The sequence below is a fragment of the Streptacidiphilus cavernicola genome (assembly GCF_042510955.1).
Classification (GTDB): Bacteria; Actinomycetota; Actinomycetes; order Streptomycetales; family Streptomycetaceae; genus Streptacidiphilus; species Streptacidiphilus cavernicola.
The window spans coordinates 1-55777 of sequence record NZ_JBHFAB010000032.1 but is presented as its reverse complement, the minus strand read 5'-3'; the positions used below and the strand labels follow the sequence as shown (position 1 = coordinate 55777).

Annotated in this window: 50 protein-coding genes, 3 tRNA genes, 1 pseudogene and 3 riboswitches; of the genes and pseudogenes, 23 read left to right on the top strand and 31 right to left on the bottom strand. The window is 72.5% G+C overall.

The genetic code is table 11. From position 1 onward, the window contains the following. The first annotated feature begins 78 nt into the window (after positions 1-78). The gene (locus ACEZDE_RS30825; RefSeq protein WP_380543352.1) at positions 79-621 is read left to right on the top strand and encodes a gamma carbonic anhydrase family protein; all 543 of its coding nucleotides are present in this window, start codon (positions 79-81) and stop codon (positions 619-621) included. Here the strand turns inward: ACEZDE_RS30825 and ACEZDE_RS30820 are convergent. The 7 genes and pseudogenes from ACEZDE_RS30820 to ACEZDE_RS30790 form a co-directional block, all read right to left on the bottom strand. Beyond that, the gene (locus tag ACEZDE_RS30820) at positions 572-835 is read right to left on the bottom strand and encodes a CBU_0592 family membrane protein (protein ID WP_380543350.1); all 264 of its coding nucleotides are present in this window, start codon (positions 833-835) and stop codon (positions 572-574) included. The two genes, ACEZDE_RS30825 and ACEZDE_RS30820, sit on opposite strands and share 50 nt — an antisense overlap. 17 nt (positions 836-852) lie before the next feature. Continuing rightward, a riboswitch (guanidine-III (ykkC-III) riboswitch) is annotated at positions 853-919 on the bottom strand. Positions 920-946: 27 nt separating this feature from the next. Further along, complete coding sequence (locus ACEZDE_RS30815) at positions 947-2212, bottom strand: MFS transporter (RefSeq protein ID WP_380543347.1); 1266 nt, start codon at positions 2210-2212, stop codon at positions 947-949. Between the two features lie 55 nt (positions 2213-2267). Beyond that, positions 2268-2621 (bottom strand): hypothetical protein, encoded by a 354-nt coding sequence (locus ACEZDE_RS30810; protein ID WP_380543345.1) that lies wholly within the window; start codon positions 2619-2621, stop codon positions 2268-2270. A 17-nt stretch (positions 2622-2638) separates the two neighbouring features. Beyond that, positions 2639-3160: pseudogene (locus ACEZDE_RS30805) on the bottom strand (QcrA and Rieske domain-containing protein); the annotation flags it as partial. A 26-nt stretch (positions 3161-3186) separates the two neighbouring features. Beyond that, positions 3187-3813 carry a 4Fe-4S dicluster domain-containing protein gene (locus tag ACEZDE_RS30800; RefSeq protein WP_380543342.1) on the bottom strand — a complete coding sequence of 209 codons (627 nt, stop codon included), beginning with the start codon at positions 3811-3813 and terminating at the stop codon, positions 3187-3189. A gap of 7 nt (positions 3814-3820) precedes the next feature. Next, positions 3821-6148: a molybdopterin oxidoreductase family protein gene (locus tag ACEZDE_RS30795; RefSeq protein WP_380543339.1), complete on the bottom strand. Its 2328-nt coding sequence runs from the start codon at positions 6146-6148 to the stop codon at positions 3821-3823. Next, the gene (locus ACEZDE_RS30790; RefSeq protein WP_380543336.1) at positions 6148-7239 is read right to left on the bottom strand and encodes an MFS transporter; all 1092 of its coding nucleotides are present in this window, start codon (positions 7237-7239) and stop codon (positions 6148-6150) included. The genes ACEZDE_RS30795 and ACEZDE_RS30790 overlap by 1 nt, the downstream gene beginning before the upstream one ends. A gap of 78 nt (positions 7240-7317) precedes the next feature. Between ACEZDE_RS30790 and ACEZDE_RS30785 the strand changes: the two genes are divergently transcribed. Next, entirely contained in the window at positions 7318-8121 is an 804-nt protein-coding gene (locus tag ACEZDE_RS30785) for an SGNH/GDSL hydrolase family protein (protein WP_380543334.1), read from the top strand. A gap of 90 nt (positions 8122-8211) precedes the next feature. After that, the gene (locus tag ACEZDE_RS30780) at positions 8212-9570 is read left to right on the top strand and encodes a GNAT family N-acetyltransferase (RefSeq protein WP_380543331.1); all 1359 of its coding nucleotides are present in this window, start codon (positions 8212-8214) and stop codon (positions 9568-9570) included. 17 nt (positions 9571-9587) lie between these two features. Here ACEZDE_RS30780 and glmS read toward each other — a convergent pair whose 3' ends face one another. From glmS to lnt, 3 genes are all read right to left on the bottom strand, one after another. Next, a complete protein-coding gene (glmS, locus tag ACEZDE_RS30775; protein WP_380543328.1) occupies positions 9588-11414 on the bottom strand; it encodes a glutamine--fructose-6-phosphate transaminase (isomerizing) in 1827 nt (608 codons plus the stop codon). 45 nt (positions 11415-11459) lie between these two features. Continuing rightward, positions 11460-11723 carry a hypothetical protein gene (locus tag ACEZDE_RS30770; RefSeq protein ID WP_380543325.1) on the bottom strand — a complete coding sequence of 88 codons (264 nt, stop codon included), beginning with the start codon at positions 11721-11723 and terminating at the stop codon, positions 11460-11462. Between the two features lie 111 nt (positions 11724-11834). Continuing rightward, complete coding sequence (lnt, locus tag ACEZDE_RS30765) at positions 11835-13442, bottom strand: apolipoprotein N-acyltransferase (RefSeq protein WP_380543322.1); 1608 nt, start codon at positions 13440-13442, stop codon at positions 11835-11837. Positions 13443-13604: 162 nt separating this feature from the next. On the opposite strand from lnt, the gene ACEZDE_RS30760 reads away from it, so the two are divergent. Next, the gene (locus tag ACEZDE_RS30760) at positions 13605-14027 is read left to right on the top strand and encodes a hypothetical protein (protein ID WP_380543319.1); all 423 of its coding nucleotides are present in this window, start codon (positions 13605-13607) and stop codon (positions 14025-14027) included. A 24-nt stretch (positions 14028-14051) separates the two neighbouring features. On the opposite strand, the gene ACEZDE_RS30755 is transcribed toward ACEZDE_RS30760, so the two are convergent. Next, the gene (locus ACEZDE_RS30755; RefSeq protein ID WP_380543316.1) at positions 14052-15038 is read right to left on the bottom strand and encodes a phospholipase D-like domain-containing protein; all 987 of its coding nucleotides are present in this window, start codon (positions 15036-15038) and stop codon (positions 14052-14054) included. Between the two features lie 527 nt (positions 15039-15565). Between ACEZDE_RS30755 and ACEZDE_RS30750 the strand changes: the two genes are divergently transcribed. Beyond that, positions 15566-18100: an ATP-binding protein gene (locus tag ACEZDE_RS30750; protein WP_380543313.1), complete on the top strand. Its 2535-nt coding sequence runs from the start codon at positions 15566-15568 to the stop codon at positions 18098-18100. A gap of 31 nt (positions 18101-18131) precedes the next feature. Then, positions 18132-19562 carry a pyridoxal phosphate-dependent decarboxylase family protein gene (locus tag ACEZDE_RS30745; protein ID WP_380543310.1) on the top strand — a complete coding sequence of 477 codons (1431 nt, stop codon included), beginning with the start codon at positions 18132-18134 and terminating at the stop codon, positions 19560-19562. A gap of 25 nt (positions 19563-19587) precedes the next feature. Here the strand turns inward: ACEZDE_RS30745 and ACEZDE_RS30740 are convergent, their stop codons facing one another. Next, positions 19588-20001: an organic hydroperoxide resistance protein gene (locus tag ACEZDE_RS30740; RefSeq protein WP_380543307.1), complete on the bottom strand. Its 414-nt coding sequence runs from the start codon at positions 19999-20001 to the stop codon at positions 19588-19590. A 97-nt stretch (positions 20002-20098) separates the two neighbouring features. Here ACEZDE_RS30740 and ACEZDE_RS30735 point away from each other — a divergent pair, with 97 nt between their 5' ends. The 3 genes from ACEZDE_RS30735 (at position 20099) to ACEZDE_RS30725 (ending at position 22752) form a co-directional block, all read left to right on the top strand. Further along, positions 20099-20590 carry a MarR family winged helix-turn-helix transcriptional regulator gene (locus tag ACEZDE_RS30735; RefSeq protein WP_380543304.1) on the top strand — a complete coding sequence of 164 codons (492 nt, stop codon included), beginning with the start codon at positions 20099-20101 and terminating at the stop codon, positions 20588-20590. A gap of 63 nt (positions 20591-20653) precedes the next feature. Then, positions 20654-20947, top strand: coding sequence for a DUF5302 domain-containing protein (locus ACEZDE_RS30730; RefSeq protein ID WP_380543301.1), 294 nt, complete (start codon positions 20654-20656; stop codon positions 20945-20947). Positions 20948-21084: 137 nt separating this feature from the next. After that, positions 21085-22752, top strand: coding sequence for a VWA domain-containing protein (locus ACEZDE_RS30725; RefSeq protein WP_380543298.1), 1668 nt, complete (start codon positions 21085-21087; stop codon positions 22750-22752). Between the two features lie 7 nt (positions 22753-22759). Here the strand turns inward: ACEZDE_RS30725 and ACEZDE_RS30720 are convergent, their stop codons facing one another. Further along, the gene (locus tag ACEZDE_RS30720) at positions 22760-24106 is read right to left on the bottom strand and encodes an aminotransferase class I/II-fold pyridoxal phosphate-dependent enzyme (protein WP_380543295.1); all 1347 of its coding nucleotides are present in this window, start codon (positions 24104-24106) and stop codon (positions 22760-22762) included. 63 nt (positions 24107-24169) lie between these two features. Here ACEZDE_RS30720 and ACEZDE_RS30715 point away from each other — a divergent pair, with 63 nt between their 5' ends. Together ACEZDE_RS30715 and ACEZDE_RS30710 are read left to right on the top strand one after the other, a co-directional pair. Then, a complete protein-coding gene (locus ACEZDE_RS30715; protein ID WP_380543292.1) occupies positions 24170-24835 on the top strand; it encodes an FMN-binding negative transcriptional regulator in 666 nt (221 codons plus the stop codon). Positions 24836-25055: 220 nt separating this feature from the next. Then, complete coding sequence (locus tag ACEZDE_RS30710) at positions 25056-26474, top strand: sugar porter family MFS transporter (protein ID WP_380543447.1); 1419 nt, start codon at positions 25056-25058, stop codon at positions 26472-26474. 223 nt (positions 26475-26697) lie between these two features. On the opposite strand, the gene ACEZDE_RS30705 is transcribed toward ACEZDE_RS30710, so the two are convergent. Then, positions 26698-27249, bottom strand: a complete 552-nt coding sequence (locus ACEZDE_RS30705; RefSeq protein WP_380543289.1) for a flavoprotein — start codon at positions 27247-27249, stop codon at positions 26698-26700. A gap of 130 nt (positions 27250-27379) precedes the next feature. On the opposite strand from ACEZDE_RS30705, the gene ACEZDE_RS30700 reads away from it, so the two are divergent. The 6 genes from ACEZDE_RS30700 to ACEZDE_RS30675 all read left to right on the top strand — a co-directional run bounded on the left by ACEZDE_RS30700 (position 27380) and on the right by ACEZDE_RS30675 (position 30557). Then, the gene (locus ACEZDE_RS30700; protein WP_380543286.1) at positions 27380-28564 is read left to right on the top strand and encodes a helix-turn-helix domain-containing protein; all 1185 of its coding nucleotides are present in this window, start codon (positions 27380-27382) and stop codon (positions 28562-28564) included. A 612-nt stretch (positions 28565-29176) separates the two neighbouring features. Beyond that, a complete protein-coding gene (locus tag ACEZDE_RS30695; RefSeq protein WP_380543283.1) occupies positions 29177-29368 on the top strand; it encodes a hypothetical protein in 192 nt (63 codons plus the stop codon). A 342-nt stretch (positions 29369-29710) separates the two neighbouring features. Beyond that, positions 29711-29785 (top strand) — tRNA-Met (locus ACEZDE_RS30690). 1 nt (position 29786) lies between these two features. After that, positions 29787-29859, top strand: a tRNA-Leu gene (locus ACEZDE_RS30685). A gap of 169 nt (positions 29860-30028) precedes the next feature. Next, a tRNA-Trp gene (locus ACEZDE_RS30680) sits at positions 30029-30103 on the top strand. Positions 30104-30161: 58 nt separating this feature from the next. After that, positions 30162-30557 (top strand): nitroreductase/quinone reductase family protein, encoded by a 396-nt coding sequence (locus ACEZDE_RS30675; RefSeq protein WP_380543280.1) that lies wholly within the window; start codon positions 30162-30164, stop codon positions 30555-30557. A gap of 16 nt (positions 30558-30573) precedes the next feature. Here the strand turns inward: ACEZDE_RS30675 and ACEZDE_RS30670 are convergent, their stop codons facing one another. Then, positions 30574-31284, bottom strand: coding sequence for a Clp protease N-terminal domain-containing protein (locus ACEZDE_RS30670; protein ID WP_380543277.1), 711 nt, complete (start codon positions 31282-31284; stop codon positions 30574-30576). A 256-nt stretch (positions 31285-31540) separates the two neighbouring features. Here ACEZDE_RS30670 and ACEZDE_RS30665 point away from each other — a divergent pair, with 256 nt between their 5' ends. Beyond that, positions 31541-32212 (top strand): HAD domain-containing protein, encoded by a 672-nt coding sequence (locus ACEZDE_RS30665; protein ID WP_380543274.1) that lies wholly within the window; start codon positions 31541-31543, stop codon positions 32210-32212. Here the strand turns inward: ACEZDE_RS30665 and ACEZDE_RS30660 are convergent. Beyond that, positions 32190-32894, bottom strand: a complete 705-nt coding sequence (locus ACEZDE_RS30660) for a PadR family transcriptional regulator (protein ID WP_380543271.1) — start codon at positions 32892-32894, stop codon at positions 32190-32192. The genes ACEZDE_RS30665 and ACEZDE_RS30660 overlap by 23 nt on opposite strands. Before the next feature lie 359 nt (positions 32895-33253). Here ACEZDE_RS30660 and ACEZDE_RS30655 point away from each other — a divergent pair, with 359 nt between their 5' ends. Both ACEZDE_RS30655 and ACEZDE_RS30650 read left to right on the top strand, forming a co-directional pair. Next, on the top strand, positions 33254-33991 hold the full coding sequence (locus ACEZDE_RS30655; RefSeq protein ID WP_380543268.1) for a TetR/AcrR family transcriptional regulator: 738 nt from the start codon (positions 33254-33256) through the stop codon (positions 33989-33991). Between the two features lie 49 nt (positions 33992-34040). Beyond that, on the top strand, positions 34041-34595 hold the full coding sequence (locus tag ACEZDE_RS30650) for a hypothetical protein (protein WP_380543265.1): 555 nt from the start codon (positions 34041-34043) through the stop codon (positions 34593-34595). A 48-nt stretch (positions 34596-34643) separates the two neighbouring features. On the opposite strand, the gene ACEZDE_RS30645 is transcribed toward ACEZDE_RS30650, so the two are convergent. Both ACEZDE_RS30645 and ACEZDE_RS30640 read right to left on the bottom strand, forming a co-directional pair. Then, on the bottom strand, positions 34644-35447 hold the full coding sequence (locus ACEZDE_RS30645) for a CPBP family intramembrane glutamic endopeptidase (RefSeq protein WP_380543263.1): 804 nt from the start codon (positions 35445-35447) through the stop codon (positions 34644-34646). A gap of 165 nt (positions 35448-35612) precedes the next feature. Further along, positions 35613-37139: a glutamate--cysteine ligase gene (locus ACEZDE_RS30640; protein WP_380543260.1), complete on the bottom strand. Its 1527-nt coding sequence runs from the start codon at positions 37137-37139 to the stop codon at positions 35613-35615. A 384-nt stretch (positions 37140-37523) separates the two neighbouring features. On the opposite strand from ACEZDE_RS30640, the gene ACEZDE_RS30635 reads away from it, so the two are divergent. Together ACEZDE_RS30635 and ACEZDE_RS30630 are read left to right on the top strand one after the other, a co-directional pair. Then, the gene (locus ACEZDE_RS30635; RefSeq protein WP_380543257.1) at positions 37524-38120 is read left to right on the top strand and encodes a hypothetical protein; all 597 of its coding nucleotides are present in this window, start codon (positions 37524-37526) and stop codon (positions 38118-38120) included. A gap of 274 nt (positions 38121-38394) precedes the next feature. Further along, positions 38395-38586 (top strand): DUF5999 family protein, encoded by a 192-nt coding sequence (locus ACEZDE_RS30630; RefSeq protein ID WP_380543254.1) that lies wholly within the window; start codon positions 38395-38397, stop codon positions 38584-38586. Between the two features lie 126 nt (positions 38587-38712). Here the strand turns inward: ACEZDE_RS30630 and gcvP are convergent, their stop codons facing one another. Continuing rightward, positions 38713-41589, bottom strand: coding sequence for an aminomethyl-transferring glycine dehydrogenase (gene gcvP, locus ACEZDE_RS30625; protein ID WP_380543251.1), 2877 nt, complete (start codon positions 41587-41589; stop codon positions 38713-38715). Between the two features lie 53 nt (positions 41590-41642). Next, positions 41643-41746, bottom strand: a riboswitch (glycine riboswitch). Continuing rightward, a riboswitch (glycine riboswitch) is annotated at positions 41747-41838 on the bottom strand. Positions 41839-42044: 206 nt separating this feature from the next. On the opposite strand from gcvP, the gene ACEZDE_RS30620 reads away from it, so the two are divergent. Continuing rightward, complete coding sequence (locus ACEZDE_RS30620; protein WP_380543248.1) at positions 42045-43346, top strand: PRC and DUF2382 domain-containing protein; 1302 nt, start codon at positions 42045-42047, stop codon at positions 43344-43346. A 60-nt stretch (positions 43347-43406) separates the two neighbouring features. Here ACEZDE_RS30620 and ACEZDE_RS30615 read toward each other — a convergent pair whose 3' ends face one another. From ACEZDE_RS30615 to ACEZDE_RS30560, 12 genes are all read right to left on the bottom strand, one after another. After that, positions 43407-45167: a DNA polymerase IV gene (locus tag ACEZDE_RS30615; protein WP_380543245.1), complete on the bottom strand. Its 1761-nt coding sequence runs from the start codon at positions 45165-45167 to the stop codon at positions 43407-43409. Between the two features lie 70 nt (positions 45168-45237). Continuing rightward, positions 45238-45777 (bottom strand): mycothiol transferase, encoded by a 540-nt coding sequence (locus ACEZDE_RS30610; protein ID WP_380543242.1) that lies wholly within the window; start codon positions 45775-45777, stop codon positions 45238-45240. 11 nt (positions 45778-45788) lie between these two features. Further along, on the bottom strand, positions 45789-46394 hold the full coding sequence (locus ACEZDE_RS30605; protein ID WP_380543444.1) for a SanA/YdcF family protein: 606 nt from the start codon (positions 46392-46394) through the stop codon (positions 45789-45791). A 177-nt stretch (positions 46395-46571) separates the two neighbouring features. After that, positions 46572-47279, bottom strand: a complete 708-nt coding sequence (locus ACEZDE_RS30600) for a MerR family transcriptional regulator (RefSeq protein ID WP_380543239.1) — start codon at positions 47277-47279, stop codon at positions 46572-46574. Positions 47280-47502: 223 nt separating this feature from the next. Then, the gene (locus tag ACEZDE_RS30595; protein WP_370149843.1) at positions 47503-47976 is read right to left on the bottom strand and encodes a bifunctional nuclease family protein; all 474 of its coding nucleotides are present in this window, start codon (positions 47974-47976) and stop codon (positions 47503-47505) included. A 72-nt stretch (positions 47977-48048) separates the two neighbouring features. Further along, positions 48049-48789: a transcriptional regulator FtsR gene (gene ftsR, locus ACEZDE_RS30590; protein ID WP_380543236.1), complete on the bottom strand. Its 741-nt coding sequence runs from the start codon at positions 48787-48789 to the stop codon at positions 48049-48051. Between the two features lie 48 nt (positions 48790-48837). After that, entirely contained in the window at positions 48838-49362 is a 525-nt protein-coding gene (locus tag ACEZDE_RS30585; protein ID WP_380543233.1) for an FHA domain-containing protein, read from the bottom strand. A 442-nt stretch (positions 49363-49804) separates the two neighbouring features. After that, positions 49805-50578: a DUF881 domain-containing protein gene (locus ACEZDE_RS30580; protein WP_380543230.1), complete on the bottom strand. Its 774-nt coding sequence runs from the start codon at positions 50576-50578 to the stop codon at positions 49805-49807. Positions 50579-50674: 96 nt separating this feature from the next. Continuing rightward, positions 50675-51007 carry a small basic family protein gene (locus tag ACEZDE_RS30575; RefSeq protein ID WP_380543227.1) on the bottom strand — a complete coding sequence of 111 codons (333 nt, stop codon included), beginning with the start codon at positions 51005-51007 and terminating at the stop codon, positions 50675-50677. Next, a complete protein-coding gene (locus ACEZDE_RS30570; RefSeq protein WP_380543224.1) occupies positions 51004-51903 on the bottom strand; it encodes a DUF881 domain-containing protein in 900 nt (299 codons plus the stop codon). The genes ACEZDE_RS30575 and ACEZDE_RS30570 overlap by 4 nt, the downstream gene beginning before the upstream one ends. 221 nt (positions 51904-52124) lie before the next feature. Next, positions 52125-54623: a sugar phosphate nucleotidyltransferase gene (locus ACEZDE_RS30565; protein WP_380543221.1), complete on the bottom strand. Its 2499-nt coding sequence runs from the start codon at positions 54621-54623 to the stop codon at positions 52125-52127. A gap of 92 nt (positions 54624-54715) precedes the next feature. Then, a complete protein-coding gene (locus ACEZDE_RS30560) occupies positions 54716-55324 on the bottom strand; it encodes a CDP-alcohol phosphatidyltransferase family protein (protein WP_380543218.1) in 609 nt (202 codons plus the stop codon). Positions 55325-55777: the final 453 nt, after the last annotated feature.

Sequence of the window (55777 nt, the reverse complement as noted above, 5' to 3'; positions counted from 1 at the left end):
GTCGCCGGTCCTCATCGGCGACCGATGCCGGTACGGTGCGTCGGAACCCTCATCGTCCGACCACCTCTGGAGCACGACATGGCCGAACCGCTGATCTCCGCAGTCGCCGGGCGGACGCCCGCCGTCGACCCGGGCGCGTTCGTCGCCCCGAACGGGGTGGTGCTCGGATCGGTGGCCCTCGCCGCGGGCGCGAGCGTCTGGTACGGCGCGGTGCTGCGGGGCGACTGCGAGCTGATCTCGATCGGCACGGATAGCAATGTACAGGACAACTGCTCGGTGCACGCCGACTTCGGCTTCCCGGCGACCGTCGGCGACCGGGTCTCGGTGGGCCACAACGCGGTGCTGCACGGCTGCACGGTCGAGGACGACTGCCTGGTCGGGATGAGCGCCACCGTGCTCAACGGCGCGGTGATCGGCGCGGGCTCGCTGGTGGCGGCCGGCGCGATGGTCCCGCAGGGGATGCGGGTGCCGCCGGGCTCGCTGGTCGCCGGGGTGCCGGCCCGGGTCAAGCGCGAGCTGACCGAGGAGGAGCGGACCCACATCAGGCTCAACGCCGAGTGGTACGTGGCGCTCAGCGCTCAGCACCGCGAGGCGTTCGACGGCCGGAGCGGCCTCGACTGACCAGACCGACCAGCGAGACCACCGCCCAGGTGCCCTCCAGCAGCAGGAACCCCCACTGCCGGGTCAGCGCGGCGTCGACCGCGAGCACCCCGGAACCGACCAGGTTGAGGCAGAGATAGCTCGTCGACTTGGCGTCCACCCGGCCCGCCTGGGCCAGCGCGAAGGGAATCAGCACCAGGATCGAACCGACGATCTGGACCAGCTGCTCGCTCATGACGACACGCCTCCTCGGCGGCGTCGTCTTGGCGGTCCTGGTACGGCGCGTCTCGTCAGGGCACGGGCGGGACGGCCCGGCCGTCCCATCTTCGCACAGGCCGGTCGGCCCTCAGCTGCCGAAGGCGTTCGGGCTGTCCCTGCGGTCCCGGCCGCGCAGCCGCGCCGCGCAGTAGACCAGCGCGGCGAAGGCCGCGTCCGAGAGCAGCATCAGGCCGATCGCGTAGGAGCCGGTGCTGCCGTAGACCGAGCCCATCACCAGCGGCGGGAAGTAGCCGCCGAGCCCGCCGGCCGCGCCGACCAGGCCGGTCACCGTGCCCACCTTCTCCTTCGGGGTGACCACCGCGACCAGCGCGAACACCGCGCCGCAGCCGAGGCCGACACTGGCCGCCATCACCAGGAAGGCGATCGTGGACCAGGGGTTGAGGCCGGGCTGGAACGCCTGCCAGACCGCGGTCACGCCCAGCACCGTGAACGAGACCATGAGCACCTTGGCCGCGCCGACCCGGTCCGAGAGCGTCCCGCCCAGGGGCCGGAACAGCACCGCGACCAGGGTGAAGCCGGCCGCCCTGGTGGACGCGCCGTCCTGGCTCAGGTGGTACGCCTCCTTCAGGTAGGTGGGGAGGTAGACGCCCATGGCGACGAAGGCGCCGAAGGCCACCGCGTAGAGCAGCGCCATCGGCAGCGTGGCCGGGTGCCGCAGCGCCTCGGCGAAGCGGCGGCCGAACAGCTGCTCGGGGATCTGCCGTCCCGGCGCGTCCCTGGCCACCAGCAGCGCGATCAGCCCGTACACCGCGAGGACCACCGCGACCAGGTAGAACATGGTGTTGGTGTTGTCGTACCAGCGCAGCATCCGGGCGGTGAAGAAGGACGCGATGGCGGTGCCGCCGGTGCCGATGCCGAAGATGCCGGTGGCCATGCCGCGCCGGGCGGGCGGGAACCAGGCGTTGACGTAGGGCACCCCGGCGGCGAAGAAGCTGCCGCCGATGCCGAGGAACAGGCCGACCAGGACCAGCAGCCAGTAGCTGTGCACCACGCTGAGCCCGAGCACCGGCAGGATGGTGAGGAAGCTGATCGCCGGGACCATCACCCGAGCGCCGTACTTGTCGGTGAGCGCGCCCGCCGGGATCCGGCCCAGCGAGCCGACCAGCACCGGGACGGCGACCAGGAACGACTGCTGGAACGAGCTGAGCCCCAGCTGCTGCTTGTAGGTCGGCGCCAGCGGGCTGATCAGGCCCCAGGCCCAGAAGTTGACGGCGATGCCGACCGTGGCGAGAGCGAGGTTGACCCAGGCCGCCGTGGGGATCGCGGCGGGCGCGGCGGGCGTTCCCGCCCCGGTGCCGCTGCCGGTGCCGGTCGGGGTGTCGGTCTCGGTCATGGTTCCGTTCCTCGTGGGTTCAGTACGACAGTCACGCGCTCAGCGGTGGCAGCGGTCAGCGGTCGCGGGGGCCGATGCCCCAGGCGCCCAGGGCGACCAGGAAGGACAGCGCCTCGAATCCGGTGCACCACCAGGCCGTTCCGGTGCGGCCCTCCATCCAGGCGTCGACGCCGACGCTCAGCGCCCACAGCTGTCCGGCCACCACGCTCAGCACCACCACCAGCCGGGCGCTGAGGATCGCCGACCGCTCCGGCTCCTGCTCGTTGCCCGCGCCCGGCCCCGGGCCGCTGTGCAGCACCCGGGGGTCGGCGTAGCCGCTGGTGGAGCGGATCTGCGGATAGCGTTCCGGGACCGGCCGGTTGAGCCGCGGCTCGTCACTGCCGGGGTGGTAGTCGGGGGGGAAGGTCATGAGTCCTCCGGGAACGCGGTGCCGACCGCCCAGACGCTGCCGTCCGGGCGCTCCTCCAGCAGCACCCGGGGCAGGCCGCGCGGCGGCGGCCCGGCGATGACGTCCCCGGTGCGCACGTCGAACGAGCCCTCGTGGCAGGGGCAGTACAGCTCCCCCTCCTCACCGCGGTCCGAGCGCCAGAGCACGCCGCAGGCCAGGTGGGTGCAGACGGTGGAGTAGCCGACCACACTGCCGTCGGCGAGCCGGACCGCCATCGCCCGGTCGTGCTCGCCCGGGTAGTCGAACAGCACCGCCTGACCCCGGGTCAGCCGGTCGGCCACCCGCAGCGGCGGGTGCTGCCCCTCGCCGCCGCCGTGCCGGGGCAGCACCCCGACGGAGACCGCGACGCTGCCGGCCAGCAGCCCGCCGGAGACGGTGGTCATCACCCGCAGGCAGTCCCGGCGCGAGGTCAGCGAGTCGCTGCCGAGCCGGTCCCGCAGCGCCGCGTTCTCCTCAGCCCGCTCCTGCGCCCGTGCCGGGTCCTGCGCCCGGTCCGGCACCGCCGGGTCCTGGACGATGGGCTCGTTCACCGTCGGCCTCCGCCGTCGCTCACGTCGCGTCCGTTCACCGCGACCAGCGGGAGCACCGGCATCCCGCCGGGCACCGGCCGGTCGCGCCTGTCGGCCGGGACGACCATCGCCGCCCCGGTGGTGATCTGCACGTCGCCGAACTCGAACCAGGCGGAGACGTCCACGTTCGGGCGCTCGGCCTGGAGCTCCTCCAGGGTTCCGTAGAACAGCGCGCCGGTCGGGCAGACCGTCGCGCACATCGGGGCGAGCCCGACCGAGGTACGGTCGTAGCAGAGGTTGCACTTCATCTGCAGCTTGGCCTCCAGGTCGATCCTGGGCACCCCGAAGGGGCAGGCGCTGACGCAGTTGCCGCAGCCGATGCAGCGGGTCGGATCGGCCTCGTGCACCACCCCGTCCGGGCTGATCAGGATCGCCTCGGCCGGGCAGACCTCGGCGCAGGGCGCGACCGGGTCCTCGCAGTGCATGCAGACCGTGGGCAGCGAGGCCACCGAGCTGCCCTCGTCCGGGTAGTCCAGGTGGATCATCGACTTGCCGCGGTGCGAGTCGCACTCCCGGCAGCCGGACACGCAGGCCTGGCAGCCGATGCAGCGGCCGGGGTCGATGAACAGCGTGCGTCCCATCACCGCCGGGTCACCGTCCTTCGCCGGTGCCGCGCCCCTGCGGGGAGGTGGGCGGCAGCGGATCGTCGCGGGAGGCCTGGGCCTCGGGATAGGCCGAGCGGCCCGGGGGCATCGGCGGGGCCGGGACCGGGTCCACGGCCGGGGCCGGGTCGATCCGGCAGGCGCAGACCTTGTACTCGGGGATCTTGGAGCGCGGGTCGAGCGCGTCGATGGTCAGCGCGTTCGCCGAGGTCGGGAACGGCCAGTGGTACGGGACGAAGACGTGGTCCGGCCGGACCGCCTCGGTCACCAGCGCGGGCAGCACCTCGCTGCCGCGCCGGGTGGTGACCCGGACCGGGTCGCCGTTGCGGTAGCCGTGCACCGGGTGCAGCTCGGCCCACGGCCGGGGCGTCTGCTCCACCAGCGCGCCCAGCCGCCGGGTCTGATTGCCCGACAGGAAGTGCGCGACGGTGCGCCCGGTGGTGAGCCGCAGCGGGTACTCCTGGTCGAACGGGTCGGCCGGCGGGTGCCACTCCACGGTCTGCAGGTGCACCTTGCGGTCCTGGTGGTACGTCAGACCGCCCTCGAACAGCCGCGGCGTGCCGGGGTGGTCCAGGTCCGGGCAGGGCCAGGCGATGCCGCCGGTCTGTTCGAGCCGCTCGTAGGTGATGCCGTAGTAGTCGTTCACCGACCCGGACGAGGCCCGGCGCAGCTCGTCGAACACCTCCCGGGAGCTGTCGAAGGCGAACTTGTCGCCCGCGCCGAGCCGCCGGGCCAGCTCGCACATCACCCAGGTGTCGGTGCGGACGCCGGGCGGCGGCTCCTGCGCCTTGTTGTGCTTGACCACCCGGGCCTCGGCGTTGGCCATCACCCCCTCGTCCTCGGCCCAGGTGGTGACCGGGAAGACGACATGGGCGTTGGCGGCGGTCTCGGACAGGAAGAAGTCGAACTGCGCGTGGAAGTCCAGGGTGTCGTAGCCGTCCTTGACCACGGCGTAGTTCGGCAGCGAGACGAAGGGGTTGTTGCAGATCCCGATCAGTCCGCGGATCTCCTGCCGCTGCATCTGCCAGACCATCTCCATCATCGAGGTCCCGGCCTGCGGCAGGTCGGCCTCGTCGATGCCCCAGAAGTCGGAGATGAACCGCCGCGCCTCCGGGTCGGCGATGGAGCGTCCGCCGGGCAGCATGTCCGACTTCTGGCCGTGCTCGCGTCCGCCCTGGCCGTTGCCCTGGCCGGTCAGCGTGCCGTAGCCGGCGCCCGGCTTGCCGAGGTTGCCGGTGGCGGTGCAGAGGTTGATGACGGTCAGGCAGTTCTCCACGCCCTGGGTGTGGTGCTCGATCCCGCGGGCGTGCCAGGCCATGGCCCGGTCCGCCCCGGCGAACATCCGGGCGACCTGCTCCACCTGCTCGGCCGGGACGCCGCAGATCTCGGCGGCCCGCTCCGGCGGGTAGGCCGCGACGGTCGCCTTCAGTTCCTCCCAGCCGGTGGTGTGCTCGGCCAGGAACGCCTCGTCGGTCAGCCCCTCCCGCACCACCACGTGCAGCACGGCGTTGAAGAAGGCCGAGTCGGTGCCGGACCGCAGCGCCACGTGGACGTCGGCGGTGCGGGCGATGGCGGTCTCCCGCGGGTCGACCACGATCAGCGACGCGCCACGGTCCCTGGCGCCCCACAGGTACTGGGTCAGCACCGGGAAGCACTCGCCGACGTTGGAGCCGGCGATCAGCAGGCAGTTCGTCTGCAGGATGTCGGCGAACGGGTTGGCGGCCCGGTCGATGCCGAAGGACAGCTTGTTCGCCCCGGCCGCGCTGACCATGCACAGCCGCCCGTTGTAGTCGACGTGACGGGTCTTCAGCGCGACCCGGGCGAACTTGCCGACCAGGTAGGTCTTCTCGGAGAACAGGCTGGCCCCGCCGAGCAGCCCGAAGGCGTCGAGGCCGTGCTCGGCCTGGATCCGGCGGACCTCGGCGGCGGTGAAGTCCAGCGCCTCCTCCCAGCTCGCCTCCCGGAACGGCTCGTCCCGGCTGCGCCGCAGCAGCGGGGCGGTGAGCCGGTCCGGGTGGTTGACCTGCTGGTAGGCGTTGAGGCCCTTGGGGCAGAGCCGGCTGCGGTTGATGTCGTGGTTGCGCGGCTCGACCCCGAAGACCTTGCCGTGCTCGTCCACCCGCAGGTACATCCCGCACTGCACCCCGCAGAAGCAGCAGTGGGTCGGCACCAGCGTCTGCTTGACCTGGTCGGCGTGCCACTGGTCGGCCGGGATGCCGCCCGCGTCACGGAAGTTGCGGGTGCCGGGCGGGGCGACGGTGGGGTCGAGCGAGACCGGCACCGGACGGCGCTCCCGGTGGCCGAGCGGACTGCTCATCAGAATCCCCGTTTCACGTGCTGCAGGTAGGCGCCGCCGCGCAGGACGCGCTTGCAGCGCGGGCAGTACTCGGCCCACTCGTCGAAGTCGAGCCGCAGGTCGCGCATGGTGCCGCGGAGGTTCTCCACGAACGGGGCGGTGTCGATCGGCTCGCCGCAGCGGCGGCAGGGGAACAGCGGGCCGCTCTCGGCGGAGGACCCGCCGGGTGTCGCCCCGCCGACCGTCGCCGCGGCCCCGGTCACCGCGCTGTGCTTGAACAGCTGCATCCCCACCGCGGCCGGGCGCTGCACGATGTGGAAGAACTTGCCGAAGGGCAGGTAGACCAGGGTGAACACGACCGAGATCATGTGCACCACGGCCAGGAACTGGTAGCCGCCGCCGTGCAGGCAGATCTCCGAGAAGGTGAGCAGCAGCCCGGTGACCGAGATGGTGAGCAGCGCCAGCAGCGGCAGGAAGTCGTAGCCGAAGCGCTGCCCCGTGGTCGCCGCCCGGTCCCGGGTCCGCCGCCACAGGAAGAAGCCGACCCCGCCGATGACCAGTACCGCGGCCAGGTCCAGCCCGTGGTACATGGCCCAGCCGAAGAGGCTGCTGGAGGAGAAGCCGAGCACCTTGAAGCCCCACACCCGCATCTCGTAGCCGGGCCCGGTCGCGCTGGACCCGGTGAAGGTGAACCAGCCCCAGGTCAGCGGGAAGGTGATGGCGACGGCGAGCAGGCAGCCCCAGAACATCGCCTGGTGCGCGATCCAGCGGGCGTGCGAACGGGCGCCGAGGAAGCGCTGGAAGCCGAGGTAGGTGGCGGCCATCCGGGGCAGCGCGGTGGGCGCCCGGCGGAAGTTCCGCCAGGAGAACACCGTGCCGAGGCCCTTGCGGAACATCCGCCGGGCGGCCGGGGCCGAGATCCAGACCAGATAGCGGTAGGCGACCCCGAAGGTGAGGAACACCGTGGCCACGGTGTAGGGGATCAGCGCGGAGTCGAAGTCCCGCAGCCCCCGGCTGCCCAACACGATGGCCACAACCAGCACCAGCGAGAGCCCAGCGGCGGCGATCACGGCCCGGGTCCTAACCCGCCGCGCCTCGGCGTCAATTGTCACAGATCAGACGATAACAGCCGATAACCACCCAGATACCCTCCGCCACCCCGCATTGCGCCGGACGGGTACCCTCACCGCATGGACGACACCGCCACCGGCCCCCGGCAGTACCGCAGCATGGTTGCCGTGGGCGACTCCTTCACCGAGGGCATGTGCGACGACCTGCTGCCCGGCGGGGAGTACCGGGGCTGGGCGGACCGGGTGGCCGACCGGCTGGCGGTGGAGGCGGCCGGCTCCGCCGAGGGCTTCCGCTACGCCAACCTCGCCGTCCGCGGGAAGCTGATCGGGCAGATCGTGGCCGAGCAGGTCGACGACGCCGCCGCGATGGGGGCCGATCTGGTCACCCTCGCCGGGGGCCTGAACGACGCGCTGCGGCCCGGCTGCGACCCCGACGACATCTGCGCCCAGCTCGGCCCCGCGGCCGAGAAGCTGGCGGCCGGTGCCAGGCGACTGGTGATGTTCCACAGCACCGACCCGTCCCGGCGGATGGCCGGCGGCAGCCGGATGCTCCCGGCGATCCTGCACCTCAAGGCGTTCGTCAGCGAGCTGGGCGAGCGTCCGAACATCGTGGTGGTGGACCTGTTCGAGGCCCGCTGCTTCGACGATCCGCGGCTGTGGGCGGACGACCGGCTGCACCTCTCCCCCGAGGGCCACCGCCGGGTGGCCGAGGCGGTGCTGCAGGCGCTGGACTTCCCGGCGTCCTTCGACTGGCGCGCCCCGCTGCCCCCGGCCGCGCCGATCGGCCGACCGGCCCGGCTCGGCGGCGATCTGCGTTGGCTGGCGAAGCACCTGGGGCCGTGGATCGGGCGGCGGTTGACCGGCAGGTCGTCCGGGGACGGACGAGCGCCCAAGCGTCCCGAACTCGCGCGCTATCCGGAATAATAAATTCGGACAAAACCGAACCAAAGAGTCTTAACGTTCTGGTCATGATCCGTTGGTGGCCGTGAAACACCCGTTCGGCAGGATGCCTGCATGGACAACCTGACGCATCGCAAGCACCGTTGGCGCCGTGACACGGTCGAACTCTCCGCCGTCTTCCTCGCCGTGGCCGTCGCCGACCTGGTCGCCAATGTCGTGGTGCACGGGCACGACGGTCCGGTGCTGCTGGCGGCGTCGGCGCTGGCACTGATGGCGACGGCCGGCTGGCACAGCTGGTGGAAGCACCGCCACCCGGACGCCCCGCCGGGCCCCGCGCCGGGTGACATCACCGGCAGCGCCGGCTCCGTCCCCGGCACGGCCGGCGGCCCTGCCTCCGTCCCGGCCGAGGAACAGGCGCTGTGGCGGATCAGGGCCACCGTGCCGGACGCGCCGGGCAGCCTGGCCGGGCTGTGCCGGGCGCTGGCCGACCTGCCGGTCAACATCATCTCCATGCAGGCGCACCCGCTGGCCGACGAGACCGTGGACGAGTTCGTGGTGCAGGCGCCGGTCGGCACCGCCGGGCCGGACATCACCGGCGCGGTGGTCGCGGCCGGCGGCACCGAGGTCTGGCTGGAGCGGGCCGACGCGCACGACCTGGTCGACGTTCCGACCAGGATCCTCAACCTGGCCACCCGCACCGCCCTGGACGCCGCCGAACTCCCGCTCGCGCTGCGCCAGCTGTTCGGCCGCTGCAGCATCCGCTCGCTCCCCGGCGAGATCGACGAGGACGACCTGGACGGCAGCACCCTGCGGCTGCGCGACCCGTCCGGCGGGGTGCTGGTGGTGACCAGGGACCAGCCGCCGTTCACCCCCACCGAGTTCGCCCGCGCCCGCGCGCTGATCGAGCTGGACGCGCAGTTGGGCCCGCGCGTCCCGGACACCCGCGACCTGCTCACCCTCCCCGGCGGCGGCAGCCACGGCGGCGCCCTGGACGAGCTGACGGTCCGCCGGGCCGACCCGTCCGACCGCGAGGCCGCGGTCGCGCTGCACGACCGGTGCAGCACCGCGACGCTGCGCCGCCGCTACCACGGCCCGACCAAGGACAGCGACCGCTACCTGGGCCACCTGCTGGAGCCCCGCTTCGGCCAGACGCTGACCGTGGAGACGCCGGACGGCGACCTCGTCGCGCTCGCCCACCTGATGTGGGACGACGACAGCGCCGAGGTCGCCGTGCTGGTCGAGGACGCCTGGCAGCGCCGGGGCCTGGGCACCGAGCTGGTCCGCCGACTGGCCGAACTGGCCGGGGACGCCGGGATCGCCCAGGTCTACGCGGTGACCACCGCCTCCAACAGCGGCATGGTGGCCACCCTGCGCCGACTGGGCGTCCCGCTGGACTACCAGGTCGAGGACGGCACGCTGGTGATCACCGCGCACCTGTCCCTGGAGCCCGCGAACCTGCCCGGCCGGCGCTGACCGCTGGCCGCCGGCCGCTACTCGACGGTGACCGACTTCGCCAGGTTCCGCGGCTTGTCGACGTCCCGCTCCAGTGCCACCGCCGCGTAGTAGGCGAACAGCTGGAGCGGGATGCCGAGCAGGATCGGGTCCAGCTCCGGCTCGTTCCGCGGGACCAGGATGCAGTCCTCGGCCAGCTTGGGGTCCGGCGCGGTGTGACCGACCATCAGCACCGGGCCGCTGCGGGCCCGGATCTCGCCGAGCGCGGTGAGGTTCTTGTCCCGCAGCTCGTCGTCCGGGACGATCGCCACGGTCGGCAGCTCCGGGCCGATCAGCGCCAGCGGCCCGTGCTTCAGCTCGCTCGCCGGGTAGGCCTCCGCGTGGACGTAGGAGACCTCCTTGAGCTTCTGCGCGCCCTCGCGGGCCACCGGGTAGCCGCGGACCCGGCCGATGAACATCATCCCCTCGTGGCCCGCGTACTTGGCGGCGAGGTCGGCGATCACCTTCTCCTGGTCCAGGATCTCCCGGATCTGACCGGGGATCGCCTTCAGTCCGGCGCAGATCCGCCGGCCGTCGGCCGGGGAGAGGTCGTGCACCCGGCCCAGGTGCAGCGCGATCAGCGCGAACGCGATCGCGGTGGAGGTGAACGCCTTGGTCGAGGCGACCGAGATCTCCGGCCCGGCGTGCAGGTACATCCCGCCGTCGCACTCGCGGGCGATGGCGCTGCCGACGGTGTTGACCACGCCCAGCACCTTGCCGCCCTTGCGCTTGACCTCCTGCACCGCGGCCAGGGTGTCGTAGGTCTCGCCGGACTGGCTGACCGCGATGTACAGGGTGTCCGCCTCGATCACCGGGTTGCGGTAGCGGAACTCCGAGGCCGGCTCGGCGTGGGCGGGGATCCGGGCCAGCTCCTCGATCAGCTGCGCGCCCAGCTCGCCCGAGTAGTACGCGGAGCCGCAGCCGAGGATCTTTACCCGGCGGAACGCGCGGGCCTCCCGGGCGTCCATGTTCAGGCCGCCGAGGTGCGCGGTGTTGAAGCGCTCGTCGATCCGGCCGCTGAGCGTGCGCTCGACCGAGGTCGGCTGCTCGTGGATCTCCTTGACCAGGAAGTGGGCGTGGCCCGCGGTGTCGTAGGAGGCCTCCTCCCAGTCCACGATGGAGGGCTGCTTCGCGGTGGCGCGGGCGTCCTCCTGAGTGAAGGTGTTGAAGCCGTCGGCCCGCACGGTCGCCAGCTCGCCGTCGTCCAGGTGCACCACCTGGCGGGTGTAGCGGACCAGCGCGGCCACGTCGGAGGCGGCGAACATCTCCTTCTCGCCGATGCCCAGCACGATCGGGCTGCCGTTGCGGGCCACCACGATCCGGTCCGGCTGGTCGGCGTCGATGACGGCGATGCCGTAGGTGCCGACGACGCGCTTGAGGGCGGCCCGCACGGCGTCCTCCAGCTCGACGCCCTCGGTGGCGAGTCCGGCGATCAGGTGCGACAGCACCTCGGTGTCGGTCTCGGACTGGAACACGCAGCCCTCGGCCTGCAGCTTGGCGCGCAGCTCGTCGGCATTCTCGATGATGCCGTTGTGGACCACCGCGATCCGCTCGGCGCCGTCCAGGTGCGGGTGCGAGTTGACGTCGCTGGGCACGCCGTGGGTGGCCCAGCGGGTGTGGCCGATGCCGGCCTTCCCGGCAAAGCGGGCCGGGACCAGGGCGGCCAGCTCGGCCACCCGGCCCTTGCTCTTGCGGACCTTCAGGCCGCCCTTGGCGGCGACGGCGACGCCGGCCGAGTCGTAGCCGCGGTACTCCAGGCGCTGGAGTCCCTCCAGCAGGATGGGCGCGGCGTCCCTGGGACCGATGTAGGCGACGATGCCACACATGGAGCGGCTCCTTCTTTGAGGGTGAGAGGGAGGGGTTTCGGCCGGTCAGCCGTAAACCAGGCGGCGCAGCTGGCGTGCCGACAGCTCCGGGGCCCTGACCCGGCGCTGCGGCAGTTCGGCGGCGATCCGTTCGAAGATCCTGTCGTTGGTCAGCCCACGTGCCTGCAGCTCCCCGTGGCGGCGGCGCACGTACTCGTCGGTGCTCTCGGAGAAGTACGCCAGCACGTCCGCCACGACCCGGGCCGCCTCGGCAGGGCCGAGCGCGGTGGTCCGCGCCAGGTGGTCGAAGAGGTCCTCGTGGGTGAACACGTGGACTGACCTTACGCAGATATCGCGGCGACACCAACATTCCTGCCCGGAATCGGGCAGGAAACGGCGCGACCGAGTGATTTCCGGGTTCAGTCCCCCGCCCGCACCCGCTCAGTCCCCCGCCCGCGCCCGCCGACGGCGGACCAGCCGTACCGACCCGGCCCCGGCCCCGGTGAGTGCCAGCAGCAGGCAGCACAGCGCGGGCACCCAGTTGCCCCAGCGGTCGTAGAGGGTGCGGCCGGTCGCCAGCGGCACCCGGTAGACGGTGCTGCCCCGGTCGTCGGTGGTCAGCTGGTGGCCGACCTGGCGGCCCAGCGGGTCGAACGCGGTGCTGACCCCGGTCAGCGTGGCCTGGACCACCGGGCGGCCGGTCTCGGCGGCCCGGAGCGCCGCCAGCGAGGCGTGCTGCTCCGGCGCGGCGGTGTTCTGGAAGGTCGAGGTGGACGACTGCACCACCACCACCTGCGCGCCCCGGTTCACCAGCGCCCGGCTCATGTCCGGGAACGCCGACTCGAAGCAGATCAGCGGCCCGATCCGGAGCGTCCCGCCGCCGGGCTCGGGGACGGTCATCACCACCGGGGTGTCACCGCGGCGGCGGTCCACCGCGGCGGCCTTGGACAGCTTGGTGATCCAGCCCAGCACCGGCCGCAGCGGGATGTACTCGCCGAACGGCACCAGCCGGATCTTGTCGTAGCGCTGCCCGGTCAGCCCCTGCGGGCCGACCAGCACCGAGCTCTTGTAGATCGCCCCGTTGGGCCGGGCGGCGTCCACGTTCACCAGCAGGTCGGCGCCGACCTGCCGGGACAGCACGGCCAGCTGCGCGGTCAGGTCGGGACGGGTGGCCAGGTCGTAGCCGAGGCTGCTCTCACCCCAGACCACCAGGTCGGGACGGGTGCCGACGAGGGCCCGGGTGAGCCGCTCCCCGCGCGCGGTGCGGTCCTCCAGATCGGCGGTGCCGCCGGGCTGGACCACCGCGACCGCGGCCGTGGCACCGGTCAGCCGCGGCTGCGGGGCCCAGGCCAGCGCCGCGAAGGTGCCCGCGGCCAGCGCGGCGACGGTGCCGCAGGCGACCACCGAGCGCCCCCGGGCGCCGATCAGCAGCACCACCGCGGTGTTGACCGCGACGATGGCCAGGCTGTCCAGCCACACCCCGCCGACCGAGGCCAGCACCAGCGCCGGGTGCTGCCGGTACTGGCTGGCGCCGAGCAGCCCCCACGGGCCGCCGAGGTACTGCCAGGAGCGGACGGTCTCGATGGCCAGCCAGCCGCACGGCACCAGCACCACCGCGGCGAGCGCCCGGCCCGGTCCCGGTCGGCCCCGGAGCAGCCGCCAGACCAGCCAGCCCCAGGGCGCCCAGCAGACGCCGAGGAACCCGGCCAGCACCAGGATCGCCACGCTCAGGGTCGGGATCAGCCAGCTCATCACCCCGACCAGGAACCCGACGCCGCCCCACCAGCCCAGCGCCATCGCCCGCCGGGCGGTCGGCGCGGTGCGCAGCACCAGCATCAGCGGCACCAGGCAGACGTAGGCGAACCACCACCAGCCGACGGTGGGGAAGACCAGCACCGGCAGCGCCCCGGTCGCGGCGGTCAGCAGCGGCATCCGCGCGCGCCGGCCGAAGCGGGCGATCCGGCCCCGGGCGGTGGGCGGCGGCCCGGCGGCGGGTTCGCCGCCCGCCGGATCGGACCGCACCGGCCGGTCGTCCAGCTGGTCACCCATCGAGCGCCTCCCGGCGGCAGAGCCCACGTTCCGTCCTCTCCCTGAACAACCCACCCAGTCTCCGCGCATTCCCGCTGCTCAGCACCTTGAACGCGCCGACCGCAGCGGAAGCCGCTTCACACCGGGCGGGCGCTGGGGCACCCTGGGAACAGGGAGGCTGACATGGTGTCACGTCCGGAACATCACAGCAGAACCGAGCGGGTGCTGGTCGGAGGAGCCCGGCAGGTGGTCGTGGTGGCACTGCTGCCACTGTGGCCCTTCGTCGCCTACCCGCTGTCGCTGGCGGTCTGGGGCCGCCGCCCGCTGCACCCGAGGGCCCGCACCTTCGCCGCCCATCCGGGCCAGCACTCGGTGCCGTCCCGGATGCTGCACAGCGTGGTGCGGCACCCGGTGGTGGTCGCGCTGGGCGCGCCGATGCGCTTCGTCGCGAGCCGTCCGCCGTTCCAGAGCAGGAACGCCGGACGCCGCGGCGCCGACGGCCGCGGCTGGGGCGAGGGCCCGCCCCCGGCGGGCGACCGCGAGCCGCGGCGGCCCAGGTCCGGGCCGCCGACCGACGCGATCGCCCTGGCCGAGCCGCACGGCTGACCCGGGGCCGGGCCCCGAGTGCCGTCAGGCCGCTGTGCCACCCGCGTAGTCGGAGGCGAAGGCGTTCTCGATCACCGACTCCACGCCGGTGTCGGTCAGGATGATCCCCAGCTCGCGGTTGCTGCTGAGCGAGTTGCTGGTGATGTTCATCGAGCCGGCCTCGACCTTGGCCGTGGACAGGCCGTAGTCGGCCACCATCGCCTTGGCGTGGATGTAGTAGCCGGTGCTGGAGGAGTAACCGCGGACGGTGCCGCCGGCCGCCTTCACCTTGGCCACCTCGGAGGAGTAGTCGCCCGGGTACTCCAGCACCACCCGGACCTTCACCCCGGCCTGCGCCCGCGCCACGATCGCGTTGACCACGGTGGTGTCGCTGAACTCCTCCTCCTCGACGTCCAGGGTCTTGGTCGCCCCGTTGATCACGGTGAGCAGCCGGCTCCGCGAGTCGGTCGGCGACCAGAGCAGGTCGACCGCGTCGCTCGGGGTGACCGCGGTGTGCGCGTAGTCCGCGGCGAAGACCTTCTCGATCGCGGCGACGTCGGTCGGGGCGTTGTCGAAGACCCCGTAGTCGCGGCTGGTCGAGTAGTACTTGGAGGTGAGGTTGCCGGTGAGGATCAGCGACTCGGCGCCGTTCACGGTGATGGTCTTCTGGTGCGTGTAGACGTACGAGGTCGAGGAGTAGACCACGCCGACCCCGGCCGCCTTGAGGGTGGAGTAGGCGGAGGCGTTGGTGGAGGTCTCCTGCCGGTCCAGGATCACCCGGACCGCGACGCCCGCCTTCTCCCTGGCCACCAGGTCGGCGACGGCGGTGCTGTCGTTCAGCTCGTACATGGTCATGTCGAGGGTGGTGGTCGCCGAGTTGATGAAGTTGTAGATCGTCGGCTCGGTGCTGCCGAGCGAGAAGGCGAACGCCGAGTAGGTACTCGCGGCGTGGGCGGGGACGCTGGTACCGAACGCGGCGGCGCACGCGGCGAGGGCGACTCCGGCGCGACGTATCGAGGAGGTACGGGTCATCTGTGTCTCCCAGGACACTTGATGGGTCATCAGGCCCGCTGGTCTGACGCGGAACCCAGAAGACCACGCGCGTAGAACCGCAGGGAAGGCATCTGCGGTTAATTTGGCATGTCCATTAATCTACGCGCGTTTTACTGTGCCTTTGCCATCACCTGGGCTTACCGGGAGATCCTGGGCTCACCAGGAGATGATGCCGTGGTCCCCGGGGTTGCCCCGCCACGGCCGCGGCGCCTGCCTGCGGCCCGCGCCCCCGGGACCGTCAGGGCCGGCGCCCTGCCGACGGTCCCGGGGGGCCTCGGAGAGGAGCCCCGCCCCGGGCCCGGACGGTCGCTGGACCGGGCCCCCGTACGTCTCGCTGCTCTCTCCGGTCTCACCCACGTGCTCCACCCTCGCTGCGGCCGGAGGCGCAGGTCAACGATGTCCCGGGGATGTGGGACAGAGATGGGACAGCCACCCCCCGGCGGATCATGGGCGGAGTCCCGGCGTTAAGGTCGTGCCCAGGGTCCGACGTGCCGAAGGGTGTCTCCATGAGCAGTGACCGTGCGGAGCGTTCCGGGCCCCCGCCGGTCGGTGACGACCCGTCGGCCCAGCTCGCCGCCGAGCTGCGGGCGACCCAGGCCGCCTCCGGCCGCAGCCTGCGCGAGCTGGAGGGCGACACCCACTCCAGCAGCTCGTCCCTGTCCCGCTACCTGACCGGGCGCTCGCTGCCGCCGTGGACCGTGGTCGAGGCGCTGTGCACGCTGGCCGACCACGACGCCGCCCGGCTGCGGCCGCTCTGGGAGGCCGCCCGCAAGGGGCGCTCCCCGGTCGCCTCGGCCAGGAACGACCTGCCCCGGGACACCCTGCGCTTCGTCGGCCGGGCGGACGAGCGCCGACTACTGCTGGCCGAGCCCGGCGTCTGGGCGCTGGACGGGATGGCCGGGGTCGGCAAGACCGCCCTGGCCGTCCACACCGCGCACCTGATGGCCGGGACCCACCCGGACGGGCGCTTCTACCTCAACCTGCACGGGCACACCTCCGGCCGCGGGCCGATGCGGCCCGGCACCGCCCTGGAGACGCTGCTGCGCGCACTGGGCCTGCCCGGCGGCCGGATCCCCGAGGACGGCGACGAGCGCGCCGCGCTGTGGCGGGCCGAACTGGCGTCGCGCCGCGCGGTGGTGGTGCTCGACAACGCGGTGGACGAGGAGCAGGTCGCCCCGCTGCTGCCGGGGACCACCGGCAGCGCGGTGCTGGTGACCAGCCGTCGGCGGCTGGTCGGCCTGGACAACGTCCGCTCGCTCTCGCTGGACGTGATCACCCCGGCCGAGGCGGTGGAGCTGTTCCACGCCGTGGCCGGGCCGCGCACCGGCCCGGCCGAGCAGGCCGCCGTCGAGGAGATCGTCCGGCTGTGCGGCTGCCTGCCGCTGGCGGTGCGGATCTGCGCCGCCCGACTGCGGCACCGTCCGGCCTGGTCGGCCGGGTCGCTGGCGGAGCGGCTGCGCGGGGAGAACCGCCGGCTGCCCGAGATCGACGCGGGCGACGGCGGGATCGCGGCGGCGCTGGCCCTGTCGGCGTCCCAGCTGGACCGGCCGACCGCCCGGCTGTTCGGGCTGCTCGGCTCGGCCCCGTCCACCGACGTCGACCCTTTACTGGCCGCGGCGCTGGCCGGATCCACCCTGGATGACGCCGAGCAGCTGCTGGAGGACCTGGTCGACGTGCACATGCTGGAGCTGCCCGCCTCCGGCCGCTACCGGCTGCACGACCTGACCCGCGACTACGCCCGCGGCTGCGACCTGCCCGACCGGGCGCAGGCGCGGCACCGGATGCTCGACTACTACCTGCACTGCACCATCGCCGCGGCCCGGCTGTTCGACCCGTACCAGGCGGCCCGGTCCAGCACCACCCCGGTCGCCCAGCCGCCCGCGTACGCACCGGAACTGACGGACCGTGAGCAGGCCGTGGCCTGGTGGGACGCCGAGTCCGGCAACCTGGTCGACGCGGCCAGGGCGGCGCTGGAGGCCGGCGAGCCGCAGCGGACCATCGCCCAGGCCCGCAAGGCGAACCGCTTCTTCCTGCTGCACGGCAGGACCCAGGAGTGGATCACCATGAGCGGCCTCTCGCTGCAGGCGGCCCGGCAGACCGGCAGCGCCGAGGAGGAGGCCTGGTCGCTGCTGGCCTGCGGCGCGGCGTACCGCCGGTCGGGGGACATCCAGCGGGCCCTGGCCTTCCTGCACGAGGGCCGCGAACTGGCCCTGACCCGCGGGCCGGTCAGCGACGAGGGCTTCATCCTCAACGCGCTCGCCGTCATCTACTCCGACATCTGGGACCTGGACGCCGCGATCGAGAACTTCCTCGCCGCCGTCACCGTGTTCGAGGCCGAGGACAACACCCGCGGCACCAGTGTGGCCATGGTCAACCTGGCCGAGATGCTGCTCCGCCGCGGGCGGGTGCCGGAGGCGCTGGAGCGGGCCGGGGCCGCGCTGCGGATCTTCGAGGCGGAGGGGCACATCGCCGGCGCGACCAAGGCCCACGGCACGCTCGGCGCGATCCAGCACCGGCTCGGCGCCTTCGACGAGGCCGGGAAGGACTTCACCGCCGCGCTCGACCACGCGCGGCGGACCAGCTTCCGGGAGCTGGAGGTGAACGCCCTGAACGGGCTGGCGATGGTCGCCAGGGACAGCGGCGACCTCGCCGCCGCCTTCGGCCACCACGCCGAGGTGGCCCGGATGGTCGCCGAGGAGGACCACCCGGACCTGGCCAACTTCCTCAACGAGCGCGCCAGGACCCACCTGTTCGCCGGGCAGCGGGAGCAGGCCGCCGCCGACGCCGCGGCGGCCCTGGCGCTGGCCCGCGAACGCGGCAACACCTACGAGGAGGCCCGCGCCCTGCGCACCACCGCCGCACTCGCTTCGGCAGCGGGCCACGCGGCGACGGACCAGGCGGCAGCGGGCCAGGCGGCAGCGGACCACGTAGCAACGGACCACGCGGCGACGGCCGAGTCGCTGCTGACCCGGGCCGCGGCGCTGCTGGCCGAGCTGGGCTGCACCGACCCGACCGCGCTGCCGGGCCTGCCCACGGCCTGACCTGCTGCGGCTCCCCCGTACGATCATCCCCATGGACGACTTCCGCACCGCCGGTCACGCCGCCGTGGACCTCCTCGCCGACTACCTCGGGAAGCTCCCCGAAGGGCCGGTCTGGCAGCCCGTGGACCCGGCCGCGCGTGAGCGCCTGCTCACCCTCCCGCTGCCGCAGGACGGCCGCGGTCTGGCCGAGTTGGTCGCGGAGATCGGCGGCGAGGTGCTGCCGTACCCGATGGGCAACGGCCACCCGCGCTTCTTCGGCTGGGTGAACGCCGCTCCCGCCCCGGCCGGGGTGCTGGCGACGCTGGCCGCCGCCGCGATGAACCCCAGCTCGGCCGGCGGCGACCACGCCGACGTGCACCTGGAGCGGACCGTCGTCCGCTGGATCGCCGAGCTGGCCGGGTTCCCGCACCCGCCCGGCGGCGGGCTGCTCACCTCCGGCGCGTCCATGGCGACCATCGTGGCGCTGGGCGCGGCCCGCAACCGGGCCGCCCGGCAGCTCGGCGTGGACGTCCGCGAACAGGGCCTGGCCGTGCTGCCGCCGCTGACCGGCTACGTCAGCGCCGAGACCCACTCCTGCGTCCGCAAGGCCGCCGAACTGCTCGGCCTGGGCAGCCGAAACCTGCGCGCCGTCCGCACCGACGCCACCGGCCACCTGGACCCGGCCGACCTGCGCGCCCGGGTCCGCGCCGACCGCGCGGCCGGACTGCACCCGTTCCTCGCCGTCGCCTCCGCCGGGACGGTCAACACCGGCGCGGTGGACGACATCGCCGCCATCGCCGCGGTCTGCGCCGACGAGGGCCTGTGGCTGCACGTGGACGGCGCGTACGGGGCCTTCGGGGTGCTCGACCCGGCCTCGGCGCACCGCTACGCGGGCCTGGAGCTGGCCGACTCGCTGGCGCTGGACCCGCACAAGTGGCTCGGCGTCCCGGTCGACTGCGGCTGTGTCCTGGTCCGCGACCCGGTGGAGCTGCGCGGGACCTTCAGCCTGGTCCCCTCCTACCTGCGGGACGAGAACGCGGGCGGCCTCGGCTGGTTCTCCGAGTACGGCATCGAGCAGACCCGCCCGTTCCGCTCGCTCAAGGTCTGGGCCACCGTCGCCGCCTCGGGCCGGGACGGTATCGCCCGGGACGTCGCACACTGCGCCGCGATGGCCCGACGGCTCGGCGAACTGGTGTCCGCCGAGCCGTCGTTGGAGCTGATGGCCCCGGTCGAGACCTCGATCGCCGCCTTCCGCTACGCCCCTGACGGCGTGTCGGACGCGGTGCTGAACCAGGTCAACCAGGCGCTCCCGGTGGCGGTCCAGGAACGCGGCCGGACCTTCGTCACCGGCACCCTGCTGGACGGCCGCGAGGCCGCCCGCGCCTGCCTGATCAACCCCGCCGTCACCGAGCCCGACCTCGCCGTCCTGGTCGAGGAGGCCGTCGCCGCCGGTGCGGACCTGCTGACCGCGCTCCGACCCTGACCGCGGCCTGCCGCCGGCTCCGCCGCTACTCGACCACCAGCTCGACCGGGATGTTGCCGCGGGTGGCGTTGGAGTACGGGCAGACCTGGTGCGCCTGCTCGACCAGCTTTCGGCCGGTCTCGCCCTGGAGCGCCTCGGGCAGCTCCACCCGGAGCACCACGGCCAGGGCGAAGCCGCCCTCACCGTTGCTGCCGAGGCTGACCTCGGCGGTCACCGACGCCTCGGCGGTGTCGACCTTCGCCTGTCGGCCGACCAGGCCGAGCGCGCTGGCGAAGCAGGCCGCGTACCCGGCCGCGAACAGCTGCTCGGGGTTGGTGCCCTGGCCGTCGCCGCCGAGCGCGGGCGGCATCGCCAGGGTCAGGTCGAGCCGACCGTCGGAGCTGACCGCCCGCCCGTCACGTCCGTTGGCGGTGGCTACGGCGGTGTAGATCGCGTCCATGACTTGCTCTCCCTCGATGTGGCCCGGATGTGCTCCCTTGCGGTCTCAATAACAGCACACAATTCAGTTGTGCACAACTAGATAGTATTCTGGAGGCATGCCGCAGCAATCCGCGACCCGCGCCCCCGCCGACGAGCCCGAGGACCTGCTCCGCCTGGAGCACCAGGTCTGCTTCGCCCTGCACAGCGCTTCCCGCGCCTTCGGCGGCGTCTACCGCGAGGCGCTGCGCGACCTGGACCTCACCTACCCCCAGTACCTGGCGATGCTGACGCTCTGGGAGCACGGCGAGCTGCCGGTCAAGCGGATGGGCGAGCTGCTGCGGCTCGACTCGGGCACCCTCTCGCCGCTGCTCAAGCGGCTCGACGCGGCCGGGCTGGTGCAGCGCACCCGCAACCCGGACGACGAACGCTCCGTCATCGTCCGGTTGACGTCCAGCGGTTCGGCGCTGCGCACCCGGGCCGAGCGGGTGCCCGCCGCCATCGCCGCCGCCACCGGCCTGGACCTGCGGGAGATGCAGGCCCTGCACGGCATGCTGGCCCGGCTCACCGAGCGGCTCGACGCCGCCGGGGCGCCCGCCGCCGCGGAATGATCGAACCCGCACCGCCGGTACGTGCCAGACTGGGCCTGCACTCGACCGATACAGGAGGCCCCCATGGCTGATGACGCAGTGGCCGACAGCGCGACCGGCGCAGCAGACCCGGCGGAGGGTTCGGCGGCGGCCTCGGCGACCGACGCCACCACCACCGCTGCCGCCGGCTCCAACAGCTCCGCCGAGGCGGAGACCCCGGCCGACGACGTGAAGCGCAAGTTCCGCGAGGCCCTCGCCCGCAAGAGCGGACAGCACGGCGACGCCGCCGCGGTCGGTGGCGGCGGCGAGTCCTCGAAGATCCACGGCACCCACGGCAAGTCCGGCGGGCAGCGCGACTTCCGCCGCAAGAGCGGCTGACGCACCCCGGCCGGAAACCGGCCTTCGGCAGGACGAACGGGCGGTGGCCGACACGGCCACCGCCCTTCTCGCTGCGAACGTCACGAGATTTTCACAGAGCTTCCCGTGCCTCGGCCGAAAGCGGCAGGATGTGCGGCATGACCACGATGCGCAAAGGCTCCAACCTCCCCGTGCCGACGACCGCCCTGCACGCGGTCGTGAGCTGGCGCACCGACGGGCCGACGCCCGATGTGGACGTGTCCGCGCTGTTGCTCGGCAGCAACGGCAAGGTCCGCTCGGACGCCGACTTCGTCTTCTACAACCAGGCCGTGCACTCCTCCGGCTCGGTCCGGCACGAGGGCAAGAAGGTCCAGCCCGGGGAGACCATGGACGCGGTCCTGGTCGACCTCGGCCGGATCGAGCCGGGCATCGACCGGATCGTGGTCGGCGCCTCCGCCGACGGCGGGAGCTTCGGCCAGGTCCCCGGACTGCGGCTCCGGGTGCTGACCCAGGACGGCGGCCTCGTCGCCCAGTTCGACATCGAGGGCGCGAGCAGCGAGACCGCTTTCCTGTTCGGCGAGTTCTACCGCCGGGCCGGGGAGTGGAAGTTCCGGGCGGTCGGCCAGGGGTACGACTCCGGACTGGAAGGCCTGGCCACCGACTTCGGCATCTCGGTCGAGGAGGACGACGCCTCCGCCGCGCAGCCGCCGCAGCCACAGGCACCGCAGCCGCCCGCCCCGCAGGCCCCGTACCAGCCGCCGCAGCCGCCCGCCGCGCCGCAGGGCTTCGGCCCCCCGCCCCCGGTCTACGGCTCACCGGTCCCGCCGCCCCCGGGCCAGTACCAGCAGCAGCCGTACCCGCAGCCGCAGTACGCGCAGCCGACCCAGGCCATCCAGGTGCCGCCGTCCTACGGGAACGCGCCCGCGCCCTCCTACGGCGCTCCGGCTCCGGCCGCGCCCGCGGGCCCCGGCGGGATCAGCCTGAAGAAGCAGAAGCTGATCAACCTGGAAAAGCAGATGGAGGACCGCGGCGACCGCAAGCTGCTCGACCTCACCAAGCGCGCCGCGATCACCCTGGAGAAGCGCGGGCTCGGCGAGCACACCGCACGGGTCGCGCTCTGCCTGGACATCTCCGCCTCGATGTCCACGCTGTACCGCTCCGGCAAGGTGCAGGCGCTGGTGGAGCGGGTGCTCGCGCTGGGGCTCCGCTTCGACGACAACGCCGAGGTGGACGTGTTCCTGTTCGGCGCCAGGGGCCACGAGGCCGGCAGCGTCGGTCCGACCAGCTACCAGGGCTGGACCGACCGGATGCTGCAGCAGTGGCGGCTGGAGGGCGGCACCGACTACGCCGCCGCCATGCACCTGATCCGCAAGGAGTACTTCGGCTCCGGCAGCAAGCGCAAGAAGCCGCACGCGGACAGCCAGCCGGTCTATGTGATGTTCGTGACGGACGGTCACACCAGCACCGAGCAAGCCACCAGGGACCATGTGATGTCGTCCAGCTACGAGCCGCTGTTCTGGCAGTTCATGGGGATCGGCCGCTCCACCAAGTCGGTCGACGCCCCGGCCGCCGCGCCGACCCCGCCGCCCGCCGGCCAGTCCCGCTTCGCCCGCCGCTTCCAGAACCTGACCGCCAACTGGGGCGACGGCACCTTCCGCTTCCTGGAGGAGCTGGACGACCTGCCCGGACGGTTCCTGGACAACGCCGACTTCTTCTGCGTCCAGGACCCGGCCAACCTGTCCGACGAGCAGCTGTTCGAGCTGATGATGGGCGCCTACCCGACCTGGCTCCAGCAGGCCCAGGCCCAGGGCCTGCTACCGCGCTGACACCGCGTCACACCCCCCGGACGTCGCCGCCGCGCGTGCTCAGCACGGCGGCGACGTCCTCGGCCAGCCGCGGCAGGTCCGCCGCGGACAGCCGGGACACGGTCAGCCGGACCCCCGGCGCCGACCCCAGCCGGAACCGCGCCCCCGCCGCCACCCCCCAGCCGCGCTGCAGCAGCCCGGCCACCGCGACCGTCTCGTCCGGCACCGGGATCCACACGTTCAGACCGCTGCGCCCGTGCCCGGTCACCCCGCGCGCGGCCAGCTCCGCCAGCAGCCCGTCCCGCCGGTCCCGGTACGAGCGGGCGGCCGGCCCGGTGTCCTCCGCCGCCCACAGCGCCGCGACGGTGCGCTGCAACAGGTGGGACACCCAGCCCGCGCCGAGCCGCTGACGCCCCTTCACCCGGTCCACCGTCTCGGGGTCCCCGGTGAACACGGCCACCCGCAGATCCGGCCCCAGCGACTTCGCCACCGAGCGGACCACCGCCCAGGCGGCGGTGACCGGCGCCCCGTCAGGACCGGCGCAGAGCGGGTGGATCGGCAGGTCGACGATGCCGTGTCCGTGGTCGTCCTCGACCAGCAGCACCCCGGGGTGCCCGGCCAGCAGCCCGCGCAGCTCCGCGGCGCGCCCGGCGCCGACCGAGGCGCCGGTCGGGTTCTGCGCCCGGCAGGTGACCACCAGCGCCCGCACCCCCTCGGCCAGCGCGCGGGCCACCTCGGCCGGAAGCGGTCCCTCGTCGTCCACCGCGACCGGCACGACGCGCAGGCCCAGCGCGGGCAGCAGGTCGAGCAGGCTCCCCCAGCCGGGGTCCTCGACCGCCACCGGGTCGCCGGGGCGCAGCCGGGCCAGGAAGATCCGCTCGATGGCGTCCAGCGATCCCGAGGCCACGCCGACCGGCGCGGCCGGGATGCCGTCACCGGTGAAGGAGGCCTCGGCGAGCGCACGCAGCCGGGGGTCGAGGGCGGGCCCGCCGTACATCACCGGGTCGGCGGCGTGCGCGTGCGCGGCCTCCAGGACCGCGTGCTCAAGGCCGGGCAGCAGGGCGGTGTCGGGGTTGCCGTCGGCGAGGTTGCGGGCGCCCTCGGGGACGACCAGGCGGGCGGCGTCCCGTGAGGTCAGCGCGGGCCGGGGGCGCACCCGGCTGCCGCGGCGGCCGGCCGTCTCGATCACCCCGCGGTCGCGCAGCAGCCGGTAGGCGGCGGCAACGGTGTTCGGGTTCACCCCGAGCTCGGCGGCGAGGTCGCGGAGCGGGGGCAGCGCCGTCCCCGGCTCCAGCGCGCCCGCGCCGACGGCCTGTTCGACGTCGGCGGCGATCTCTGTGGCACGGCGCCCGCGAATCCGATAATCTCCTAGCACAAAGCTGATTATGCACTAGTTCATAACTCCACGCAATGAACGCGATCGAGGATGTGACCCGCCATGCTGATCCAACCCTGGGACCGGGGCGACGAGCCGGAGTGGCGCGCCTGGCTGGCGCGGCACGACTTCGGCGTACTCGCCGCCAACGGGCCGGACGGAGCCGCGCCGGTCCTGGTCCCCACCCACTTCCTGTTCGACGGCGGCGAGGAGGTGCTGCTGCACCTGGCCCGGCCCAACCCGGTCTGGGCCGCGATCGAGGCCAACCCCCGGATCACCCTGGCCGTCACCGACGACTACGCCTTCGTCCCCGGCCCGTGGCGCGCCGCCGACGGCGTCCCGCCCGAGGACGGCGTCCCCACCAGCTACTACGCCTCGGTGCACCTGGTCTGCGAAGCCGCCCCGGTCGACGACCCGGCGAAGAAGGCGGCCCTACTGGACCGTCAGGTCCGCGGCTTCCAGCCGGACACCGCGCACCGCCCGATCGTCCCCGGGCAGGCCCCGTTCGGCCGGATGCTCTCCGGCATCCGCGGGCTGCGGCTGCGGATCGACGAGGTGCTGCCCAAGTTCAAGTACGACGACAAGAAGCCGGCCGAGCTGCAGACCGAGGTCGCCGAGCGGCTGAGCGAACGCGCCCGCCCCAGCGACGCGGGCGCCCGCACCCAACTGCTCCGCCGCAGGGACGCCCGCTCCGACACGCGTTCCGACGCCCGGCCCGACGCCCGCTGACGCTCCCTCACCGGGTCTGCTCCCGCAAGGTGTGCTCCGCAAGGTGTGCTCTGGGCCGTCCGGGGCAGAGGTGAACCCGGACGGCGCAGGGACCGGCCCTGCTGCCGCCTCCATCCGATACCACGTTCATACGCTGGTCGGATGGACCATCAGCTCGGATGGACCATCAACTCAGGGCCCCGACCACCGCCGAGGCTCGCCGCACCACCGGGAGCCTCAACTGACCAGCACCGCGACACCTCAGCCCCGAGCGTCCGGAGAGGGCAGCCTCGGCCACGTCGTCTTCATCGCCGCAGCCGCGGCCATGGGCGGCTTCCTCTTCGGCTACGACAGCTCCGTGATCAGCGGCGCCGTCACCGGGATCCAGAAGCACTTCGGCGTCGGCAACGGCGAGACCGCGCTGGTCGTGTCCTCCGCGCTGCTCGGTTCGGCCGTGGGCGCGATGGGGGCCGGCTGGCTGGCGGACAGGATCGGCCGGATCAAGGTGATGAAGATCGCCGCCGTGCTGTTCGCCATCAGCGGCATCGGCTCGATGTTCCCGCCCAACATCTTCGTCCTCGGCGTCTGGCGGGTCATCGGCGGCGTCGCCATCGGCATGGCCTCGGTGATCGCCCCCGCCTACATCGCCGAGGTCGCGCCCCCGGCGGTGCGCGGACGGCTGGCCTCGTTCCAGCAGGCCGCGATCGTGCTCGGGATCTTCATCTCCCAGCTCGTCAACTACGCCCTGAACGAGGGCGCGGGCGGCAGCCCCAACGACCCGATCGCCGGAATCCAGGCCTGGCAGTGGATGCTGGGCGTGGAGACCATCCCGGCGCTGATCTACTTCGTGATGGCCTACGCGATCCCCGAGTCGCCACGGTTCCTGATCTCGGCGGGCCGGCTCGACCAGGCCAGGCGGGTGCTCTCCGACGTCGAGGGCCCGGAGAGCGACCCGGACGCCCGGATCGCGGAGATCCAGGGCGTGATGGCCAGCGAGCACAAGTCCACCCTGCGCGACCTGCTCGGCGGCAAGGCCTTCCTCAAGACGATCGTCTGGATCGGCATCGGCGCCTCGGTGTTCCAGCAGTTCGTCGGCATCAACGTGATCTTCTACTACTCCTCGCTGCTGTGGCAGTCGGTCGGCATCAACGCCAGCAACTCGCTGCTGATCAGCGTCTCCACCTCGCTGGTCAACATCATCGGCACGGTGATCGCGATCGCCCTGGTCGACCGGATCGGCCGCCGCCCGCTGGCCCTGGCCGGCTCGGCCGGCATGGCCGTCGCCCTGGCCACCGCCGCCTGGGCCTTCTCCTACCGTGTGGGCAAGGGCACCAGCGCTACTCTCCCCAACCTGCAGGCCACCGTCGCCCTGGTCGCAGCCCACGTCTTCGTCCTCTGCTTCGCCTTCTCCTGGGGCGTCGTGGTCTGGGTGCTGCTCGGCGAGATGTTCCCCAACAAGATCCGCGCCCTCGCCCTCTCCGTCGCCGCGTGCGCCCAGTGGATCGCCAACTGGGCCATCACCGTCAGCTTCCCGTCCCTCTCCGACTGGAACCTCTCGGCCACCTACTCCATCTACGCCTGCTTCGCGCTGCTCTCCATCCCCTTCGTCTACTTCTTCATCAAGGAGACGAAGGGCAGAACCCTGGAGTCCATGGGCTGACGCATGGCGGCCACTTGGCCTCCATGCAGCATCGCTGAACCGGTACTACTCCCGAAGAGGATCATCAGAGGGGCCGTCATCCCAACCTGGGGCGCGGCCCCTCCGGTGTCACGCTGGGGAGTCCCTGGGGAGCGGCGGGGATTCCCCTAGCCCCCGCGTCGGGCATGAAGGGGGCTTCGCCGGGAAAGGCCCGACATTGTCCCAGGCAAACGTGGCCATGCTGTTAACCCGCCGGGGTCGGCCTCGTTCGGAGCACTGCGGCCAGCGCGCGTTCCCACGGGTAAGCCTTGGGGTCGCCCCGCCCAGGAAGGTTCGGCACGAAGCCACCCTCACCCAGGAGCATCTCAACTCCGGCACCACGGAGGTCCGTAACGCTGCGGTCGAACTGCGGGTGCTTGAGGAACGCCGCGTTCACGCAGGGCATCGCCACCAGCGGGATGCCCTTCCCGATCGCCTCCGCAGCACAGCCGACTGTGAACGACGTCGTGATCCCGAGCGCCCACGAGTTGATCGTGTTGAACGTCGCCGGGGCCAGCAGCACAGCTGACGCCGGCGGCCACGCGTCCGGCTGCCCAGGCAGCTTGTACCGGCTGCGGACTGGGTGTCCCGTCAGGGCCTCAAGCGCGGGCAGGTTGTCAGCGAGCCAGAGCGCCGCGGTCGGCGTCAACCCAAGGCACACGTCCCACCCGTCCGCTTGCGCCCGCTCCACGACCTCGGCGATGTCGAAGACGGGCGGCGCGGCAGAGCCGAAAAGGTACAGCACATGATCAGCCATAGCGGTCACCCAACCCCAGGCGCTGCGGTCATGCAACCGCCCCCGCCGCTGGGCAGTAGGGGCGAATGCAGTTCCCTCACCATGAGTGCCGGGTACCGTTCCAGATGACAAGTCAGGAACGGGGTAAATTATGCCCATTGCAGACGATGAGCACACCGGTCAGCGCGTCGCCCGTATCCGGAAGCTACGCCACCTCACCCAACAGGGTCTCGCCACAGCTTCGCATTCCTCCGCCAGCATGGTCGCGCAGGTCGAGCAGGGCAAGAAGCAGCCTAGTCCGGCGCTCCTTGCCGCCTATGCCCGAGCCCTGTCCGTACCGGTCACTGACCTGGCCGGGCAGCCTTACCTGGCTGAACTCCAGCAGGACCAGCTCGACGGGCTGATCAACCCGATCCGCGAGTCCCTCGACGTCTACGACCTCGGCGCCGACCCCGGTATCCGCCCGCGGTCACTGGACAACCTCGTACTGGACGCGGACCGCTTGTGTTCCCTGGTGCGGGCGACGGATCTGCGCACCGCAGCCTCTGAACTCCCCGGACTGATCCAGGAGATCACCACCTCCGCTCACCTCAAGCCGAGCGACCGCGCCTGGTCGGCCCTGGCGAGCACCTACCGGTCGGCCTACGACGTGGCGACGAAGCTCGGGTTCTACGACCTGGCATCGATCGCCCTGGACCGGATGGCGTGGGCCGCGGAACGGGGCTCGGACCCGGCGATGGCCGGTGTGCGCCAGTATCTGCGGTCCCTGGGGTACCTGCGGGCCGGCCAGTACCGCACGGGCCGGAGACTCGCCGAAATCGGCCACCAGACCGTCGCCTTGGCGGATCCGGGACGGGCACGGGACGCGGTGACGGGGCAGCTTCACCTAGGGGCCGCAGTCCTCGCTGCCCGGGACAGGGACGGCGACACCGCGATGGGCCACATCGACGAGGCGCGCCGGTATGCCGAGGTGACCGGAGAGGCACTGCAGGTCCACTGGTTGACGTTCGGGCCGACGAATGTTGCTGTGCACCACGCGAGCATCCTGGTGGACCAGGATCTATATGCACAGGCCCTCGCTGTGGCCAAGACAATCAGAGTTCCTGAGGACTGGCCGGCCTCCCGGGCCTCGCACCACCGGGCGGAGATCGCCAGGGCCCAGCTGTGGACGGGTCGTATCGAGGCGGCGTTCCGGAACCTGCTGGAAGCCCGGCGTCTGGCACCGCAGCAGACCCGGTACAGCCCTACCGTGCGGGACACCGTGACGGGCCTGTTGACGGCCAAGCGTGCGGCACCGGACACGCTCGCGAACTTCGCCGCCTGGGTTGGCATGTAGCCCTGCCGTGAAGTCAAGGACTAACACTGAAGAGTGTTAGTTACGGGTTTCATGCGCGATCACTCTGTGACTGTGAGCAACAGTCCAGGGAGGGCGTCATGAGGATGGAACAGCACGTTCGGCTCCCGTGGATGCCACCTGAGCAGACCATCGGCATGGTGTCCGTCGGCCGGTGGGGGATGCCATCGTGGTACCGCAGCCGCTGGGCCTCGACGCCTTGCAGCTTCTGGACCACAAGACCGGGCACTGCCCAGGGCCAGTGACCTGGGAACCCAGCGCCTTGCGGCCACGCCTGTACTTCCTCGTCGCCGCAGGCACCTCAGTCAGTTGGTCGGTACCCGACACAGTCGCGCTCGGCGCGTCCACCTACGTCGGCGTTCCAGGATCCACAACCCTGGAACCACCTGGGCCGCACTGGCTGTGCCCACCAGATCCGGACCGCCCCGACCTCGTCGACACAGAGGCTCTAGCCGACGCCCTTCGGGCCGTACAGGCGGCGTCATGACACGGCTGACCCCGTCTGCGGGCTGGCTGATCCCACCCCAGTCGGTCGACGGGTGCACGAACACGGTCCCCGCAGCCTGCGGAGGGCTTGCCCTGCAAGATCGCACCATGACCACCGCCCCGCCAGCAGCGCGCCCGGCACCGACGAGGTATCTGACCCCGGAGTGCCAAGTCGGCTCCGCGACCCCCGGCTTCCCTGACGGCTGCCCGGCCTGCCCGCACCCCGGCTACCAGAGCGAGCACCTCGGCTGGGTGCCGCGGATCTGCGCCTGCGCATGCCACCAGGAGGAGGACACATGACGCCCACCGAGGAACCCGAAGGCACCGCGGCAGGACACTGCCGGTACTGCGGAACATGGTCCGCAGCCGGGCGCATCGTCGCCGAGATCCACAGCGACTCCGGGGCCGGCGCCACCATCGTGCAGTGCCCCGACCGGTGCCCGACGGTACCCGCGGCGACCAACAGGCCCAGGACGTGGACACCCTAAGCGGTAGATCCACGGGGCGTCCCGCCTGCCGTTCGGCGCTTCCCGGGGTCGGACGAATCGCGCGGGAGGCGCACGCCAGTCGGGTACCGGACCGAGCTGTGGTGCGGTCGAAAACCCTTCGCCTCCGGGGGTGGTCGTTGCCTACGATCGTGTCAGCGGGATGGCGCAGTTCGGTCAGCGCGGCGGGCTCATAATCCGCAGGTCACGGGTTCGAATCCCGTTTCCGCTAGGGCGTCGTACCCCAACGGCAGAGGGATTCGGTTCAGGACCGAACCAGTGTGCGTTCGAATCGCACCGACGCTACGCAAGGCGCTGCGCGGGGGTTTCTTTCGGTCCCGTCGGTGTCGCGCGTTGAGCGCTGGGCGCAACGGGGCCTGTAAAGCCCTGGCCTTCGGGCACGCGAGGTTCGATCCCTCGGCAACGCACCGCGCGTCGGCCGGTTCCGTCCCTCGGTCCCTCCGTCCGGCGCCGATGGGTCGTAGCTCAGCCCGGCCAGAGCATCCGGCTCCAACCCGGAGTGCCGCAGGTTCGAATCCTGCCGACCCAGCAGCCGCACTACCCTGCGTCGTAGCACCTACCGACCAGCGAACAGGGGAGCATCGCCGATGTCGCGCAACGCCGAGTTGAGGTTCCGGGCCGTCACCGCGTTCCAGCGGCGGATCGCCAACCCGCTGATGTCGCGGCTACCGGGCCAGACCCTGCTGGAGACCACCGGACGGACGTCCGGCCTGCCCCGGCGCACACCGCTCGGCGGGCGGCGGATCGGGGACGTGTTCTGGATCGTCTCCGAGTTCGGCGAGAAGTCGCACTACGTACGGAACATCCAGGCGGACCCGCGGGTACGGGTCCGGATCAGGGGCCGCTGGTACGGCGGCACCGCCCACCCGCTCCCGGAGGACGACGCGGTCGCCCGGCTCAGCACCCTGCCCCGGGTCAACAGCACCGCAGTCCGGTCCCTCGGCGGCAACCTGATGACCATCCGCGTCGACCTCACCGAGTGAAACCCGCACGGCTGCGTCAGCCGTCCTTGCGGTCCGACCCGTCGTCAATTCCGCCACCAGCCCGGTCGGCTCGGCCACCGACGCATCCAACGCCCTCCCCCGACCCGTCACACTCCCCCGACTCCTCGCACTCCCCCGCACCCTCCCGGTCCCCCGCGACCGCCCGTACCCGGGCCGCTGCCGCCGCCAGGTCGACCCCGGCGCCGAGCAGCACCTCGGCCGCCCTGCTCTCCGGGTCGGAGACCAGTTCGGCCAGCAGGTCCAGGGAGTCCGGCTCGCCGCCGTCGCGTATCAGCGCGGCGAGTCCCGCACGCCCCAGCGCCGCCGTCGCCGAACGGCTCCAGCCGGGCGACGCGGACAGCCGGGCACGCGGGGCGCCCGCCCCCTCCCCCGGACGCCAGTCCCGGCCGAAGCCGATGCTGCGCTGGGCCAGATACCCCATCAACCGCGTTGACTGGGTCGGCAGTTGGGCAAGCAGGCCGAGCGCCCGCTGATCCGACTCCAGCAGGGCGTGCAGCAGGTGGCCGGTGTCGACCTCGGCATCGCCGGCCCGTACCGCTCTGCGCCGCGCACGCGCGGCAACCGGCTCCAGCGCCCCCGCCCGCTCCAGGCGCTCGACGGCGGCCCGGTCGACGGCAAGGTGCTCGGCAGCAAAGCGATCCGCGCCGACGCCCGCGAGGTGACCGGAGGAGGCGCCGGGGATGCTTCCGGAGAGATTCAGGGACACGTGATCCACCACATCGTCAGGGACGGGGCAGGTACGGCAGGGCCTGGTGGGCCCGCTGCCACCGGCAGTCTGCTGCGTAGCGTGAGCGGCAGTCAACCCACAGATACGATCTACTCATTGTCCCCCACGCGTCCGACAGCGACCGCCCCGTCCACGGGTGGCCCATCACCGGGCACGACACCGATCCGCCACGCCACGTTTCGCCAGACGGCGCGCGGTTGCACCACCCGGCGCGCGCGACACTCCCGCGCCCCCGATGCCACGCAACCACCCGGGACGCCGGTTCGTCCGACACCACGACGGGGCCACAGCGTCCCGGCAGTCACTCCGCCGCCACCCGGCCCGTACCCCGGAGCCCTCCATCGACCCCACTCCCGCAACGACCGTCGCACCGGACGGTCACGGCCACGGTCACAACCCGGACCCCGACCCGGACCACGGCCGACGCCGCCGCCCGTTCGACAAGCCGCTGCTCTTCCTCGACGTCGACGGCGTGCTGAACCCGGTCTGCCCGCGCCCGGCGGCCGAGTTCACCACCCACCGGATCCACGGCAGCGCCGTGCTGGTGTCGGCGCGTCACGGCGGCTGGCTGCGCGAACTCTCCGCGGTGTACGAACTCGTCTGGGCCAGCACCTGGGAGGCGCAGGCCAATCTCTGCATAGCCCCACTGCTCGGCCTGCCCGCACTCCCGTTCGTCCCGGTCGGACGCCATCCCGCCGGGGACTGGGCGCCGATCGTCCGGCACGCCGCCGGACGGCCGTTCGCCTGGCTGGACGACCTGATCCCGGCTGCCGTGCAGGCCAGTTGTGCGGCCCGGGTCGACCGGCTGGTACTGCCGGTCGACCCGGGCCAGGGGCTGCGCCGCCCCCATGTGGACCGGCTGCTGCGCGAGCCGCCGGCACCGGTCAGCTTTCCTCAGCGAGGATGAGGTAGATCCGCTTCCTGGCGTCGGCGAGCACCGCGAGCGCCTTGGCCCGCTGCTCCGGAGTGCCGGTGACGACGACCTGGCGCAGCGCGTCCCGCACCGCGCCCTCGGCCTGGCCGAACTCGCGGAAGATCTGCCAGTGCTCGCCCTGCCCGGCCTCCTCCCAGGGGGCCTCGGGGCCGGCCTCGGCCTCGGTGCGACCCTCGTCGGTGAGCTTGAACAGCTTCTTGCCGCCGGTCTCCTCACCGGTGACGAGGCCCTCCTCCTCCAGCATCTGCAGGGTGGGGTAGACCGAGCCGGGGCTCGGCTTCCAGCTGCCGCCGGAGCGCTCCGCGATCTCGCGGATCATCTCGTAGCCGTGCATCGGACGGTCCTTGAGCAGCGCGAGCAGCGACGCGCGAACGTCCCCGCGCCGGGCCCGCCCGCCGTGCCGGCCGCCGCGTCCGCCGGGGCCGCCCCGGAACGGACCGAAGCCGGGCCCGAACGGCCCGCCGGGCCCGCCACGCCCGCCGCCGGGAAAGCCCGGCTGCGGCGGCCCGAACCCGCCGAACGCTTCGCGGAACTCCGCCCGCCCGCCCCGGCCGTGATGCCCGTGGTGGCCCTGACGGCCACGCTCTCCATGCCCACCCCGACCGGAACGGCCGGGCTGCGCGGGGTCAAAAGGTGTGTTGGTGTTGGCAAACATGATCTTACTCCTGTCATGAACAAGTACATCAGAACGACTGTCCCGATGGCTCAACGATATATCGGAAGCACTCATTAGGCAACCCCCTTCCCCACCCAGCGTCCGAGACCCTCAGACTGGTTGCACCGTCAAGGCCACCTCAGGGGGACGTCGTGGTCGGAGACGTATCGGAGTCTGTGCGCAGGCGAGCCCACTGCTGTCCGGCCCGACGGGGTGGTGACGGGTTCTGTGCGGCGCTGCTTGCCGAGTTCCCCGAAGCCGCGGATGGGGTGGACGAGTCGGCGCCGCGGTCAGCCGGTTTGGATGTCGGCGACGGCGGCCGAGGACGAACTTAGTTCATGCCAGGCTAGGATTCCCCCATGCCCTCCGATCAGCCCAGGCGTGGCCGAGCCGCCCGCCATGCGCAGCAGCCCTCCGACGCCGAGCCGACCACCCCGCAGAAGGCGCCGATCACGCTCGCCCGGATCACCGACGCCGCGCTGCACGTCGTCGCGACCGAGGGGTACGACTCGCTCACCGTCCGCAGGATCACGCACGTCCTGGGCACCGGGCCGTCCTCGCTGTACGCGCACATCGTCAACAAGGACGACATCGACGACCTGCTGATCGGGCGGCTCTGCTCCCGGATCGTGCTGCCCGAGCCCGATCCGGCGGCCTGGCAGGCCCAGGTCCGCGACGTGTGCGCCCAACTGCGCGACCAGTTCCTCGCGTACCCGGGCGTCTCCCGGGCCGCGCTCGCGATGGTCCCCACCAATCTGGAGACCCTCCGGGTAAACGAGGGCCTGCTCGCCATCCTGCTCGCCGGGGGCGTCGCACCGCAGACGGCGGCGTGGGCGATCGACAGCCTCTCCCTCTACGTCAGCGCCTACGCCCTGGAGCGCTCGCTGCTCGCGCAGCGGCAGAAGCACCGGGACCACGAGTGGCTGCTCAGCCGGGACGAGCTGGTCAGCAGGTTCGAAGCGCTGCCCGCCGACCGGTTCCCGCAGATCAGGAGCCATGCGGTCGAACTGACCGCGGGCGCGGGGCACGACCGCTTCGACTTCGCCCTCGGCCTGGTCATCGACAACCTGATCCCCCGGCAGCAGCCCCGGGGGTGACAGCGAACGCCCATTGATTTCCCTGGTCAGTCCGCTAATGTGTGCGCCCATGTCCACCACCGCAGCCCACTGCTCGGAGCAGCCCCCGCTGGAGCTCCGTCCCGCCCGGTTCCGTCGCCTCGCTCCGCTGACCGCGCTCCTGGTGCTGGTGCAACTCTCCGCGGTGGCGCGATTGTTCGATCCCGCGGACACGTGGACGTTCGGCGCCGCCGTGGTGGCCTGCGCGGCGGACCTGCTGGCGCTGCTGCTGATCGCGGTCACCCAGTGGCGGCTGCGCTCCAAGGCCTGGCTGCTGCGGCTCGACCAGCACGGGGTGACCGTGCACGGGCACCGGACCGTGCCGTGGGCGGACCTCCTGCATGTGAAGTCGACCCTGCCGAGGAAGGGACGCCCGGTCGAGGTGGTGTTCCTGGCCAGGCCGGGAATCCTGCTGCCGCCGATGCCCTCCGGGCTCCCGCTGCCCTTCTCCCGCCCCGCGGCCCGCGCCGCCGCACTGACCAGGCGTTTCGGCAGTCCCCTTGTGCTGCTGCCGACCGCTCTGAGTGCATCCGCGCCGGAGATACTCGCGGTCGTCCAGCGCCTCAGCGATCTCCCGACGATCTGACCCGTCGGGCAGGAATTCAGGTAGGCAGGATCAGGCAGGCAGGCAGGCTCAGGTCGGCAGCCAGCTGACGTGCCCGGCCAGCAGCACATAGCCGACGAAGGCGACCGTGTCGATCAGCGTGTGCGCCAGCGCCAGCGGGGCGACCCGGCGCCAACGCCGGTAGAGCAGGCAGAAGATCAGCCCCATCGCCAGGTTGCCGACGAACCCGCCGACCCCCTGGTACAGGTGGTACGAACCGCGCAGCAGTGCGCTCGCCGCGACCGCCGCGGGCCAGGACCAGCCGAGCTGGTCCAGCCTGCGGAGCAGGTAGCCGACCACGATGACCTCCTCGACCACCGCGTTCTGCGCGGCCGAGAGGATCAGCACCGGGATCCGCCACCAGACGTCCGGCAGTGAGCTGGGCACCACGGTCAGGCTCACCCCGGCCGCGTGCGCGCCCAGGTAGAGGGCCAGACCGGTGCCGCCGATGCAGGCGGCGACCAGGAAGCCCTTGCCCAGGTCGTCCAGACGGCGGGTCAGGTCGAAGCCCAGCGCGCGCAGCGAGGAGTTCTCACGGAGCAGCAGGTGCCCCACCAGCACCACCGGCACCAACGCCGTGGCGATGCCGAACAGCTGCCAGCTCAAGTCGAGCCAGGGCCGTCCCGGCGCCAGCGAGCCGTTGAGCTGCGCGGTCTGGCTGCTCAGCTTGGCCGGCGCGGTGAGCGAGCCGATGAAGCTGATCACCGCGCTGACGCCGTTCGCCCCGAGCGACAGGGCGAGCACGATGACCAGTTCCCAGCCGAGCAGCCGCCGGGTGAGCCGCGCCGGGACGATCGACGGCGCGTCGGTGCTGCTGCTGGTAGTGCTGGCCACGGCGACATCTCCCACACGACGGACGATTCGGCCGATCATCGCACAGCCCCCTGTGCCCGGAGCCGTCCGACGCAGCACGTTCCTCACCCGCCTCCGAACCCGCCTCCGCCGACGGCGCTGGCGACGACACCGACGCCCGCGCCCCCGCTCACCGCACCGGCCACCTCACCGCACCGGCCAGGTGTGCACCGGCTGCCCCGACCGCATCAGCTCCAGGTAGCGCCGGGTCATCCCGTGCAGCGCCGCTCCCCGGTCGAGCCCGAGCCGGTCCCTGAGGTCGTGGAAGACCGCGCTCTGCCAGGCCGCCCCGTTGGTCCGCTGGACGCAGCGCTGCTCGATGATGCCCAGGTAGCGGTCCCGGTCGACCGCCTCGACCCCCCAGGCGTCGAGCCCGGCGCGGGCCAGCGGCAGCAGTTCGTCCAGGACCAGCTCCCGCACCGGCACCCGGGACACCCCGCCGCCGGCCCGCACGCCCGGCCCGCGCGCCCCGAAGCGCCCGGCCCTGGGCCACCACAGCTCGGCCTCGATGCCGTGCCGGGCCGCCAGGTGGAAGTTCTCCGCGGCCAGTTCGAACGGCAGCCGGGTCCAGACCGGGCGGACCTGGTCGGCCAGCGCCCGGACCAGGCCGTAGTAGAAGGCGGCATTGGCCAGGGTGTCGACCACAGTGGGCCCGGCCGGCAGCGCCCGGTTCTCCACCCGCAGGTGCGGCACCCCGTCCGCGACGTCGTAGACGGGGCGGTTCCAGCGGTAGACGGTGCCGTTGTGCAGCCGTAACTCGCGCAGCACCGGGGTGCCGCCGGCCGCCAGCACCTTCAGCGGGTCCTCGTCGTCGCAGATCGGCAGCAGCGAGGGGAAGTAGCGCAGGTTCTCCTCGAACAGGTCGGCGGCCGAGTCGACCCAGCGCTCGCCGAACCAGGTGATCGGCCGGACCCCCTGCGCCTTCAGCTCGGCCGGACGGGTGTCGCAGGCCTGCTCGAACAGCACCGGACGGGTCTCCCGCCACAGCTCGCGGCCGAACAGGAACGGCGAGTTGGCCCCGAGCGCGAGCTGCGGCCCGGTCAGCGCCTGCGCGGCGTTCCAGACCGAGCCGAAGCGGGCCGGGGTGACCTGGAGGTGCAGTTGCAGCGAGGTGCAGGCGGCCTCGGCGACGATGGAGACCGCGTCCACGGTGAGCCGTTCCACGCCCTCGATGTCGAGCGCCATGTCCTCCCCGCGGGCGGCCAGGATCCGGTCGTTGAGCAGCCGGTAGCGGTCGCCCTCGGAGATGTTGTCGAGGACCGCGTGCTCGCTGGTCAGCGTCGGCAGGATGCCGACGGTGACGATCCGCGCGCCGACCTCGGCCGCCTTGCGGTCGGCGTAGCGGAGGCCGGTGTCGATCTCCTCCCGCAGCTCCTCCAGGACCCGGCCGCCGAGCCGGTGCGGGGCGATGTTGACCTCGATGTTGAAGCGGCCCAGCTCGGTCTGGAAGTCACCGCTGGCGATGGAGTCCAGGACGGCGCCGTTGAGCATGGCCGGCTGCCCGTCCTCGTCGGCCAGGTTGAGCTCGATCTCCAGTCCCATCAGCGCTCTGGGCCGGTCGAACCTGCCCTCCGCCAGCATCAGCTCCAGGGCCTCCTGGCACTGCCGGAGCTTCCTGCGGTACAGCTGGCGGTCCGCCAGATCGGAGCCCCCCGCTTCGACCTTCTCCCCCATGTGCCACGTCCTCCTCGGTCGCCGGCGTCCCCTGCTTGCCCGTGCCCGTGCGTGGGCATCATGCCCAGTGAGCGAGATCGATAGCCTGCCGTCGCGGCATGTGCCAACTCCCCCTTGCGCATACGAACCTTCCCCGACCGTACTTGCGGTCACACACGGTGAGTAGTAGAAGAGTCACGGCGCGCATCCGTTCGTATAGACTCACCCTTACGAGTAGGAGTTGCATCCGGGCCACCCGGGCCATCCGCAAAGGGCCCCGACCCGCACCCTCCCGGCATACGTTCCACCGCACGCGAGCACCTCGGGCCTCCGCCGCTCGCCCCGGCGCCGGTTCCCTCGGCACGTTCCCGCACCGCCTGTCTCTGCCCCGAGAGGCGAACCCATATGTCGCTGTCGATGCCCCAGCCCCCCGCCGCCGCCCTGCGCGCCGTCATCGGCGCGCTCGACTCCCCGAGCGCCGTCCGCGCGGTCCGCACCGCGGCGATGCGGCGCAGGACCGGCGTGCTCATCCCCTCGCACCCGCTGCCGGTGCACCTGCTCGAACCGGTCCCGGCGCCGTCCGGCCCGGACGGGACCGTCGCCGCGCTGACCGCCGCGCCGCGGACCGGCTGGCGCTTCCTGATCCGGGACGACGAGGAGATCGTCGCCGCCGCGGACACCAGGGAGACCCCGGACGGGCCGGTCTTCTCGCACTTCGCCGAGGGCCCCTACCCGCTGGCGACGCTGCGGGCGCTGCACCAGGCCCAGGCGCACATCGCGGGGTCGCCCACCGTGTTCCTGCCGCGGCTGCTCTCGGTGCCCGGCCACTACATGACCGCGCTCTGGCTGCACCCGGTGCTGGACCGCTCCGGTGCCGCGGACCTGCTGATTCCGCTTGCGCCCGCGCCGCTCGGGGTGACCGCGCACCTCCCGTACGACGCGCAGCGGCTGCTGTCGTCGCTGTCGCTCGGCAGCGGGCAGTTGCTCACCGCGACGCACTGACCACCGCCCGACCGGCCCGCCGGAACGGCATCACCCGAAGTGACCATGCCGAGCATGGTCACTTCGGCATGCCCTGACCACAAGGTGGGGCCCGAACGGGTGGTCCGTGGAGGAGACTGGTGACGCATGTCACCAAATGGCTGCGGACGCGTCCCCGTCCGTCGACACTGGGAACCAGCGCGGGCGGCCTCTGCCTCTACCCGAGAAGCAGGCGGTTCACACCTCCGAGGCGGGCCGCGCGGTGACCAGCAACTCTGAATCGAGGGTACGAGACATGTGCCAGCACCGTCCTGACTGCCCGTCGGCCGACTCCACCGACCGTGAGGCAGCCGTCGTCGTGGCGAGCCACCCCGAACAGGGCTGGAGCCTGCTGTGCAACGGCGTCCTGCTGTTCGAGGACACCGGCGAGATCCTCCCCGACGGCCAGGTGATCGCCCCGCACCGCACCCTGGTGCCCGCCGCCTGAGCGCCTCCCCCCGTCAGGGCCCATGACAAGGGGCCGCCACCGAACGCTCCGGTGACGGCCCCTTCTTCTTGCGCCGATTGCCCTGCTGACTGCCGCTGTGCCGACGAGTCCTGTGCCGGGCCGCGGCTACCCCTCGTACGCGTCCAGCGGCGGGCAGGAGCAGACCAGGTTGCGGTCACCGAACGCGCCGTCGATCCGGCGCACCGGCGGCCAGTACTTCTCGGCCGGGTTGACCCCGGCCGGGAACACCGCCTCCTGGCGGCTGTACGGGTGCGCCCACTCCCCCGCCAGCAGCGCGGCGGTGTGCGGGGCGTTGCCCAGCGGGTTGTCCTCCAGCGGCCAGTCCCCCGCCGCGACCCGGTCGATCTCGCCGCGGATGGCGATCATCGCCTCGCAGAAGCGGTCGATCTCGCCCAGGTCCTCGCTCTCGGTGGGCTCGATCATCAGCGTGCCGGCCACCGGGAACGACATCGTCGGCGCGTGGAAGCCGTAGTCGATCAGGCGCTTGGCCACGTCGTCCACGCTGACGCCGGCCGACTTGGCCAGCGGACGCAGGTCGATGATGCACTCGTGCGCGACCAGCCCGGCCGGGCCGGTGTAGAGCACCGGGAAGTACGGCGCGAGCCGCTTGGCGATGTAGTTGGCGCTGAGCACCGCGACCTGGGTCGCCCGCTTCAGCCCCTCGCCGCCCATCAGCCGCACGTACGACCAGGAGATCGGCAGGATCGCGGCCGAGCCCCAGGGCGCGGCCGAGATCGGGCCGACCCCGGTGGCCGGTCCGGCCGACGGCTGCAGCGGGTGGTTCGGCAGGTACGGCGCGAGGTGCGCCCGCACCGCGACCGGGCCGACGCCGGGGCCGCCGCCGCCGTGCGGGATGCAGAAGGTCTTGTGCAGGTTCAGGTGCGAGACGTCGCCGCCGAACGTGCCCGGCTTGGCCAGGCCGACCATGGCGTTGAGGTTGGCGCCGTCCACGTAGACCTGGCCGCCGGCCTCGTGCACGGTGGCGCAGATGTCGGCGATGTTCTCCTCGAACACACCGTGCGTGGACGGGTAGGTGACCATCAGCACCGACAGCCGGTCCCGGTGCTGCTCGATCTTGGCGTGCAGGTCCGCGACGTCCACGTCCCCGTCGACCAGGGTCTTCACCACCACCACCCGCATCCCCGCCATCACCGCGCTGGCGGCGTTGGTGCCGTGCGCGGAGGAGGGGATCAGGCAGACGTCGCGCTGGGTGTCGCCGTTGGCGTGGTGGTAGGCGCGGACCGCGAGCAGCCCGGCCAGCTCGCCCTGGGAGCCGGCGTTGGGCTGCAGGCTGACCTTGTCGTAGCCGGTCAGCTCGGCCAGCCGGTCCTCCAGCTCGTGGATCAGGGTCAGGTAGCCGGCGGCCTGCCGCTCCGGCGCGAACGGGTGCACCTCGGCGAACTCCGGCCAGGTGACCGGCTCCATCTCAGTGGTCGCGTTGAGCTTCATGGTGCAGGAGCCCAGCGGGATCATGCCGCGGTCCAGCGCGTAGTCCTTGTCGGCCAGCTTGCGCAGGTAGCGCAGCATCCCGGTCTCGGAGCGGTGCGCGTGGAACACCGGGTGGCTCAGGTAGTCCTGGTCCCGCCGCAGCGCCTCCGGCAGCTGCTCGCCGACGGTCCCGGCCAGCGCGTCCGGGTCGGCGTCGGGCACGCCGAAGGCGGCCCAGACCGCGGCCAGGTCGGCCCGGGTGGTGGTCTCGTCGCAGGAGATCCCGACCAGGTCGGCGTCCACCTGGCGCAGGTTCACCCCGGCCAGCCGGGCCGCCTCGACCACCTCGGCGGCGCGTCCGGGCACCCGGGCGGTGACGGTGTCGAAGAACTCCGCGTGGACGGTCCCGACGCCGCCCGCGCGCAGGCCCTCGGCCAGCACCGCGGCGTAGCGGTGGGTACGGGCGGCGATCGCGCGCAGCCCGTCCGGGCCGTGGTAGACCGCGTACATCGAGGCCATCACCGCGAGCAGCACCTGCGCGGTGCAGATGTTGCTGGTGGCCTTCTCGCGGCGGATGTGCTGCTCGCGGGTCTGCAGCGCCAGCCGGTAGGCGCGGTTGCCGTCCGCGTCGACCGAGACGCCGACCAGGCGGCCGGGCAGGCTGCGGGCGTACTCGGCGCGGACCGCCATGTAGCCGGCGTGCGGCCCGCCGAAGCCCATCGGGACGCCGAAGCGCTGGGTGGTGCCGATCGCGATGTCCGCGCCGAGCGAGCCGGGGGAGGCGATCAGGGTCAGCGCCAGCAGGTCGGCGGCCACCGCGACGATCGCGCCGAGGCCGTGCGCCTGCGCGATCACCGGCGCGAGGTCGCGGACCGCGCCGGACGCGCCCGGGTACTGCAGCAGCACGCCGAAGACGCCGCGCTCGGCCAGCTCCGCCGGGATGCCCGCGCTGAGGTCGGCGACCACGGTCTCCACGCCCGCCGGGACGGCGCGGGTCCGGATCACCGCGACGGTCTGCGGCAGGGTGTCCGCGTCGATCACGAAGACGCCGCCCTTGACCTTGCCGACCCGGCGGGCCAGCGCGACCGCCTCGGCCGCGGCGGTGCCCTCGTCCAGCAGCGAGGCGCCGGAGGTGGGCAGCCCGGTGAGGTCGGCCACCACGGTCTGGAAGTTGATCAGCGCTTCGAGCCGCCCCTGCGAGATCTCCGGCTGGTACGGCGTGTACGCGGTGTACCAGGACGGGTTCTCCAGCACGTTGCGGAGGATCACCGGCGGGGTGAAGGTGCCGTGGTAGCCGAGTCCGATCATGGGGCGCAGCACCTGGTTGCGCCCGGCCAGCTCGCGCAGCTCGGCCAGCACCTCGGCCTCGGAGCGGGCGGCGGGCAGGTCCAGCGCCTCCAGGCTGCGGATCGCGGCCGGGACGGCGGCGGCGGTCAGCTCGTCCAGGCTGCTGTAGCCGACCTGGGCCAGCATCTTGGCCTGCGCGTCGGCGTCGGGCCCGATGTGCCGGTGCTCGAACAGCGACTGGTCGAAGGGGGAAGTCGGGGAGCTCATGGCGGGGAAGCCTCCTGGTCGGACCCGAGTGGCACAGTGGGTGTGCCGGGACGACCTCCCCCTCTGTCATGTGAACCTGAGAGCTTCACCGGCCGAGGCCGGTTTTCACCGTCGGTGAGCGGCCGTGCTGGACGGACCGCTGCTTTCCAGAGTTGACCTCGCGCGCACGGTACGGATGCCTGAGAGATTCCGGGGAGGAGTTGCTCCTTCGGCGCCGCGGCGGTGCACGGACTCTCCCGCGCGCGCTCGACCGGTCACCGCCAAGACTATCAGCGTGCCCCATGCCGAGCTCGAATGGCCCAGCGACACACCCGCACGGCAGCCCAGCGCTCGACAAATCGATCTTTGTGCCTTTTCGTATGAGTTGACCAGTATTGCCCTGAGTGGCTGCGCGCGTGCGCGATCGGACGGCGCGATCGGACAGGGCGCATCCCCGCCGTGAGGAGTGGACGAGCGTGCAGACCGATATCGACCCCAGGGACCTGATCGGCCACAAGGCCGTGGACCGCAACGGCGACAAGATCGGCACCGTCGACGAGGTGTACCTCGACGACGCCTCCGGCCGTCCCGAGTGGGCCGCGGTCCGCACCGGACTGTTCGGCCGCGACGCCTTCGTTCCACTGACCAGCAGCGAGTTCGTCAGCGACGAACTGCGCGTCCCCTACGACAAGTCCCAGGTGAAGGACTCCCCCGACTTCGGCGTGGGCCAGCACCTCTCACCCGAGCAGGAGCTGCAGCTCTACCGCTACTACGGCCTGGACGTGCCGGAGGGCAACGGCAAGTCCGGTGCGGGCGAGGCAGCGGCCAAGGGCTCCCCGGCCGCTGCCGCGCCGGGCAGCGCGGCTGCGGCGACCGGCACCGCGGGCGCCGCCGCCCCGGCCGCTGCCGCCGCCGCTGTCGCCGCGACCGCCTCGGGTACCGACGGACGCACCCCGATCGCCCCGCCCGCCCCGGCCAGGACCCAGCCCGCCGAGGCCGTCGGCCGCCCGGCCCCGGCCGCCGCGGACACCAGCCGCACCGCCGCCTTCATGGCGTCCCCGTCGTCGGCGCAGTCCGCCCCGGCCGAGCCGACCCCCTCGCTGGCCAAGGCCGCGCCGCGCCCCGACCCGCTGACCGACCCGCTCACGGATCCGCTCAGCGACCCGCTCCCCCGCGCCGCCGCGCAGAGCGCGGACACCGGCTCGACCGGGGAGTCGCTGGGCGACCTCTCCCGGACCGCGGTGCCGGAGCCGATCGAGTTCGTCTGCCGCGAGGAGCGGCTGGACGTCTCCACCGAGTGGCGCGTCCTCGGCCGTGCCCGGCTGCGCAAGTACGTCACGGCCGAGCAGGTGGAGCGCCGGGTGCCGGTGATCCGGGAGCGGATCAGGGTCGAGCGGGTCCCGGTCGGCGCGGAGGAGCGGGCCCAGCTGACCGAGCAGGAGATCGCCGAGAGCACCGAGGAGGTCACCCTGCACGAGCAGCGCGTCGTGGTCCGCAAGGCGATCGTCCCGGTGGAGCGGATCCGGCTGGTGACCGAGCGGGTCACCGAGGAGGAGATCGTCCGGGACGAGCTGCACCGGGAGCACATCCAGGTGCTGGACAACACCCGCCCGACCGGGCCGACCCCGGTGCCCGGCACCGGCCAGCCGACTGCGGCCGGGCAGTCGCCGCAGTCTCCGCAGTCGCAGCCGGGATCGTCGACCGGTTCCGCGCCGTCGGTTCCGTCCTCGACCCCGCCCGGCCGCCCGGACCTGCCCGGCCACGCCATCGGCGCCTGAGGCCCTGACTGAGGCCCTGCCGAACCCTCGTCCGATCCCGCCCGCGGGGCCGCGTGTGCGCTACGCGGCCCCGCGGGCGATCGTCGGCGGGTCCGCGGGCTCCAGCGCCGGGTCGTCCACCGCGAAGGTGCGGACCCGGCCCGGCTGCTCGGCCCACGGCAGCTCGAACCGGACGGTCACCCGCCCCACCCCGCTGCCCTGCACCCAGCCGGGGCCGTACTCGACGTGGGTGACGTCCTGACCGGGCATCCAACGCCGCCCGGCGACCCGACTGCTCCCGGGATGAAACCCCCGCGGCCCCGCGGGTCCGCCGTACGCGGCCTCGTCGTCCGCGGTGGCTACGCCGGTCACAGCGGCCATGACAGCCCCGGCATCCCCGATCACGGCGTCCCCGGTCACGGCAGCCCCGGCGTCGCCACTGCCCGCACCGCCGGGACGGCCCGTGCCTGAGCCGCGAACGTTTCCCGCGCCCGGCCCCGCCCCGGCCGACCCCGTGTCCGGTCCGCCGGTCACCGCCCGCCCGACCGCCTCCGCCTCGGCACCAGCGGCGCCCCCGAGCCGGGCACCCCCCACCGCATCCCGACCGCCCCCCGCCCCGCCGACCGTCTCCGCCCCAGCCGCACCGCCCCTCGCCGCCTCCGCGTCCCGCGCCTGCGCAGCCTCCGCCGCCGCGACCTCCGCCTCCAGCTCCGCGAAGCGTTCCTCCTCGGCCTCCCGCAAGGCCTGGGCCTGGGCAAACAGGTCCTCCTGGGTGAAGTCGGCGAGGCCGGACACGCCGACCCCCAGCAGCCGCACGCCCCCGGTCAGCTCCACCTGTTCCAGCAGCCGCCGGGCCATCGACGCGATCACCAGCGGGTCGTCGGTGGGCGCGGGCAGCGTCTCGGAGCGGGTCAGCGTGGAGAAGTCGAACCGGCGCACCTTGATCACCACGGTCCGGCCGGACCTCCCCGCCGCCCGCAGCCGCCGCACGCACCGTTCGGCGAGCCGGTCCAGCTCGGCCCTGATCCGCTCCCGGTCGGCGAGGTCCACCTCGAACGTGTCCTCCACCGAGACCGACTTGGCGTCCCGCTCGGCCACCACCGCGCGCTCGTCCACCCCCAGCGCCAGGGCGTGCACGCCGACCCCGTGCGCCCGTCCCAGCAGCCGGACCAGCTCGTCCTGCGAGGTGGCGGCGACCTCGGCGACCCGGGTGATGCCGAACCGGCGCAGCGTCTCCGCCGTCGCCGGGCCGACCCCGGGCAGCGCGCGCACCGGCAGCGGGTCCAGCACCTCGCGCTCCCGGCCCGGCTCGATCAGCACCAGGCCGTCCGGCTTGGCCTGCTCAGAGGCGATCTTGGCGAGGAACTTGGTGCCGGACAGGCCGACCGAGGCGGTCAGCCCGACCCCGGCCAGGATGTCGGCCCGCAGGTCCTCGGACAGCGCCCGCGCCAGCGCCGCGCCGCCCACCGGACCGCTCTCGCGCAGCAGTTCGCCGTAGGGGCCGGCCTCCAGGTCGACGAAGGCCTCGTCCAGGCTGAGCGGCTCGACCAGCGGGGACAGCTGCCGGAGCAGGCCCATCACGAACTCGCTGACCTGCCGGTAGAGCTCGAACCTGGGGATCAGGAAGGCCGCGTTGGGGCAGCGCCGCCGGGCCTGCGCCATCGGCATCGCCGAGTGCACCCCGAAGACCCGGGCCTCGTAGGAGGCGGTGGCGACCACGCCGCGCCCGCCCAGGCCGCCGACCACCACCGGCTTTCCGCGCAGGCTGGGCTTGGACGCCTGCTCCACCGAGGCGAAGAAGGCGTCCATGTCCAGGTGGAGGATCGACGGAAGCTCCCGCATGCCCCGATCATCGCGCACCGCACTGACAGTCGGCCTCAGCCGCGAGCACTCCGGACGGAGCCGTTCCGGTTCACTCGCCGACCAGGCCGTCCACCGACTCCCGGATCAGGTCGGCGTGGCCGATGTGCCGGGCGTACTCCTCGATCAGGTCGATCAGGATCCGCCGCAGGTTGGGGGACTCCCCGGCCGCGGTGCTGAACCGGCCCGGCTGCTCGGGCCCGCCACTGCTCAGCGCCTGCTCCAGCACCGCGCGGGAGCGGGCCACCGCGTCCTGCCAGAGCGCCATCAGCTGCTCCGGGCTGTCCTCGGCGGCCGTGCGCCACTCCCAGTCCGGGTCGGCGTCCCAGTCCACCGCGTCCCACGGGGCCTCCGGGGCCCGCGCCAGCAGCAGCCGGGAGAAGTGGGTGCCCTCGACCGCGGCCAGGTGCTTGAGCAGCCCGCCCAGGGTCACCGAGGAGACGCCGACAGTCGCGGTCAGCCCGGCCCGGTCCAGGCCGCCGCACTTCCAGGCCAGGGTCGCCCGCAGCCGCTCCAGCGAGCCCGTGAGGGCGGCGGCCTCGTCGCCGGCGAGCGGGGGTTCCGGCCTGCCGTGCTCATCCAGTTCGGTCATGGCCGGTGAGTCTAACGAGGCAGTCGCGCCAGGGTGTCCACCTTCGGACCGAGCAGCGAGGGGTCGGGCCGGAGGGCCGCCTGCAGCGCCGCCTCGCCCGCCGCCGGAAGCTCCCGCACCTCGCCGTAGTACCAGGTCGCGTCGTGCGGCTCGTCGACGGCAATGCCGTAGGAGTCGATCCCGGCCGCCTCGCACAGCGCGACCGCCCGGCGGATGTGGAAGCCCTGGCTGACCAGGATCGCCCGGTCCACCCCGAAGATCCGGTGCGCCCTGGCGCAGGAGTCCCAGGTGTCGAAGCCGGCGTAGTCGCGAACCACCCGGTCGGCCGGGACCCCGTGCTGGACCAGGTAGGTCCGCATCGCGTCCGGCTCGTCGTAGCCGACGTGCCCGTTGTCCCCGGTCACCAGCAGCGCCTTGACCTTCCCGGCCCGGTAGAGGGCGAGCCCGGCGTCCAGCCGGTGGGCCAGGTAGGGGGACGGCGTGCCGTTCACCAGCCCGGCGCCGAAGACCACCGCAACCGGGGCGCTCGGCGCGTCGGCCACGGTGCGCAGCCGACCGCCCTCGGCGACGTAGAGCCAGGCCGGGGGCAGCGACACCAGTACCGCCAAGACCACCAGCGCCTGGAAGGCCCGCCGCTGCCCGCGCCGGGTCCGCAGGGCCGCGGCCCACCGCCGACCCGGGCCACCGCCCGAACCGACCCACGCCCGCCCAAGCCCGCGCGGCCACGCCGCCATCCCGACCCCCAGCTGTCGTCCGCGCCCCGTTTCGGGGCTCTGACGACTGCGGACGCCGGTTCAGCCCGCGCGGTTGCGCCGACGTGCGAGTTCGTCGCCGGGATCGAAGCCGACCAGGGTCTCGCCGGTGTCGGCGCGCTCCCCGTGCAGCCGCCCGAGCGCTGTCTCCAGCTCGCGCCAGACCGCGCCCAGCGCGATGCCGAACACCCCCTGGCCGCCCTGCAGCAGTTCCACCAACTGGTCCGGCGAGGTGCACTGGTAGACCGAGGCGCCGTCGCTCATCAGGGTGATCCCGGACAGGTCCGGCTCGCCGCAGGCCCGCAGGTGGACCACGGCCGCCCGGATGCTCTGCAGCGAGACGCCCGCGTCCAGCAGCCGCTTGACCACCTTGAGCAGCAGCACGTCGATGAAGCCGTAGAGCCGCTGGGTGCCCGAGCCCTGCGCCGCCCGGACGGTCGGCTCGACCAACCCGGTCCTGGCCCAGTAGTCCAGCTGGCGGTAGGTGATCCCGGCCGCCGCACAGGCGGTGGGGCCGCGGTAGCCGATCAGCCCGTCGCCCTGCTCGGCTGCGCCGAGCGGCTCGGGGGTGATGGCCTCCTCGGGCGCCGCGCCGCCCTGGCCCGGAACCATCGGGACCTGACCGGGGGTCATCGGGGGGACGGCCTCCCAGCCGGGGCGGGCTGACCTGGCGGTCCGCCGCGCGCCGCGCGGCCCGGGGTGGAGCGGGCAGGAGCCACCTGCGGCCGTGCTGTCGCCGGTGCTGCTCACGCGGCCCTCCGTCCACTCGTCTCGCGGAAGCGTCACCGGAAGGCGCGGGGTGGCGCACTCCGGACGTCCACACCCGACGTTAGGCAGTTGCCAGAGGCGCGTCAACGATCGCCACGCTCGGCATGGCGGGTGATGTCAGTCCGACGAGTGGTTTAGCGTGCCCTGTCCCGGGGTACGGCGTCCCGAATGGGCGTTTCCCGGTCGCGGCCGGGGACCGGCCGGGCTACTGGTTGCTGCTGCCGAAGTCCTCCGGCGAGATCTGGTCCAGGAACTCCCGGAACCGCTCGACCTCGTCCTCCTGCTCGTCCGGGATGGCGATCCCGGCCTCGTCGAGCACCCCGTCGCTGCCGTAGATCGGCGCCCCGGTGCGCAGCGCCAGCGCTATGGCGTCGGACGGGCGCGCGCTCACCTCCACCCCGCTGGCGAAGACCAGTTCGGCGTAGAACACGCCCTCCCGCAGGTCGGTGATCCGCACCTCGGTGAGCTGCTGCCCGACCGCCTCCAGCACATTCCGGAAGAGGTCGTGCGTGAGCGGCCGGACCGGGGTCATGCCCTGCTGCGCGAAGGCGATCGCGGTGGCCTCCCCGGGGCCGATCCAGATGGGGAGGTAGCGGTCGCCGCCGACTTCGCGCAACAGCACGATCGGCTGGTTCGACGGCATCTCCACCCTGACACCCACGACGTCTAGCTCGTTCACACCCGCAACCCTAGGGCGCTGGGCCGGGATACTCCAGTTCTCCCGAGCCCGACCACCGCCGCGGCCCGCGTCTCAGGCCCCCGGACGGGCCCGCAACCCTGCCTGCACCAGCGCCGCGTGCAGCCGCACCGAGAGGCTCGCCAGCTCCCGCGCCAGTGCCGCCGCATGGGCCCGGGTCTGCGGGTTGCGGTGCCGCCGCAGCGGCGCGACCACCTGTTCCACCAGGCCCACCTCGCGGTCGGCGGCGGCCTTCACCGCGCGCAGGTGCCGCGGTTCGAGCCCGAACCGGCCCAACTCCGCGACCAGTCGGGCGACCTGCAGCATCTCCGGGTCGAATCCGCCGTCCGGGGTGGCCGCGACCAGCCCGTAGGACTCCCAGTCGGCCAACTGCTGCTCGGCCACCCCGGCCGCCGCCAGCAGCTCCGCCCGGCCCAGCCGCGGGCCCGGCACGAACGCCTCCGCGCCCACCGGCTCGACCTCGGCCGACGGGTCGGCCACCGCCGCGAGCTCGGTGCCGGGAAGCGCCGGCGGCGCCTCGCCCGCGTCCATGGCGTCCAGGTGCTCCCTGATCACCCGCAGCGGCAGGTAGTGGTCGCGCTGCATCCGCAGCACGTACGCCAGCCTGCCGACGTCGTCACGGCTGAACTTCCGGTAGCCGGACGGGGTCCGCCGCGGCTCGACCAGCCGCTCCGCCTCCAGGAAGCGGATCTTGGAGATGGTGACCTCGGGGAACTCGTCCCGCAGCTCCCCGAGTACCGCACCGATGCTCAGCAGTTGCCTGCCCGCGTCGGAACCGCCGTTGTCGCCCTGCACAGGTTCGCTCCTCCGTGGTGCGACGGACCCGAACCGCGGGCCCGCCGGTCAGTACCCCCTGCGGCTTTCGAAGAACACCAGCCGGTACTTGCCGATCTGGACCTCGTCGCCCGTGCTGAGCGGCACCTCGTCGATGCGCTCGCGGTTGACGTAGGTGCCGTTCAGGCTGCCGACGTCGGCGACGCCGAAGCCGGTGGGCGTGCGCCGGAACTCGACATGCCGCCGGGAGACCGTGATGTCGTCCAGGAAGATGTCGCTCTCCGGGTGCCGCCCGGCGGTGGTCAGCTCGGTGTCCAGCAGGAACCGGCTCCCCGAGTTGGGGCCGCGCCGGACCACCAGCAGGGCCGAGCCCGGCGGCAGCGCGTCCACGGCGGCCTGCGCCTCGGGCGAGATCGCCGGGGTGACCTGGGTGGCCACCTCCGGGTCGTACGCCTCAAGACCCGAGATCGAGATGGTCGACGTCTGCTCGGAGGGCCGCTCCGCCTGGCCGCGGGCGCGCAGCGGCGCACCGCAGTGCGAACAGAACCGGCTGGCCTCGGGATTGCTGCTTCCGCACCGGCTGCACACCGCCATGCCTGGGGCCTCCTGTCGCGGACCGCCTGCCTGAGCCTGCTGGATCGAGGGGTCGAACCCTCCACCTGAGGTTGAGAGTACTGCCTCGGGTGCTATCGGACCGGCACCGCCGGGCTGCGCGTGTCGCGGGTCCTCCCGGTACAGCGGGCGGTCCGCGGTCGCGAAGGTCTCGTTCTCGGCCGCCCCGCGCATGCCGGGCAGCTGCTGCCCCTGGACCGGAATCCCGGTCTGGGTCCAGGCTGCCTCCTCATCCGCCCTGCGGTGACGGGCTGTGGGTGCCTCGACGGCGCCCTGAGGGGACTTCCGACCGAACAGCTTCGAGAACAGACTCACGGACGATTCCCCTTGCGTGAAAACGAGCCTGCCCGGAGGCAGGGTGAAGCCATCATGGACGATAGTTGAGAACTGCGGTCGAACGGGCCGCCTGCGACCCGGCGGACACTCACGGCGGCGCCGAGTGAGCGTAGTCAGGGGTGCTCAACGGGAGCAAGGCCGTCACCGCCAGCGACTTCTGCTCGGACACCGTCGCCGAGGCGCGGGCCAGTTGGCCGACCGACTGGACCACCCCGCCCGGGATGCCCATCGCGGTGTCCAGGTCGTGCGCATTGCCGATCACGGTGAAGCGGTACGGCTGGGCGACATGGCTGCCGCTGACCGACACCGAGCCGGGCGAAGCGTCGGAGAACCAGGTGGCGGCGACCACCCGTACACCGTTGATCTCGACCGCCTCCGCCCCCGCCGCGCGCAACTCCTCCAGAGTGTTGAGCAGCATATCCGCCTGCACCTTGCCGCCGGGGTCCTTGATGGTCAACACCACCCCCGGGCCGGTCGCCGCCACCGTCCCGGCCAGCACGCCCAACTGCTGCTCCTTGGCCCGGGTCTGGATCTGCGCCTCCTCGGCCTGCTGCGAGCTGTTCTGCAGCGTGGCCAGGGACTGCTGCAACTGCTGGTGCTCGGTGTCGAGGCGCTGCTGCCGGGCGTCGACCTCGTCCAGCAGCCGGACCAGGTCCTCCTGCCGGGCGCCGCGCAGCTCGGTGGCCGAGTTGGTGGAGCGCACCTGGATCGCCAGGCCGAGGCCGAGCGAGAACAGCAGCAGCGCCACCACCAGCTGGGCCCGGGACAGCCGCGGCGGCCACAGCGCTTCGGCCAGCCGCCGACGGCCGCCCTGCGGCGCCTCGCCCGGCGTGCCGTCCGGCGTGTCCTCGTCCTGCCCCACCCGCTGCTCCCGCCGGTTCCGACCTGCGCCGATCATCCTGCCACCCGTCCGCCGCGGCCGGGGCACCGGGTGCGGGCCGCCGACCCGTCCGCCGCGCTACGCACGGAACACATGGCGGCGGATCGCGGCGGCGTTGGAGAAGATCCGGATGCCCAGCACCACCACCACGCCGGTGGACAGCTGGGAGCCGACCCCGAGCTGGTCGCCCAGGAACACGATCAGCGCGGCCACCACCACGTTGGACAGGAAGGAGACCACGAAGACCTTGTCGTCGAAGATCCCGTCCAGCATGGCCCGCAGCCCCCCGAACACCGCGTCCAACGCGGCCACGATGGCGATCGGCAGGTACGGCACCAGCTCGGTGGGAATCCCCGGCTGGACGAAGAGTCCGACGACGACCCCGACGACGAGGCCAAGTACGGCGATCACGGTGTTGCTCCTCCCCGGCCGGTCGGCACCGCGTACAGCAGGCTGCTCTGCGCGGCCGCCGGCAGGTCGACACGGTCTTCTGCGGTCATGCTGTAGCGGATTCCGTAGCTGATCTTGAGCTGGTTCAGGTAGATCCCGCCGCCCGCGTTCTGCTGGAACCCGCTGACCAGCGACTTCCCCCCGATCGCGAGCACGGTGTAGGGCAGCGTCAGCGGCTGGTTGTTGACGAGTATCGCGTCGCCCGCGGCCCGGACCGCGGACAGCGAGGTCAGCCGCTGCCCGTTGATCGCCACCCCCTCGGCGCCGGACTGCCAGAGCGCGTCGACCACCAGCTGGACGTCGCGGTCCCTGACCCGGCCGGTGTTGCCGAAGCCGGAGGCGGTGCGCGGATTGGCGCCGCCGCCGGTGTCCGGCGCGGTCGAGTCGTTCAGCACCACGCTCAGCCCCGGGCCCTGGGCCGGGGCGGCGCCGGTGACCAGCTCCAGCCGGTCCAACGTCGCCGTGTCGGGGGCGGCGGCCCGCTGCTCCAACTGCTTCGCCTGGGCCCGCAGCGCGTCCACGTCCCGCTGGGTCTGGTCGGCGTTGGCCTGGGCGGTGCCGACCCGGGAGACCAGCTCCTGCCGCTCCTGCGCGGCCACCGGAGCGGACGCCCTGACCTGTACCGCGCCGACGGTCAGCACCAGCGCGGGCAGCATCAGGCCGCCCGCCAGCGCGATCCTGCCGCGCAGCGACGACGGCATCCGGCTGGTGCCGTACGCGCCCCGACTGCGGGCCGCCTCGGCGTAGCCCTCGTCCAGGCTGTGCTCCATGACACTGGTCAGCAGCGACATCGACGCGTCGGGCCGCGCGTACCGCGCCGCCCGTTCCGCCGTATCGTCCTCACCCGTGCCCGACATGGGCCACATCGTCGCACGCCGCGCCGGGTTCACCGACGCAACTCGCGTCCCACCGGCCGATCCCGGCACCGGATCGTGACAAAACACCCCCGGTCCCGGACGATACCGCGACATCCGCGGCACCGCCCGGAACCGGGGCCGGTCCTTCGAGCCCGCAGGACCACTGCGCGCGGCCCACGCGTCGGCCGGACTACGCGTGGTCGGCTTACGGGCTGGTCGGCCTACGCGTGGTCGGTGGACTCGACCACCGCGCCCCACTCGTCCAGCAGTGCCTGGGTCGACGCGTCGTCAGGCCCCTCGGCCCAGAGGTGGGTCACCGCCTCGGCCGGGTCCGGGACCACCATGGTCCAGCGCCCGTCCGTCTCGACCACCCGCACGCCGTCGGTTGTGTCCACGTCCCGCGTCCCGGCCGCCTCCACCACCGAGCGCATCACCATGCCCTTGGCCGACCACGGGGTCGCCAGGTCCCGCCGGTGCACATGCGCCTTGGGGATCCGCGCGTCGATCTGGCTGAGCGTCAACTGGGTCCGCGCGACCAGGCCGACCAGCCGGACGAAGGCCGCCGCGCCGTCGAAGACCCCACTGAACTCGGGGATGATGTAGCGCCCGCGGCCGTCGCCGCCGAAGATCGTGCCCTCGGCCGAGGCGGCCCGGGTCAGGTCGTCCGGCGAGGTGGTGGTCCACAGCACCTGGGTCCCGTGGTACGCCGCCACCTGCTCGGCGATCCTGGTGGTGGTGACCGGCAGCGCGACCTTGCCGCTGCGGCCCTCGGCCGCGACCAGGTCGAGGAACACCAGCAGCGCCCGGTCGTCCTCGATCAGGTGCCCGCGCTCGTCGACGAAGGACACCCGCTCCCCCACCGGGTCGAACCGCACCCCGAAGGCGGCCCGCGACGAGGCGACCATCTCGCCCAGCCGGACCAGCCCGGCCCGCCGCTCCTCCGAGGTCTCGGTCGGCCGCGCCTCGTCCATGCCCTGGTTGACCGTCAGCGCCTCGATCCCGAGCCGGCCCAGGATGCTGGGCAGAACCAGGCCCGCGCTGCCGTGCGCGGCGTCGATGACCACCTTGAGGCCCGCCTCGGCCACCCCGCTGGTGTCGATCGCCTTGAGCACCGTCCCGGCATAGGAGTCGAACACGCTGCCGGGGTGGGTCAGGTCGCCGATCTCGCCGGGGAACGCCCTGCGGTACTCCTGCCGCCCGTAGACCCGGTCCAGCTTCCGCTGGCCGGCCTGGGACAGGTCCGCGCCGCGCTCGTCGAAGAACAGGATGTCCAGCGAGTCCGGCACCCCGGGCGTGGTCCGCAGCATGATCCCGCCCGCGCTGCCGCGCGCGGTCTGCTGCCGCGCCACCGGCATCGGCACGTTCTCCAGGTCGCGCACGTCGATCGCGCTGGCCTGCAGCGCCGAGATCATCGCCCGCTTGAGCGCACGCGCACCACGCGAGTGGTCACGGGCGATGGTGACCACCGCCCCCTTCTTCAGCGTGGTGGCGTACGCGCCGGCCAGCCGCACCGCCAGCTCGGGGGTGATCTCGACATTGATGATCCCGGACACGCCGCGCGCGCCGAACAGGTGCTCCTGGCCGCGGGACTCCCAGATGACCGAGGTGTTCACCACGGCCCCGGCCTCGATCGTCTTGAAGGGGTAGACGCGGACGTTGCCCGCGATCAGCGACTCCTCCTCGATCAGGCACTCGTCCCCGATCACCGCGCCGTCCTCGATCCGGGCGGCCCGCATCACGTCGGTGTTCTTCCCGACCACGCAGCCGCGCAGATTGGTCTGCGGCCCGATGTAGACGTTGTCGTGGACGATCGCGCGGTGCAGGAAGGCCCCGCGCTTCACCACCACGTTGCTGCCCAGCACGGTGTTCTCGCGCAGCTCCACGCCGGACTCGACCTTGGCGTAGTCCCCCACGTAGAGCGGGCCGCGGAGGACCGCCTCCGGGTCCACCTCCGCGCCCTCGGCGACCCAGACGCCCGGCGAGATCTCGAAGCCGTCGATGTCGACGTCGACCTTGCCCTCCAGGACGTCGGCCTGCGCCTTCATATAGCTCTCGTGCGTGCCCACGTCCTCCCAGTAGCCCTCGGCGACGAAGCCGTAGATCGGCTTGCCCTCCTTGAGCAGCTGCGGGAAGACGTCACCCGACCAGTCGACCGAGGTGTCCGCGGCGACATAGTCGAAGACCTCGGGCTCCATGACGTAGATGCCGGTGTTCACCGTGTCCGAGAAGACCTGGCCCCAGGTCGGCTTCTCCAGGAAGCGCTCGACCCGGCCGTCGTCGTCGACGATGGTGATCCCGAACTCCAGGGGATTGGGCACCCGGGTCAGGCACACCGTGACCAGTGCGCCCTTGGAGCGGTGGAACTCCATCAGCTCGGTCAGGTCGAAGTCGGTCAGCGCGTCACCTGAGATGACCAGGAACGAGTCGTCCTTGAGCGCGTCCTCTGCGTTCTTGACGCTTCCGGCGGTCCCGAGCGGGGTCTCCTCGTTCGCATAGGTGAGGCTCATGCCGAGTTCCTCCCCGTCCCCGAAGTAGTTCCGGACGAGCGATGCGAGGAACTGCACGGTCACAACGGTCTCGGTCAGCCCGTGGCGCTTCAACAGGCGAAGCACATGCTCCATGATCGGACGGTTCACGACCGGAAGCAGGGGCTTGGGCATACTCGAGGTCATCGGGCGCAGACGCGTGCCCTCGCCTCCGGCCATCACAACGGCCTTCATGTCGGGTGGTTCCTCCTTGTGGCCTTGGTGGACGTGACTCGTTCACATCCTCCGACGGACCCTCGGACGGGACACCCCGTGAGGCATCTGGGTCAGTCGGCCGCGGCACCCGCCCGGACCAGCCGTCGGGTCTGAACCGCATACAGGATCCCTGCCCACCAGTAGAGGGTTGTACCCCACCAAACGAACGCCCATCCGATGACGAATGCCACACTTCCGAGCCAGTCATCCCTCGTGGTGAGCAGAAGCAGCGGGAATGCGTACATCAGATTGAACGTGGCCGCCTTCCCGAGGAAATTCACCTCGGGCGGCCCGTACCCGTGCTTGCGGAGGATCGGCAGAAGCGAGGCGATGAAGACCTCGCGGCCCAGCAGCAGCACGGTGAGCCACCACGGCATGATCTGGCGCCAGGTCAACCCGACGATCGTGGACAGCACGAAAAGCCGGTCCGCGAGCGGGTCGAGCAACTGCCCGAGCCGGCTGATCTGGCCCCATTTACGGGCGAGCTTGCCGTCGAGGTAGTCGCTGACCCCGCTGGCCATGAGGATCAGAATGGCCCACCCGTCGTTGTGCGGGCCGCCGAACACCGGCCACAGCACCAGCCAGAGGAACACGGGTACACCGACGAGCCGAGCCATGCTCAGCACGTTGGGGATGGTGAGCACGCGGTCGGTCTGGACTCGCGTCTCCTGAACCTCCACCCGGGGGCCTCCTGAAACGAACGGACGAACGATGTGGACGGACGATGGACAACGGACGATGCCCATGCCGATGTACCGCGACTTTACCTTCTTACCCTTGACGGCCCTCGCCGGGTACGGCGGGTCGGCCTTCGCCGTTGGTGCGGTGTCGGGTCCGTCTCGCGCCTGCGGCGCACTGCAGCAACGACGCGGGAGCTGGGGCGGGGTTCGGGTTGGTGCCTGGCTGGCGGGTTGGCGAGTGAGTACTCACCAACCCGAACCATCCCGGGCCCTGCCTTGTTGTGGTTGCTGCTGTGCGCCGGAGGCGCGAGACGGCGCCGCACCCACGCAACGGTGAAGGCCGACCCCACCAACCCGTCTGTTTTGTGTCTGGAACGCAGGTAACCCCCCTGACACTAGGTCAGGGGGGTTACCTGTAATGGTTGTTCGGCGGCGTCCTACTCTCCCACAGGG

Bases quoted from the DNA above. Each gene is read 5' to 3' on its own strand.
- ACEZDE_RS30640 (WP_380543260.1), bottom strand. From the start codon at position 37,139: ATGGGGGAGAAGGTCGAAGCGGGGGGCTCCGATCTGGCGGACCGCCAG.
- ACEZDE_RS30785 (WP_380543334.1), top strand. From the start codon at position 7,318: ATGGACGACACCGCCACCGGCCCCCGGCAGTACCGCAGCATGGTTGCC.
- glmS (WP_380543328.1), bottom strand. From the start codon at position 11,414: ATGTGTGGCATCGTCGCCTACATCGGTCCCAGGGACGCCGCGCCCATC.
- ACEZDE_RS30650 (WP_380543265.1), top strand. From the start codon at position 34,041: ATGTCCACCACCGCAGCCCACTGCTCGGAGCAGCCCCCGCTGGAGCTC.
- ACEZDE_RS30735 (WP_380543304.1), top strand. From the start codon at position 20,099: ATGCCGCAGCAATCCGCGACCCGCGCCCCCGCCGACGAGCCCGAGGAC.
- ACEZDE_RS30695 (WP_380543283.1), top strand. From the start codon at position 29,177: ATGACCACCGCCCCGCCAGCAGCGCGCCCGGCACCGACGAGGTATCTG.
- ACEZDE_RS30610 (WP_380543242.1), bottom strand. From the start codon at position 45,777: ATGACCGAACTGGATGAGCACGGCAGGCCGGAACCCCCGCTCGCCGGC.
- ACEZDE_RS30755 (WP_380543316.1), bottom strand. From the start codon at position 15,038: ATGACCCGTACCTCCTCGATACGTCGCGCCGGAGTCGCCCTCGCCGCG.
- ACEZDE_RS30730 (WP_380543301.1), top strand. From the start codon at position 20,654: ATGGCTGATGACGCAGTGGCCGACAGCGCGACCGGCGCAGCAGACCCG.
- ACEZDE_RS30740 (WP_380543307.1), bottom strand. From the start codon at position 20,001: ATGGACGCGATCTACACCGCCGTAGCCACCGCCAACGGACGTGACGGG.
- lnt (WP_380543322.1), bottom strand. From the start codon at position 13,442: ATGGGTGACCAGCTGGACGACCGGCCGGTGCGGTCCGATCCGGCGGGC.
- ACEZDE_RS30565 (WP_380543221.1), bottom strand. From the start codon at position 54,623: ATGAAGGCCGTTGTGATGGCCGGAGGCGAGGGCACGCGTCTGCGCCCG.
- ACEZDE_RS30705 (WP_380543289.1), bottom strand. From the start codon at position 27,249: ATGGCTGATCATGTGCTGTACCTTTTCGGCTCTGCCGCGCCGCCCGTC.
- ACEZDE_RS30750 (WP_380543313.1), top strand. From the start codon at position 15,566: ATGAGCAGTGACCGTGCGGAGCGTTCCGGGCCCCCGCCGGTCGGTGAC.
- ACEZDE_RS30820 (WP_380543350.1), bottom strand. From the start codon at position 835: ATGAGCGAGCAGCTGGTCCAGATCGTCGGTTCGATCCTGGTGCTGATT.
- ACEZDE_RS30660 (WP_380543271.1), bottom strand. From the start codon at position 32,894: ATGTTTGCCAACACCAACACACCTTTTGACCCCGCGCAGCCCGGCCGT.
- ACEZDE_RS30795 (WP_380543339.1), bottom strand. From the start codon at position 6,148: ATGAGCAGTCCGCTCGGCCACCGGGAGCGCCGTCCGGTGCCGGTCTCG.
- ACEZDE_RS30665 (WP_380543274.1), top strand. From the start codon at position 31,541: ATGCCACGCAACCACCCGGGACGCCGGTTCGTCCGACACCACGACGGG.
- ACEZDE_RS30615 (WP_380543245.1), bottom strand. From the start codon at position 45,167: ATGCGGGAGCTTCCGTCGATCCTCCACCTGGACATGGACGCCTTCTTC.
- ACEZDE_RS30570 (WP_380543224.1), bottom strand. From the start codon at position 51,903: ATGTCGGGCACGGGTGAGGACGATACGGCGGAACGGGCGGCGCGGTAC.
- ACEZDE_RS30700 (WP_380543286.1), top strand. From the start codon at position 27,380: ATGCCCATTGCAGACGATGAGCACACCGGTCAGCGCGTCGCCCGTATC.
- ACEZDE_RS30715 (WP_380543292.1), top strand. From the start codon at position 24,170: ATGCTGATCCAACCCTGGGACCGGGGCGACGAGCCGGAGTGGCGCGCC.
- ACEZDE_RS30655 (WP_380543268.1), top strand. From the start codon at position 33,254: ATGCCCTCCGATCAGCCCAGGCGTGGCCGAGCCGCCCGCCATGCGCAG.
- ACEZDE_RS30745 (WP_380543310.1), top strand. From the start codon at position 18,132: ATGGACGACTTCCGCACCGCCGGTCACGCCGCCGTGGACCTCCTCGCC.
- ACEZDE_RS30630 (WP_380543254.1), top strand. From the start codon at position 38,395: ATGTGCCAGCACCGTCCTGACTGCCCGTCGGCCGACTCCACCGACCGT.
- ACEZDE_RS30725 (WP_380543298.1), top strand. From the start codon at position 21,085: ATGACCACGATGCGCAAAGGCTCCAACCTCCCCGTGCCGACGACCGCC.
- gcvP (WP_380543251.1), bottom strand. From the start codon at position 41,589: ATGAGCTCCCCGACTTCCCCCTTCGACCAGTCGCTGTTCGAGCACCGG.
- ACEZDE_RS30675 (WP_380543280.1), top strand. From the start codon at position 30,162: ATGTCGCGCAACGCCGAGTTGAGGTTCCGGGCCGTCACCGCGTTCCAG.
- ACEZDE_RS30585 (WP_380543233.1), bottom strand. From the start codon at position 49,362: ATGGCGGTGTGCAGCCGGTGCGGAAGCAGCAATCCCGAGGCCAGCCGG.
- ACEZDE_RS30635 (WP_380543257.1), top strand. From the start codon at position 37,524: ATGTCGCTGTCGATGCCCCAGCCCCCCGCCGCCGCCCTGCGCGCCGTC.
- ACEZDE_RS30810 (WP_380543345.1), bottom strand. From the start codon at position 2,621: ATGACCTTCCCCCCCGACTACCACCCCGGCAGTGACGAGCCGCGGCTC.
- ACEZDE_RS30825 (WP_380543352.1), top strand. From the start codon at position 79: ATGGCCGAACCGCTGATCTCCGCAGTCGCCGGGCGGACGCCCGCCGTC.
- ACEZDE_RS30815 (WP_380543347.1), bottom strand. From the start codon at position 2,212: ATGACCGAGACCGACACCCCGACCGGCACCGGCAGCGGCACCGGGGCG.
- ACEZDE_RS30780 (WP_380543331.1), top strand. From the start codon at position 8,212: ATGGACAACCTGACGCATCGCAAGCACCGTTGGCGCCGTGACACGGTC.
- ACEZDE_RS30760 (WP_380543319.1), top strand. From the start codon at position 13,605: ATGGTGTCACGTCCGGAACATCACAGCAGAACCGAGCGGGTGCTGGTC.